This window comes from Paenibacillus sp. DMB20 (assembly GCF_000987955.1).
Lineage (GTDB): Bacteria > Bacillota > Bacilli > Paenibacillales > Paenibacillaceae > Paenibacillus_AQ.
On sequence record NZ_LAZU01000022.1, the window covers coordinates 1 to 57,671 of the forward strand.

Annotated in this window: 47 protein-coding genes and 7 pseudogenes (1 of these 54 running past the window's edge); 14 read left to right on the top strand and 40 right to left on the bottom strand. The window is 52.1% G+C overall.

Going from position 1 to position 57,671, the window contains the following annotated elements; all coding sequences use genetic code 11:
• Positions 1-116: 116 nt before the first annotated feature.
• Together XI25_RS09810 and XI25_RS09815 are read right to left on the bottom strand one after the other, a co-directional pair.
• Positions 117-1,871: a sensor histidine kinase gene (locus XI25_RS09810; RefSeq protein ID WP_046678449.1), complete on the bottom strand. Its 1,755-nt coding sequence runs from the start codon at positions 1,869-1,871 to the stop codon at positions 117-119.
• Between the two features lie 15 nt (positions 1,872-1,886).
• A pseudogene (locus XI25_RS09815) lies at positions 1,887-2,607 on the bottom strand (response regulator transcription factor).
• A 287-nt stretch (positions 2,608-2,894) separates the two neighbouring features.
• Here XI25_RS09815 and XI25_RS35750 point away from each other — a divergent pair.
• The 6 genes from XI25_RS35750 to gdhA all read left to right on the top strand — a co-directional run bounded on the left by XI25_RS35750 (position 2,895) and on the right by gdhA (position 8,551).
• The gene (locus tag XI25_RS35750) at positions 2,895-3,026 is read left to right on the top strand and encodes a hypothetical protein (protein WP_268794487.1); all 132 of its coding nucleotides are present in this window, start codon (positions 2,895-2,897) and stop codon (positions 3,024-3,026) included.
• 61 nt (positions 3,027-3,087) lie between these two features.
• Complete coding sequence (locus XI25_RS09820; RefSeq protein WP_235439800.1) at positions 3,088-4,101, top strand: DUF418 domain-containing protein; 1,014 nt, start codon at positions 3,088-3,090, stop codon at positions 4,099-4,101.
• A gap of 173 nt (positions 4,102-4,274) precedes the next feature.
• Positions 4,275-4,955, top strand: a complete 681-nt coding sequence (locus XI25_RS09825) for an ABC transporter permease (protein ID WP_046678450.1) — start codon at positions 4,275-4,277, stop codon at positions 4,953-4,955.
• Entirely contained in the window at positions 4,955-5,875 is a 921-nt protein-coding gene (locus tag XI25_RS09830; RefSeq protein WP_046678451.1) for an ABC transporter ATP-binding protein, read from the top strand. Before XI25_RS09825 ends, XI25_RS09830 begins: the two co-directional genes overlap by 1 nt.
• A gap of 323 nt (positions 5,876-6,198) precedes the next feature.
• Positions 6,199-6,510: an antibiotic biosynthesis monooxygenase gene (locus XI25_RS09835; RefSeq protein WP_046678452.1), complete on the top strand. Its 312-nt coding sequence runs from the start codon at positions 6,199-6,201 to the stop codon at positions 6,508-6,510.
• Positions 6,511-7,180: 670 nt separating this feature from the next.
• The gene (gene gdhA / locus XI25_RS09845; protein WP_046678454.1) at positions 7,181-8,551 is read left to right on the top strand and encodes an NADP-specific glutamate dehydrogenase; all 1,371 of its coding nucleotides are present in this window, start codon (positions 7,181-7,183) and stop codon (positions 8,549-8,551) included.
• A gap of 304 nt (positions 8,552-8,855) precedes the next feature.
• On the opposite strand, the pseudogene XI25_RS09850 reads toward gdhA, so the two are convergent.
• From XI25_RS09850 to XI25_RS09875, 8 genes and pseudogenes are all read right to left on the bottom strand, one after another.
• A pseudogene (locus tag XI25_RS09850) lies at positions 8,856-9,756 on the bottom strand (1,4-dihydroxy-2-naphthoate polyprenyltransferase).
• Between the two features lie 281 nt (positions 9,757-10,037).
• Positions 10,038-10,563 (bottom strand): annotated as a pseudogene (locus XI25_RS09855) (DoxX family membrane protein).
• 244 nt (positions 10,564-10,807) lie between these two features.
• Positions 10,808-11,722 carry a cysteine synthase A gene (gene cysK, locus XI25_RS09860; protein ID WP_046678455.1) on the bottom strand — a complete coding sequence of 305 codons (915 nt, stop codon included), beginning with the start codon at positions 11,720-11,722 and terminating at the stop codon, positions 10,808-10,810.
• A gap of 12 nt (positions 11,723-11,734) precedes the next feature.
• Positions 11,735-12,124 carry an ABC transporter ATP-binding protein gene (locus XI25_RS35755; protein ID WP_268794488.1) on the bottom strand — a complete coding sequence of 130 codons (390 nt, stop codon included), beginning with the start codon at positions 12,122-12,124 and terminating at the stop codon, positions 11,735-11,737.
• A 23-nt stretch (positions 12,125-12,147) separates the two neighbouring features.
• Positions 12,148-12,480, bottom strand: a complete 333-nt coding sequence (locus tag XI25_RS35760) for an ATP-binding cassette domain-containing protein (RefSeq protein ID WP_268794489.1) — start codon at positions 12,478-12,480, stop codon at positions 12,148-12,150.
• 1 nt (position 12,481) lies between these two features.
• A complete protein-coding gene (locus XI25_RS09870; RefSeq protein WP_235439801.1) occupies positions 12,482-13,141 on the bottom strand; it encodes an ABC transporter permease in 660 nt (219 codons plus the stop codon).
• 1 nt (position 13,142) lies between these two features.
• Positions 13,143-13,301: a hypothetical protein gene (locus XI25_RS34475; protein WP_235439802.1), complete on the bottom strand. Its 159-nt coding sequence runs from the start codon at positions 13,299-13,301 to the stop codon at positions 13,143-13,145.
• 35 nt (positions 13,302-13,336) lie between these two features.
• Positions 13,337-14,380, bottom strand: coding sequence for an ABC transporter substrate-binding protein (locus XI25_RS09875; protein WP_152669109.1), 1,044 nt, complete (start codon positions 14,378-14,380; stop codon positions 13,337-13,339).
• Positions 14,381-14,615: 235 nt separating this feature from the next.
• Here XI25_RS09875 and XI25_RS09880 point away from each other — a divergent pair, with 235 nt between their 5' ends.
• Positions 14,616-15,449, top strand: coding sequence for a lipoate--protein ligase family protein (locus XI25_RS09880; protein ID WP_327204756.1), 834 nt, complete (start codon positions 14,616-14,618; stop codon positions 15,447-15,449).
• 191 nt (positions 15,450-15,640) lie between these two features.
• Here XI25_RS09880 and XI25_RS31245 read toward each other — a convergent pair whose 3' ends face one another.
• Positions 15,641-16,729 (bottom strand): transglutaminase domain-containing protein, encoded by a 1,089-nt coding sequence (locus XI25_RS31245; protein WP_052759547.1) that lies wholly within the window; start codon positions 16,727-16,729, stop codon positions 15,641-15,643.
• A gap of 34 nt (positions 16,730-16,763) precedes the next feature.
• A complete protein-coding gene (locus tag XI25_RS31250) occupies positions 16,764-18,167 on the bottom strand; it encodes a transglutaminase-like domain-containing protein (RefSeq protein WP_052759548.1) in 1,404 nt (467 codons plus the stop codon).
• 265 nt (positions 18,168-18,432) lie between these two features.
• Between XI25_RS31250 and XI25_RS09890 the strand changes: the two are divergent.
• Positions 18,433-20,728 (top strand): annotated as a pseudogene (locus XI25_RS09890) (helix-turn-helix domain-containing protein).
• Between the two features lie 115 nt (positions 20,729-20,843).
• Here the strand turns inward: XI25_RS09890 and XI25_RS09895 are convergent.
• The 12 genes and pseudogenes from XI25_RS09895 to XI25_RS09950 form a co-directional block, all read right to left on the bottom strand.
• Positions 20,844-21,879 (bottom strand): annotated as a pseudogene (locus tag XI25_RS09895) (glycoside hydrolase family 18 protein).
• 1,168 nt (positions 21,880-23,047) lie between these two features.
• A complete protein-coding gene (locus XI25_RS36180; protein WP_327204761.1) occupies positions 23,048-24,511 on the bottom strand; it encodes a transglutaminase-like domain-containing protein in 1,464 nt (487 codons plus the stop codon).
• Positions 24,512-24,522: 11 nt separating this feature from the next.
• Positions 24,523-25,545, bottom strand: a complete 1,023-nt coding sequence (locus XI25_RS09905) for a carbohydrate-binding family 9-like protein (RefSeq protein WP_046678456.1) — start codon at positions 25,543-25,545, stop codon at positions 24,523-24,525.
• A gap of 106 nt (positions 25,546-25,651) precedes the next feature.
• Positions 25,652-26,938: an alpha-L-fucosidase gene (locus XI25_RS09910; RefSeq protein ID WP_046678457.1), complete on the bottom strand. Its 1,287-nt coding sequence runs from the start codon at positions 26,936-26,938 to the stop codon at positions 25,652-25,654.
• A 67-nt stretch (positions 26,939-27,005) separates the two neighbouring features.
• Complete coding sequence (locus XI25_RS09915) at positions 27,006-28,394, bottom strand: alpha-L-fucosidase (RefSeq protein ID WP_046678458.1); 1,389 nt, start codon at positions 28,392-28,394, stop codon at positions 27,006-27,008.
• A gap of 224 nt (positions 28,395-28,618) precedes the next feature.
• Entirely contained in the window at positions 28,619-30,229 is a 1,611-nt protein-coding gene (locus tag XI25_RS09920) for an extracellular solute-binding protein (protein WP_046678459.1), read from the bottom strand.
• Between the two features lie 42 nt (positions 30,230-30,271).
• The gene (locus XI25_RS09925; RefSeq protein ID WP_046678460.1) at positions 30,272-31,180 is read right to left on the bottom strand and encodes a carbohydrate ABC transporter permease; all 909 of its coding nucleotides are present in this window, start codon (positions 31,178-31,180) and stop codon (positions 30,272-30,274) included.
• Between the two features lie 17 nt (positions 31,181-31,197).
• Positions 31,198-32,119, bottom strand: a pseudogene (locus tag XI25_RS09930) (ABC transporter permease).
• Positions 32,120-32,587: 468 nt separating this feature from the next.
• Positions 32,588-32,806, bottom strand: coding sequence for a DUF378 domain-containing protein (locus XI25_RS09935; RefSeq protein WP_046678461.1), 219 nt, complete (start codon positions 32,804-32,806; stop codon positions 32,588-32,590).
• Between the two features lie 151 nt (positions 32,807-32,957).
• Positions 32,958-33,608 (bottom strand): HNH endonuclease, encoded by a 651-nt coding sequence (locus XI25_RS32065; RefSeq protein WP_235439803.1) that lies wholly within the window; start codon positions 33,606-33,608, stop codon positions 32,958-32,960.
• Positions 33,609-33,933: 325 nt separating this feature from the next.
• Positions 33,934-34,377 carry a hypothetical protein gene (locus XI25_RS09945; RefSeq protein ID WP_046678462.1) on the bottom strand — a complete coding sequence of 148 codons (444 nt, stop codon included), beginning with the start codon at positions 34,375-34,377 and terminating at the stop codon, positions 33,934-33,936.
• 59 nt (positions 34,378-34,436) lie between these two features.
• A complete protein-coding gene (locus XI25_RS09950; RefSeq protein WP_082112306.1) occupies positions 34,437-35,357 on the bottom strand; it encodes a LysR family transcriptional regulator in 921 nt (306 codons plus the stop codon).
• Positions 35,358-35,506: 149 nt separating this feature from the next.
• Between XI25_RS09950 and XI25_RS09955 the strand changes: the two genes are divergently transcribed.
• Positions 35,507-36,556, top strand: coding sequence for a YeiH family protein (locus XI25_RS09955; protein WP_046678463.1), 1,050 nt, complete (start codon positions 35,507-35,509; stop codon positions 36,554-36,556).
• Positions 36,557-36,858: 302 nt separating this feature from the next.
• A pseudogene (locus XI25_RS09960) lies at positions 36,859-38,344 on the top strand (alpha-amylase).
• A 23-nt stretch (positions 38,345-38,367) separates the two neighbouring features.
• Here the strand turns inward: XI25_RS09960 and XI25_RS09965 are convergent.
• Genes XI25_RS09965 through XI25_RS34485 form a run of 3 tightly spaced genes read right to left on the bottom strand, consistent with a single transcriptional unit; the run spans position 38,368 to position 40,198 of the window.
• Positions 38,368-39,273 (bottom strand): ABC transporter permease subunit, encoded by a 906-nt coding sequence (locus XI25_RS09965; protein WP_046678464.1) that lies wholly within the window; start codon positions 39,271-39,273, stop codon positions 38,368-38,370.
• Positions 39,274-39,285: 12 nt separating this feature from the next.
• On the bottom strand, positions 39,286-39,783 hold the full coding sequence (locus XI25_RS34480; RefSeq protein ID WP_235439804.1) for an ABC transporter permease subunit: 498 nt from the start codon (positions 39,781-39,783) through the stop codon (positions 39,286-39,288).
• The gene (locus XI25_RS34485) at positions 39,719-40,198 is read right to left on the bottom strand and encodes a hypothetical protein (protein ID WP_235439805.1); all 480 of its coding nucleotides are present in this window, start codon (positions 40,196-40,198) and stop codon (positions 39,719-39,721) included. Before XI25_RS34485 ends, XI25_RS34480 begins: the two co-directional genes overlap by 65 nt.
• Positions 40,199-40,541: 343 nt before the next feature.
• Here XI25_RS34485 and XI25_RS09975 point away from each other — a divergent pair, with 343 nt between their 5' ends.
• A complete protein-coding gene (locus XI25_RS09975) occupies positions 40,542-41,021 on the top strand; it encodes a glutathione peroxidase (RefSeq protein WP_046678465.1) in 480 nt (159 codons plus the stop codon).
• Between the two features lie 94 nt (positions 41,022-41,115).
• On the opposite strand, the gene XI25_RS09980 is transcribed toward XI25_RS09975, so the two are convergent.
• From XI25_RS09980 to XI25_RS09990, 4 genes are all read right to left on the bottom strand, one after another.
• Positions 41,116-42,078, bottom strand: a complete 963-nt coding sequence (locus XI25_RS09980) for a class I SAM-dependent methyltransferase (RefSeq protein ID WP_052759549.1) — start codon at positions 42,076-42,078, stop codon at positions 41,116-41,118.
• A 274-nt stretch (positions 42,079-42,352) separates the two neighbouring features.
• A complete protein-coding gene (locus XI25_RS33325) occupies positions 42,353-42,493 on the bottom strand; it encodes a hypothetical protein (RefSeq protein WP_160308900.1) in 141 nt (46 codons plus the stop codon).
• Between the two features lie 139 nt (positions 42,494-42,632).
• Positions 42,633-43,112 (bottom strand): threonine/serine exporter family protein, encoded by a 480-nt coding sequence (locus tag XI25_RS09985; RefSeq protein ID WP_046678525.1) that lies wholly within the window; start codon positions 43,110-43,112, stop codon positions 42,633-42,635.
• A 23-nt stretch (positions 43,113-43,135) separates the two neighbouring features.
• Positions 43,136-43,861: a threonine/serine exporter family protein gene (locus XI25_RS09990; RefSeq protein ID WP_082112312.1), complete on the bottom strand. Its 726-nt coding sequence runs from the start codon at positions 43,859-43,861 to the stop codon at positions 43,136-43,138.
• A 147-nt stretch (positions 43,862-44,008) separates the two neighbouring features.
• Here XI25_RS09990 and XI25_RS09995 point away from each other — a divergent pair, with 147 nt between their 5' ends.
• Positions 44,009-44,233, top strand: a complete 225-nt coding sequence (locus tag XI25_RS09995; RefSeq protein ID WP_046678467.1) for a hypothetical protein — start codon at positions 44,009-44,011, stop codon at positions 44,231-44,233.
• Between the two features lie 326 nt (positions 44,234-44,559).
• Positions 44,560-45,846, top strand: coding sequence for a serine--tRNA ligase (serS, locus tag XI25_RS10000; RefSeq protein ID WP_046678468.1), 1,287 nt, complete (start codon positions 44,560-44,562; stop codon positions 45,844-45,846).
• 185 nt (positions 45,847-46,031) lie between these two features.
• On the opposite strand, the gene XI25_RS10005 is transcribed toward serS, so the two are convergent.
• The 7 genes from XI25_RS10005 to XI25_RS10030 form a co-directional block, all read right to left on the bottom strand.
• Complete coding sequence (locus tag XI25_RS10005; protein WP_046678469.1) at positions 46,032-47,210, bottom strand: dicarboxylate/amino acid:cation symporter; 1,179 nt, start codon at positions 47,208-47,210, stop codon at positions 46,032-46,034.
• A 326-nt stretch (positions 47,211-47,536) separates the two neighbouring features.
• Positions 47,537-48,295, bottom strand: a complete 759-nt coding sequence (locus tag XI25_RS10010; RefSeq protein WP_046678470.1) for a DUF4367 domain-containing protein — start codon at positions 48,293-48,295, stop codon at positions 47,537-47,539.
• A gap of 408 nt (positions 48,296-48,703) precedes the next feature.
• Positions 48,704-49,249: a DUF4367 domain-containing protein gene (locus XI25_RS31255; RefSeq protein WP_052759550.1), complete on the bottom strand. Its 546-nt coding sequence runs from the start codon at positions 49,247-49,249 to the stop codon at positions 48,704-48,706.
• Positions 49,250-49,311: 62 nt separating this feature from the next.
• Positions 49,312-49,464 (bottom strand): hypothetical protein, encoded by a 153-nt coding sequence (locus tag XI25_RS33330; RefSeq protein WP_160308901.1) that lies wholly within the window; start codon positions 49,462-49,464, stop codon positions 49,312-49,314.
• A gap of 386 nt (positions 49,465-49,850) precedes the next feature.
• Positions 49,851-50,918, bottom strand: coding sequence for a hypothetical protein (locus XI25_RS10020; protein ID WP_160308902.1), 1,068 nt, complete (start codon positions 50,916-50,918; stop codon positions 49,851-49,853).
• Positions 50,824-51,558 carry a DUF4179 domain-containing protein gene (locus XI25_RS10025; protein ID WP_046678472.1) on the bottom strand — a complete coding sequence of 245 codons (735 nt, stop codon included), beginning with the start codon at positions 51,556-51,558 and terminating at the stop codon, positions 50,824-50,826. Before XI25_RS10025 ends, XI25_RS10020 begins: the two co-directional genes overlap by 95 nt.
• Entirely contained in the window at positions 51,506-52,111 is a 606-nt protein-coding gene (locus tag XI25_RS10030; protein ID WP_046678473.1) for an RNA polymerase sigma factor, read from the bottom strand. The genes XI25_RS10025 and XI25_RS10030 overlap by 53 nt, the downstream gene beginning before the upstream one ends.
• 378 nt (positions 52,112-52,489) lie before the next feature.
• On the opposite strand from XI25_RS10030, the gene XI25_RS10035 reads away from it, so the two are divergent.
• Positions 52,490-53,476 carry an LCP family protein gene (locus tag XI25_RS10035; RefSeq protein ID WP_052759551.1) on the top strand — a complete coding sequence of 329 codons (987 nt, stop codon included), beginning with the start codon at positions 52,490-52,492 and terminating at the stop codon, positions 53,474-53,476.
• 237 nt (positions 53,477-53,713) lie between these two features.
• Here the strand turns inward: XI25_RS10035 and XI25_RS31260 are convergent, their stop codons facing one another.
• Both XI25_RS31260 and XI25_RS10045 read right to left on the bottom strand, forming a co-directional pair.
• Positions 53,714-57,025, bottom strand: coding sequence for an S-layer homology domain-containing protein (locus XI25_RS31260; protein ID WP_052759552.1), 3,312 nt, complete (start codon positions 57,023-57,025; stop codon positions 53,714-53,716).
• Positions 57,022-57,671, bottom strand: partial view of an FIVAR domain-containing protein gene (locus XI25_RS10045; protein ID WP_235439812.1) — the end only. The gene runs 967 nt beyond the window's last position; only the last 650 of its 1,617 coding nucleotides appear in the window; its start codon lies beyond the right edge, outside the window; its stop codon occupies positions 57,022-57,024. Before XI25_RS10045 ends, XI25_RS31260 begins: the two co-directional genes overlap by 4 nt.

Below are 57,671 nucleotides of genomic sequence, written 5' to 3' on the forward strand. Positions count from 1 at the left end.
ATAGAATTTATAAGTTATCAGCGGAGCTTATGGGGATTCTATATCGCAAGAAAAACTTCCGAATATATGCGGTCTGTCTTCTGTGAAGTACGTCGATGGACGTTTTTCTTATGCCATTATGGTTTTTGCAAAGTCCCTTCTTGCTTTGGATTCTCCAATTCCCACGGCAGAATAACCTTGATGCACGTTCCCTTTCCTTCCTCCGATTCAATCTTAACCTGGCCGTGATGGGCATCCACGATCGCTTTGGCAATGCTCATGCCCAGGCCGGAGCCGTCGATGCTCTCTTCCGTATTCGTTCCCCGGTAGTAACGCTCAAACAAGTTTTTCTTCGTTTCCTCGTCCATCCCTACACCATTGTCCCTCACGATGATGACCGCGCCATCCGCACGTTTTTCCACGCCCACCGTGACGGTAATGCCGGGCGGATTATGCTTAACGGCATTCGAAATGAGGTTGGCCATCAGGCGATGCAGCCACTTCGCGCTGCCTTCCACCATCACGGAATCTTCCCTGCCTTCATATTGGAACGTAACATGCTCCAGAGTAGCATCATTGACATATTTCAGAACGCAGCGACGGACCAGCTCGCTCAGGTCCAACGGGGCCACATCCTGCGGGCGCACCGCGCTCTTCAGCTGGAAAATCAGCGAAAAGTCATGGATCAGCTCCAGCATGTAATCTCCTTTTTCCCGGATGACGGTGCCCATCTCCCGCAGTTCCGCCGGACTCCAGTCTTCCGGCGCATTTTCCAGCATGTACCCGTACCCCTGGATAGAGGAAAGCGGCGTCCGCAGATCATGCGAGATACCGGACATCCATTCCTCCCGGTTCCGTTCCAGCCGTTTCCGTTCCCGCTCCGTCTCCGCCAGCTGTTCTGCCATTTGATAGAAGGATTGGATGACCTCTTTGTACAGCTTGTAACGTGTACGGATCTTCCCTTTTTTCCGGAATACCCGCTTCCGGTCCTTCGGCGTAAGCACTTCCTCATAGGTTCCGCTCCGCATCCGCTCAAACCAACCGGTAAACAACAAGAGCGGACGGCTGTACCGGTATCCGTGCCAGACCGAAACGGCAACAGAGATAATCAATATCCCCAACCCTGTCGCTATTACGATCTTTATGAGCTCGTTCATGATCGGTTGTTTCCCGACGGCATTCTCCTGCGGCGTATGGTAAACCCATGTTTTCCGGCTGGCTTTATCCCGATACACATTTACATATGTCGCATAGGTCCCGGGCTGCTCCTGCATCGCCATAATTTCCAAGGGATGATAGTTTTCTTTCTCTGTAGGATCCTTGCCGATCGATTGCAGAATCGCGCCGTCCTCATTGATGACATGCAGATATCCGCCCGTTCGGCTGACATCCGCCTCCAAGGTCTTCAGCAGCTCAGGATCGGGCATACCGTCCTTCTGATACCGCATAAACCAATCGCGCAGCCTATCCGATCTGTCGTCCACCCTGCCGAGCAGAAAGAGCAGCGGCTCCTCGTAAGCCAGGTCCATCTGCCAAGCCGTCGTATACTTGCCGAGCCGCCGATCGTCTTTGACCTCCAGCAAGCGGCTGACCGAATACGTTTTCGGCACATCATCCGGCGTGTTCGTGGAAAAGATAACCGTGCCCTCCATATCGATGACCTGAAGCCACATCTCCTGTTCTTGCAGCAGCGTTTTCCAGTAATCCGCCAACAGCACCCTTCCATTTTCCGTAATGGTCTCCGTCGTAATGCTTTCCAATACCCCCGAATGGACGTTGCGCTTGATATCCTCATTTGCCAAGTGCTTGGTCAAAACAAACAGCAGCGTAATCAAAAACAGAAACATGAATATCGAAAAGGCGATCAACTGATAGGTAAAATGAAAAAGCAAGCCTTCTTCGGAGTTTCATCCCGCGGTCTCCTTCACCAGCTTGTATCCCAGACCTCGGACGGTCAGCAAATAGCGGGGCTCGCTCGGGTTGTCCTCAATGCGCTCACGGATGCGCCGGATATGAACCATTACCGTATTGTCTTCCCCCCATGCCATCGATGCCCCATACCGCCTCGTACAGCTGCGACTTGGAGAACACGACGCCCGGATGCTTGCAAAAGTAAACCAGCAGCTGAAAAACCTGGGCCGGGCAAGGGACCGGCTTCCCAAGTACCTTCAATTCTCCCGCGGCTTCATCCACGACAAAGCGGCCATAGTCCCACACCCTGACCGGTTCGTCCTTTACCCCTCCGGAAGGCGTCCCCCATCCGCCGCGGCGGAGACGCGCTTTGATGCGGGCCGCGATTTCAAGCGGATTGAACGGCTTGGTTATATAATCATCCCCGCCCATCGCAAAACCGGTCAGCACATCCAAATCCGAGGCCTTTGCGGTCAAAAATAAAATATGCGGGGTGCCGTACGACCGGATTTGCGGGCAGATCTCAAACCCGCTTCCATCGGGAAGCATGACATCCAGGAGTACGATATCGGCCCGGTGCGCTTCCATCTCGCTCAACGCCTGGCTGCAGTTTGCCGCCGTGTAGATCCGGTTAAATCCTTCCTTGCGCAGAACCATCTGCAGCATTTTCACGATTGCCGGTTCGTCATCCACGATTAATATTTTCGTTTGTTCCATTTTTTCTCACCCGTTTACCATGCTAGCACAACAACCTTAACAACAGTTAAACAACATGAAGCAGATCAAGAAAATGTTTGGATTGATGTAACTTGACGGTTGTTTTGCTTGCGATATATTCGCCGCAACTCCCGGATGCCAGACCGCTTTTATCGGTTGTTTTGGTTGCGATTTATGGAAGCTTTGCTCTGAAGTAAACTCATCCATAAATTTTTAGCAAAAGTTAAGGTTCCGTTTCCGTGTTCGTTAAGCCGGGCCGCTATACTTGGTTGCAGAGGTGAGAAAAAATGGGAAATCCATTAAAGAGAGCGACCGCCATCGATACGATCCGGGGCTTTAGCCTGCTGGGCATCCTGATGGCCAACATGCTTATTTTTCAGTACGGCATGTTCGGAAAAGAGAAACTGCATTTTTTTTAATTCGTCCTTTACGGACCTGATCAGCCTCGATATGTTGAAAATTTTTGTCGAGAGCAGCTTCATGCCGATTTTCGCGTTCCTTTTCGGGTATAGTTTGGTCAAAATGAAAGAAGGCCTGAACGCCAAAGGACTGAAATTTGGAAGGCATATCGTCCGCCGTTCCCTACTGTTAATCCTTCTTGGGTTCCTGCATTCCTATTTCCTGTGGGAAGGCGATGTTTTGCTCTTTTACGGGGGATTCAGCTTTTTCCTGCTTATGTTCGTGAACCGCAAACCCAAAACGCTGGCGATCTGGGGCTGCATATTCCTTCTCGCTAGCGGTGTGCTCAGCTACGGGACTACAGGCAGCCAATCGCTGGAGGAAAAACAGCGTATCGACAGCTACGTGAGCGAATCCATCCCTACGTACAGCACCGGCTCCTTCGGCGATATCATGCAATTCCGCATGAATGCCGATCCACTCGGTCTGCCCGACTGGTTTGGGTTTGCTATGTTCATCATTGCCCCGCTGTTTGTAGGCGCCCTGTTCCTGTTCGGCATGGCAGCCGCCAAAAGCGGCATGTTTATGTCCCCCTCACGGGAAAAGGAAATGTATATGCGCCGAGCGCTATTGCTGGTCCCGGTCGGAATCGTCGCCAAAACCGCCGGTATCATGCTGGGAGAGGAACATCCCTTGAGCGAAGTCCTGTCCTCCCTAGGCGGCCAAATCCTTGCCCTGGGTTATATTTTCGCATTTGCCCTGGCATACGCCCATTCGTCCAAGCGGTCGATCATCATACGGTCCTTCGAAGCGGTAGGGCGCATGTCGCTGACCAACTATTTGATGCAGACGGTGATTTGCGTCTTTATCTTTTACGGCTTTGGGCTCGGGCTGTTCGGCAAACTCGGCATCATCCCCGGCATTCTGCTGGCGCTCGTTATTTATGCGGTGCAGGCGGCATTCAGCTTCTACATTCTGAACCGGTTCCGGATCGGACCGGTGGAAAGACTGCTGCGCATCGGCACTTACTGGTCCTGGAGCGGAAGGCCAAAGACAAAGCAGCCTGCCTTGAACCCGGAGATGACTTCCGCATAATCGACTCTATCTCCCATGAAAATGAAATAACATAGATACGGCAATCCGCCCCGATAACGGTGGCGTCAAAGCTGTCTTGGCTGCGAGTCCAAGGCAGCTATTATACAAAAATCGCATTCGCATTGATGAATTGATTATCACGATTAATCAAATATAAGTGTGGTGTAGTCGACATGTACGCAGTTGCGAAGAGAGAATTTCTGACGATGTTTAAAAGCGTCAAATCTGTTGCGATTATACTGTTGTTTATTATCGTTTCTTTTTCCATATCCAATTTCGTGAAAAACAACCCCGTCATGGCGTTCGGTCAAGAATCGAACCCTTATCTTTCCGGTATCCGTTTTCTGGTAACGTTTCTTGGATTTTTATTCGTGCTTGCGCTTTCCCATGACACGCTTAACCGGGAAGTGGAAACCCAGACGATGCGATTCGTTGTCACAAAAGTATCCAGGACGTCCGTCGTTCTTGGAAAGTATCTCGGTATCTTGTCGTTTTGGGTAGCGTGCCTGTCTATTTCCTTCTTGGCTATTTTCGTTAGCGCGCAACAGTTCGATCTATTCGAGTTGATACGGCTGATCGTCTTTCTTTCCTATGCAATCGGAATGAACATGCTTGTATCCACGATCATCACAAAAGTTAGCTTTTCGATGTTCACAGGCTTGATCTGCGGACTGCTGCTCCCGACCATCGGCATATGGGGCTTATTTTCAACAAATCCGGTTCTCCAGCTTGTCCAATACGCAACTCCCTACTACTACCTCCTTGAAGAGGGCTGGAAATCATATATTCCATTCGGGTTCTCTATTCTGTTCGCAGCCATGTCCATTTTCGTGTTCAGGAGGAAAGATTTATAATGAATGCTCTTGAGGTAAACAAACTGAGGAAAAGATACGGGGAAACTTATGTCGTGAATGGCGTGACTTTTGAAGTCAAGCAAGGAGAGTTATTCGGTTTCCTGGGTAAAAACGGAGCAGGAAAATCAACGACGATTCACATGCTGACCGGGATTATCCGCCCGACGGAAGGCAGCTTTTCCATCATGGGCAAGGATTATACCCAAATGGACCAGATCAAGAGAAGGATCGGCGTCATGCCTGATGCCGCAAACTATTATTATGATACAAGCGCTCTTTCCCACCTCATTTTTTTCTCGGAGCTAAAACGAATCCCATGGAAGCGGGACGAGCTTGTCCGTCTCTTGGAGAGCGTGGGTTTAAAGGGACATGAACGAAGCAAGGTCAAAGGCTTTTCCTTCGGAATGAAAAAAAAACTGGGGCTTGCGCAAGCGCTGCTTGGCGATCCGGAGCTTCTTTTCCTGGATGAACCTACATCGGGGTTGGATCCTGAGTCGGCAGTCGCAATTCAGCAGATCATCCGGGATTTAAACCGACGGAATAAAACCATCTTCTTAACATCCCATAACCTCCGCGAAGTTGAACAGTTGTGCTCCCGAATAGCCATCATGGATAAAGGATGCATAACGAAATACGGCACCATGGAAGATCTGAGAAATCAATATCGCCAGCATATTGAGCTGTCATGCAAAATTAGTCCCATGTCCCCTGCACAGGAGCAGCAAATAAAGAAACAACTTATCAATATAGCCGGAAATATCGTGATTGCAGGTACTTCGTTGACCTGTACGGTTCCTGAGGAGGAGGACATCCCTCTGATCGTGACTGCGCTCGTGGACAATCGGATCCGTCTGTATAAAATAGAACCGAAGCCAGTTACGCTCGAGGATATTTTTTTCAACATACCTGACCTGGCGTAAGGTTTTGAAAATGCAAGACGTGAGGTTTTGAAAATACAACCGGAGGTGACCCAAAATTAGCAAGAATTACGTTCGGCTCTATCAAGCTCTTGCTCTTCTGTGCGGACTCTCTTTTCCATTTATACATGTCGTTCTGAGAATTATAATATTGCTGCTGCTTTACCTTTCCGACGCTGCTATCAGTGAGAAGACCGGAAAGGGAAATCGAATTTTGCTGTTCTGGATTGTCGGTGTTATTTTGGGGTATCTTGTAAGGGGAATTCTATTATAAACTTAATCAAGAGGCGATTTATGCCGGATCACAGCTAAAAGGAGGAACAGGAATGCTGGTAGTAACGAACTCGATCAAGGTGAAACCCGGACACGGCAAGGAACTTTCCGAGCGGTTCGCGCAAGCAAAAGGCGTTCAGGATATGCCGGGCTTTGTACGGCTGGAAGTATGGCATGAAGCCAAGGAAGGCGCCGAGTTCGAAGAGCTGAAGGTATGTACCGTTTGGGAGAACGAGGAGGCCTTTAAAGGCTGGACCGCAAGCGAGTCCTTCCGTCAGTCCCATCGCGGCGGCGGCAGCGAGTTTATTCTAGGCGCTTCGCTGAACAAATACGAGCTGCTCATCAGCCATCCGCCGGTAAAGTAACGTCCATCGGCTTTCTCTTTATTGAAGGCATTTTCCGTACCTTCCGGACGGTTAGCTTGCGAATCCCGCTTGAAGTCGGCAGACTTCGGCGGGATTTCCTTTTCTGAAAAGGGCGCAGATCAAGTTGAGCGCAGTTTAGTACTTTTTTGACTTTTTTCCCACCCTTACAGCGCTTTCATCACACTTTTTTTCACCGATCGATAGGAAAGTTTTATGACCGGAGTAAACTTCATGCATTGATTACATAAAAATTCAATATATCGATACAATATCATTCATCGGGACATCCTAAAAAAAGAAGGAAATCTCAACCTTCAATCATCTATTTCAAAGGAGGTTTTATCGATGGAAAGCACCCATGAGTTTGTCGAGAAAATGAATGAAAATGCAGAAAAAATCGCGCCACAACAAGGAAAATAACGGCAAGGGCATGCCAAGCGCCAAGTTGCCGACGAAACAGCACGGTACAAAAAAAATAAGCGCTCCCCGAAAAAATGAAGTGAACCTAAGCGTTCGCTTCATTTGCATTTTTTGTATGTTTTTCAGGACCGAAATTGTAGTCAAATTGTATAAATAATTGTCGCCGATGTATAAATTTTAACTTGCAAGGTCCCGTTTTTTTTTGATAAATACAACATAATACTTATTTATGAGAGAGGTGGACCTGTACATGAATCTTACTGCACAACCAACACAAGAAGCGGTATCTTATGTCCAATCCGTATTTGAAACCGTTCAAAAGCGCAACCCGAATGAGCCTGAGTTCCATCAGGCGGTCAAAGAGATTCTCGATTCCCTTGTCCCGGTGTTCTCCAAGCATACCAAGTATCAGGAAGCCGGCATCCTGGAACGCCTTGTCGAGCCGGAACGCGTCATCTCCTTCCGTGTTCCATGGGTAGACGATCAAGGGAAAGTACAGGTTAACCGCGGATTCCGCGTTCAATTCAACAGCGCCATCGGGCCGTACAAAGGCGGACTCCGTTTCCATCCTTCCGTTAACGTCAGCATCATTAAATTCCTCGGTTTCGAACAAATCCTGAAAAACTCCCTGACAGGTCTCCCGATCGGCGGCGGCAAAGGCGGCTCCGACTTCGATCCAAAAGGCAAATCCGACAATGAAATCATGCGTTTCTGCCAAAGCTTCATGACGGAGCTGTATAAATACATCGGACCGGACACGGACGTTCCCGCAGGGGATATCGGCGTCGGCGCGCGCGAGATCGGCTTTATGTTCGGTCAATATAAGCGGATCCGCGGCGGCAACGAAGCAGGCGTGCTGACCGGCAAATCCATCCCTTACGGCGGAAGTCTCGGACGCCCGGAAGCTACGGGTTACGGCTGCGTGTATTTCGTGGAGGAAATGCTGAATTCCAAAGGTTTGGGCTTTGAAGGCCAAACGGTCGTGGTATCCGGGTCCGGCAACGTATCCATTCACGCCATCGAGAAAGCCCAGCAGTTCGGTGCGAAGGTTGTGGCATGCAGCGACTCCAACGGTTACGTATATGATCCGGAGGGCATCTGCCTTGAAACGGTTCGCCGCCTGAAAGAAGTGGAGAGAAAACGGATCAGCGAGTATGTGAACGAACATCCGCATGCGGCTTATACCGAAGGCTGGCAGGGCATCTGGACGATTCCGTGCGACATCGCTTTGCCTTGCGCCACCCAGAACGAAATTGACGAAGCCTCTGCAGCCATTCTGATTTCCAACGGCGTTAAAGCCATCGGCGAAGGTGCCAATATGCCTTCCACGCTGGAAGCGATCGACCTGTTCCTGAAAAACGACGTCCTGTTCGGGCCTGCCAAAGCGGCAAATGCCGGCGGCGTAGCCGTATCTGCCCTGGAAATGTCCCAAAACTCCATGAGATTGTCCTGGACGTTTGAAGAGGTTGACAACCGACTGCATTTGATCATGAAAAACATTTATAACAGCAGCGTAAAAGCAGCCGAAGAGTACGATTGTCCGGGCAACCTTGTCGTTGGAGCCAATATCGCCGGGTTCCTGAAGGTAGCTGACGCTATGCTGGCTCAAGGCATTGTTTAAGAAACATCCTTCCTTGTGAAAACGGGCAGGGCATACATTCCCCCTGTACCCCGGGTTTCAGATTGTGGGCAAAGTCTAACGGAAGCTGATCAGCACACCAGGTAAGGCGGCATCCATCATCTTCTTTTTGACTTTGTCATCAGCCTGAGACCCATTCGGTGCATGGGAGAGGCCCATGGCAGTCCGTCCGCACGCAAACACCCCTCGTTCCTTTAGCACACTGACGAGGACAAGCAATAAAGCCTCCGTTCTTCTTGGAGAGAACGGAGGCTTTATTATGCCTGTTTGAAGTTGTCCTGCGTCGTTATAAAGCCGTTAGCAGAACCGCGGCTCCTAATGCGGCGATGCGTGCCGTATTCATCAGGACGAAGTTTTGAACCGCGGTAACGAACGTTTTTTCCTTGGACGGCTCAGCCATGAACCGTTTGACATTCTTATGGACCGGGATAATGGTCAGCAGCACCAGCAGCAGAATGACCGGGTTCACCCTCAATATCAAAAGAACGATCAGATCCAGGTAAGCCATAAAGTAGAGGACCCGGAACAGGATCATCGAATTCGGGCAGCCGATATAAACCGGAAGCGTATACCGCTTGTTCTCGATGTCATCCTCCACGTCGCAAATATTGTTGGCCAGCATGATGTTGGCAATCCCCAGGATGGCCGGAACCGAAATCAGGAACACCAGAATCACCTCGATCAGGTTCACCTGCAGGTTAACCATGCCGCCATCCAGCGTTAAACTGGCAAGCGTGTTTCCGTCCACATGAATCCATGTCGAAATAAATATGATCACAAAGCCCATGAACAGACCCGAGAACAGCTCGCCCAGCGGCATCCGCGAAATCGGAATCGGCCCGAACGAATACAGGATCCCGACCGCAAACGACAATCCGCCCAGCAGCAAAATAAGCAGACCGGTATCCAGGAACAGCGCGATACCCGCCCCTACTGCCGTCGCCAACAGGGTAATGATGACAGCTACCACGGCCGGCTCTTTCAATTTGTACAGCACGATGGCGTTATGAAACTCATAGCCATAACCGTATTTTTTTGACGGCTTTTTTATAATCGTAATAGTTATTGATGGCCGTTGTGGCCATGTCAAACGAAAGCAGCGAAGCAAGCATGAGCACAAAATGATAACCGTTAAACTCCTGGAAACGAAACAGCGCATAAATAGTCCCGATCAAAAACGGAATCATGCTTGCCACCTTGGTCTGGATTTCAACCAGCTTAAAAAAAAGGTTTGATTCCCATCTCCATCATCCTTCTTTATCATTATCTAAAAATAGGATAAATTAGTTTTGATCATTTCGCTGTGGGATATGTTCTTGACAACGACCAATTTGTGAAATAAGTAACATACTTTGATGATCATGCGTATTTACACAATAAAACCTGTGCCGCAGATGAACGTAAAAGCTCCATCTGCGGCACAGGTTGCCAGAGTATGAGGTTTACTTTTTACAACGTCTTATCCCGTTCACGCGCCGGTATCTTCCTCTTTGACGACGTTCCGTCGGCGGCTCCAAGGCGTACCGAGCAGCGGAAGCGCCCAACGGTCAAGACCGTACCAACCGGCCACCTTCCATGCCAGCACAAGCCAGGTCGCCAGAATGAACAGCAGCGGATTGGTGCTTACGGTTCCGGCAAACAAAAAGCTTGCATTCATCAAACCGCCGAAGAATGCGGCAATGCCGGTCAAGAGCCCCAAAATCAATCCCAGGCCGACCAGCACTTCGCCGAACGCAACCATGTACGAAAAAAAGTTTGGCGTTAGGCAGAACGAAGTTTTCCAGAAAAGAAGCATACCAACCGGACACGTCCTTTCCGCCATCGGCTTTTGCCAACGCGCCTTTCACGAAACCCTGGATGGCGGCACCCGCCTCATTTCCTGTCCAGGCATCGGACGTAACCTTTTTAATGCCGGCGGAAAGCCATGCATAGCCCAAATACAGACGCACAAGCAGCCAGATCCACGCCGATCGGGTGCTGCTGAACAAAAACATGGACACGGGATTTTCCGGCACGACCACATACTGCCCTTCTTTCAAATTCTGCCTAGCCAAACTTCTCATCTCCATTCTGAATAAAGTGGATACAGGATCTTCCTCCTAATATAACCACATTCACAATTTCGACACAATATGCAATTTTCGATTCCCGATCCGAAAACGCACAACGCTTCGACGAAACCGACGGGCATCGGATTTCCGATCGCTGTCGGAATCATGCAGCCATGCTTTCATAAACTCAAAAAATATCCATGCTGAGGTATCTTTCGCCGGTATCCGGTGCGATGCAGACAACGCGTTTGCCTTCGCCAAGCCGCTCGGCTACGCGGATCGCCGCAAAAACGGAAGCCCCGGACGAAGGCCCCACCAAAATTCCTTCCATCCGCGCCAGGTTTCTTGCCGTTTGGAGCGCTTCTTCATCCGCGATCCGAATGATTTCGTCGTAGACGCCCGTATTCAATATCTTCGGAACAAAGCCGGGACTTGTCCCGACCAGTTTATGCGGGCCGGGTTCGCCGCCGGAAAGAACCGGCGAGCCCTTCGGTTCCACCACGGCAATGTGCAGATTCGGAAGATGCTTTCGAAGCTCCTCGCCGGTCCCGGTAATCGTACCGCCTGTTCCCGCCGTAGCCACGAAGGCATCGAGCCTTCCTTCCATCTGCTCCAGAATCTCGGGTGCGGTCGTGACCCGGTGAATATCCGGGTTAGCCTGGTTTTCAAACTGCTGCGGGATGAAGGACCCCGGAATTTGTTCTTTCAGCTCAAGCGCTTTGGCAATGGAGCCCGGCATCCGCTCGCCGCTTGGCGTCAGCACGACTTCCGCTCCATAGGCTTTCAGGATATTAATGCGTTCCTTGGACATGTTGTCGGGCATAATCAAGATCGCCCGGTATCCCTTGGCGGCCGCGATCATGGCCAAGCCGATTCCCGTATTGCCGCTCGTCGGCTCGATGATCGTTCCGCCGGGCTTCAGCATCCCCCGCTTCTCGGCCGTATCGATCAGATTGAACGCCGCCCGGTCCTTTACGCTGCCGGACGGATTGAACATTTCAAGCTTTACGCATACCTCGGCGGCTCCGTCCGGTACCAAACGCTGCAGCCGGACCATGGGCGTTCCGCCGACCAAATCGACAATATGATCGTAGATTTTCATGGATTATTCTCCTTAAACCTCAAGATTCCCTAAATCGAGATGTTTCATGATCCGCTCGCGCAGAGCGACGAATTCGGCGCCGTTCCGGTTGCGCGGACGCGGCATGTCTGCCTTGATCGTTTCCACGATCCGGCCGGGTCGCGGACTCATGACGTAAATCGTATCGGCCAGATAAACGGCCTCGTCGATATCATGCGTAATGAGCAGCACGGTTTTGCCGGTCCCCTCCCAGAGGCGGAGCAGCTCGTTCTGCATGGAAATCTTCGTAATGGCATCCAATGCGCCGAACGGCTCATCCAGCAGCAGCACCTCCGGATCGGTTACGAGCGCGCGGGCGATAGCCGCCCGCTGCCGCATGCCGCCGGACAGCTGATGCGGGTAATACTTCTGAAAACCGGCCAAGCCCACCTTCTCCAGCACCTCGCCTACGCGGGCGTACGTTCTTTTTTCGCGACGCCGGCGAGTTCAAGCCCGAAGCCCACATTATGGGCCACCGTTCTCCAAGGGTACAAGGCATGCTCCTGGAAAATCAGCATCCGGTTGGGGTCAGGCTTCTTCACGGACTGTTCGTTTGCCTTGACTTCCCCCGTACTCGGGGTTTCCAGGCCGGCAATCATTCGCAGCACGGTGCTTTTCCCGCAGCCGGAAGGGCCGACGATGGCGGCAAATTCGCCCTGACGGATCGTAAAATCGACCTGCTCCAGGACATGGAGGGCGCCGAAGGATTTGGATACGTTATCAATATGAATCGTCTGCATCTTAATCCTCTCCTCCCGGTCTAACGTAACGGTATCGCAGTAAACGGCGCTTCAATCCTTCCAACACGACAAGATCCAGAAGCGCCGCGATCGTACCGATCACGATAATGCTCATCAGCACGCCCTCCATATCGGCTACCTCGCCGCGCCATCGGGAATAGAAGCCGAGCCCGGCCATCGCCCCGCCAACCATCTCCGCAGCGATGAGGGATCGCCATGCGTTCCCGAAAGCAACCTGGGCGCCGGTGACAAAAGCCGGAAGCGACTCCGGCGCAAACACTTTGGCCAGCAACTGGCGGCGGTTCGCTCCCATCACGCGGGCCAGCTCCAGATGCGTGCGGCTCACGCCTTCCGTGGCGTTCAGCACCGACAGCGCCATCGGGAAAAAACTCGCGATAATGATTACGGTAATGATCGTTTTGTTGCCGAAGCCTAATAGTATGACAAAAAAAGGAACCCAGGTAATCGGCGGAATCGCCTGCAGTATCGAAATCAGGCTGCGCAGATATACGGCAAATCCCTTGGATACGCCGCCGATCAGGCCGAGAAGGGCGCCGAACAGGCATGCCAGAGGGTATCCCCACAACAGACGGAACAGGCTGTCCGAGACATGCCCCCGGAATTCTTCATCTTGTATGCTTTGAGACAAACGGACAAACACGTCAGGCACATCCGGCAGCAGAAACGACGGAAGAAAAAAACGCCGCTGCCTGCCAAATGGCAAGAAGGCTCCCGACTGCAAGCAGATAAGGGAGCGCTTTTCGCCAGGAGGAGCCTGATTTCGGTTTGGTCCGCGGCATTTTCGTGTACGATGGATTCACCGGAAATCCTCCTTATTTATAGGATCTTCAACAGATCATTTCTTCTGCTGTTCCTGCCAGCTTAAATCGATAAGACCTTCCACCTTCACGTCTTTGTCCAGCACGCCCTGCTCTTTCATCATGTCCGAAATTTCCTGCATGCGGGTTACCTGGTCGGGCGTGATATCCCAGTTGAATACTTGGGTTTCGATCGCCTGCTTGATCACGTCCACCGATTCCACGGTCCCGCCATGATGGGAGTGCATCGTGTCGGAATCCACGAAATGTTTCATGATGAGCCCAGCCGATTTTTTCGGATCCTTCTGCAGCATTTCAATCGCTTCTTTTTGCGCGTCAAGCAGTTTGTTTACCGCATCCCGGTTCTTTTGCAGATTTTCGTCGGTCGTAATCACAACCATGCAGGGAAACGGCCAAACTTTGCCGATCTCGTAAATTTGCTTCGCACCCAGCGTATGGGTCGCTATGCTGTCATACGGCTCGAATACGAAAGCTGCATCCACCGCGCCCGAAGCGAGCGATTGGATGGCCTGACCCGGATCGACATACACCATCTGCACGTCCTTGCTCGTCAGACCCGCTTCCTTCAGCACGACGCCGTTCAGAACGATGTCCGCCGTGCTTCCTTGGCCTTGGGAAGCCAGCTTTTTGCCTTTCAAGTCTTCAACCTTGGCGATATCGCTTCCATCCTTCACGAGCACGCTGTGAAATCCGAGCTGCGCCCCGCCGACAACCTTCACTCCCGCGCCTTTGGATGCCCACGACACCGCGTTGGTGAAACCTAGCACGCCGGCGTCCACCTGCTTGCCGACCATCGCCTTGATGAGATCGGTGCCGCTCTTGAACTGCTGCATTTTCACGTTAAGGCCATGCTTCTCGTACAATTTGGCCTCGTAGGCAAGCATCGCCTGTGCGTCGTCCATTACGTTCAGGTAACCGACTACGAAATCTTTCTTGGCCTCGCCGCTTTTTCCGGCCGAACCGCCCTCACTGGAATCATTGCCGCAAGCCGTTACCGTCAGCATGGCGATCAGCAGCAGGCCTATCATCAGCCCTTTTAAACTGCGGGCGCGAGTATTCATGGTGTTTCCCCCTCTATATAAATAATTCCTATAAACTTACTAGGATTATAAAAACATTCCTTCTTGTTGTCAATTGATTTTGAGGGGAGGTTCAAGGTATTCTGTTCATATGCCCATGGCATGATGGTGATTAACCGTCAGACGGACACTGCCTTAATCATAAAATCAACGAAGACCGACGTGACTAATTCATGGTTATGAATTCATATAATCCAAAACAGGGGGGCTCTTCCGCATGACTCATACCTTTCAACTGCCGCACGAAACGGGGCCGATCCTGCTGCTTGACCGTACCCGCGATTTGACGGAGCCGGACGTGCTCTACTCCTTCGCTCTCGACGAGCTGCTATGCAGGCAGACCGGGCGCGGAGGCCCAGCCATATGCCATCTGTGGCGGCATCCCCGCGCCTTCGTGATGGGCGTGCGCGACAGCAGGCTTCCGGGAGCCGAAGCCGCTCGGCAGCGGCTCCGGGCGCTCGGTTACGACACGGCCGTCCGCCACTCCGGCGGGGCGGCCGTCCCGCTCGATCCGGGCGTGGTCAACCTGTCCCTGATCCTCCCGCTCGGACCGGAACGCAAAGATCTGGACTTTCATCCGGATTTTGAAGCCATGGTCGGGCTGATCCGAAGCGCGCTGCGGGACACGGGCCGCACCGTGGATACCGGAGAAATCGAGGGGGCCTTCTGCCCGGGGACGTACGATTTGAGCATTGACGGACAAAAATTTTGCGGCATTGCCCAGCGGAGGCAGAATAAAGCCTTTATCGTACAGGCATTTATTATTGCCGAGGGTTCCGGCGCCGAACGGGCCGCCCTTGTCCGTTCTTTCTACGATGAAGCCGCGCCGGCGCCAAGTCGGGAGACTATCCGCATGTCCGGCCATCTTCCACGGCCAGCCTCGAAGAACTCGCCGGCCTTCGTCCGGACGGCTCCGCCCTCTTCACGGAATCCGTCAAAGACGCGATCCGCAAGCTTCAGGCTTCCGCCGGCCCGGCCCTTCTGGCAGAGGCCGCATCCCGGTTGGAGCTGCCCGGGGAGGATGCCGTCCGTGACATGGCGGACTCGCTAAGGCAGCGGTATGTCAGGAAGTGAACAATAAAAAGCCCCTGACATGTAATCCGAGGCTTAAGGCTGTCGGGAAAATCTCGACAGCCGCTTTTTTTATGGCTTTAGCCAATCCCCACCTTTTGCTGAGGGTTGGGATTTCATAATTTTCATTACATGCATCATTCAAGCTGTCGGGCGGATCGGATTTGATAATTAGACCTTGGCGCTTTCCATATGTTTCACGGTCTTCAGCATTTCGGCGCCGGTCCCCAGCTTGTAACCCTTGGACAGCATGGTTACTCGCCCGCCGCCATCCGCCACCAGCACAACGGGGCGTTCCGACGTCGCGGCCGACGGAAGCTCTGCCTGCAGCCGCTCCAGTCCCTGTTCCGCCGGGTCGACTGCGACCACGGCATTGGACGGCAGGCCGGCCGCCGCGATCAGTTCCACTGCATCCTCGTTGGGTACTGCCAAGCAGATCGTTCCATCCCACTTCTCCAGCTCGGCGGCCAGCTCTCGCAGCTCGCGCAGCAGATGCTTCGACGGTTCCCGCTCCGGCTCGAGCCATGCCCATGCCGCACCGGACGGGCTGAGGCCAGGGGTGTCTCCGCCTGGCAGGCTCTGAAGGAACTCATCGCTGACTTGCGCAAGGATAACCAGCTCTTCCGACTCCTCGCGGAACACGAGCTCCAGTTCCTTCTCCTCACCCGGCCGCACCTCGAAATAGCGGCACCGGACTTTCACGGATCCATCCCTCAACCTCGTGCCCGTGATCAGCCTGTAGGTTCCTGCCAGCACTTCATAGGACTTGCCGTAAACCTCCTTCTCCCCGAACGGAATCGATAATGTCCGGAACATTCCGTCCTCCAGCCGCGCCACCGTAAAATTAAGATGATACGCCGCTGCGGTCCCGTCGGTCCCCTGCCATGAAGACGGCAGGAAACGGATTTTTCCTTTTTCCGGTGCCTCAGAACCACTTGGATCCTCTGAAACGCCGAAGCGCACGTCGATCCAGCGGCCGGATTGCCAGAATTGAGGCCGTAGATTGAGCGGTTCAAGCCGGGCAGGAATGCCCAGACTCCGGGCAGCCGCAACAAACAGAATATCGCGGCTCATGGCGTCCGTGATCTTCATCCGGTACGCGCCGACGGGCGTCGCCATTCCATTGTACCGGTCCACTCCGTTCAGGACGGCAATGTCTCCGGCCAGCTCGTCCGCAAGCCGCTGCGGGTTCGACCGGAACGACATCTGCTGTTCCGCCGAAAAAGCCCGTTGGAAAAAGCGCTTGTACGGCGTAATCATCTCGAAATGAACCCTCGGGCACAGCACGTAAGCATCAAAAAAATTCGGGTTTCATTCCGCCGTCATCCATACCGCGGGTACCTTCAAGATGATCGGCAAGAGTCGGCACGAACGTGTCCGTCAAATCCTTCTCCCTCAGGCTTTCAAGCAGCCGCAGAGCAAGTTTCCGCTCTTCCGCCGCAGCTTCCTTAAGAAAACGGGCAAGTTCCGCCGCATTTCCCCTTGCCTTGTCCAGAACCGATAAGACCCGGTCTTCCGACAAGCCAAGCTCCCTTGCAAGATCGCCGCCCTTAATGGCAGCCCGGAATTCGGCCTCGAAGCCTGCCCGGATCTGCGTCCCTTCCTTAACCCGTTCCTCATGACGGGTGCGCTTCTCTTCCGGTACCTCCAGCTCCGCGCCGGTATCTGCTGCCGGAGGAACCATTTCCAACTCGACTATATCTCCGGCTGCCGGGTGTTCGCCAAGCGTCAGGTCAAACCATACGCCGTCGCGCACGTCGATTTTACGGGTCCCCCAACCCAGGGGACCTCTTGCATGTACCAGCAGATCGCCTAATCCGGTCATCAAGCTGACGTTTCCTCCGGCATCGGTTGTCTTAGTGACAATGGTGCTGAACTCGGCAAAATTGTAGACCTGGAACTGAACCTCGGCTTCGGCAGGCATGCCGTTCTTATCCTTCACCTGAACGGTGATGGTCTTGACGGGCGCATAGCGGTCCAGCATGTTGATCTCCGCATACCAAGGATGATCCGAGCAAATTTCCTCGGGTCCCCGGTAATCGGCCGCCACGCGGGTGTTCACGAGCATCGCCTGTCGCGAAGGCGACCGGAACCATCCTTCGTTAAGAATCGGCTCCGGCTCGCATGCGCCAAGGAAGCGCCACTCTCCGTCCGCCCAGGCTTCCACCCAGGCATGGTTGGAATCACAGTGTGCCCAGCGCGGCGTGTACACCTGTCGGGCCGGAATGCCGATGCTTCGAAGCGCCGCAACCGCGAGCGTGGACTGTTCGCCGCAGCGGCCCAGACCGGTGCGCATGATCGTGAGCGGGGATACCGTGCGCATATCCGTGCCGATATAAGTCGCCTGCTCATGGCACCAATAATTCGTTTCCAGAACGGCCTCCGTCATGGTCAGATCCTTTACCCGGGAATACAGTTCTCCGAATATCACCTCGCGGCTGTTGTCGATATTTTCGTTGTTTACCCGGTAAGGCAGCACAAAATGAACAAACAGCTCATCCGGGATCGAGCCCCCCCACGGCATTTGCTCCCTTACCTTCAGGGTCTGCCGCACATGCTCCAGAAAGAACGCCCCGCCGTAATCCGCCAGATCATGCAGCGGCATGTAGGCATGCAAAAATTTCAGCAGCAGCAGCTCGTCCCCGTCAATCCCGCTCTCCAGCACGTCGGCCCACTCGCGCTTCCGCTCGCCCGCCATCTCCACTTTAAGGGCAAGTTTTTTTCTCTATGGCCGCAAGGTCCAAACCGTATGTTTTGTTCATTGCCTTCTCCTCCTCTTCCTCTTAGAACAACCTGCTATCGTTCGAAAGCTGGAACTCCTTCCCCAATGGCCCAGTTCCAACCATTTAATATGAATCTTCCTACATAAAACCCTGCTATAAGTGCATTGATTTGTGAAAACGTTTACCTTACAATTTAATAAGGCTGACATCTTGTCAGTTAGCCGCATAGGAGGTTACATCATGAAATGGAATCATATCAAATCCAAGCTTCTTTTGAAATATACGCTTTCCTATATCGCTATTTTCCTGATCCCGCTTATTATTCTTACCGTCATTATCTATCAGAACGCCGTGCAAACCCTCCGTTCCGAAATCGAGCAGAGCAACGTCAATCAGCTTACCCAAGCCAAAACCATGATTGACGACCGCATGAGGGAACTTCAGGACACGGCTTCACGCATCGCCTACGATAAACAGCTGACCTCCTACTGGGTGCATCATCCGTACTACAGCCAGGACGCAATCGGAGCCTTGGCCAAATACAAGGCGGCCAGTTCCATCGTGAACGAGCTCTTTCTGTTCTTCCGCGGGGATGAGAAAATCTATTCCACCGAGGGGCTTGAGAACCTGGACGTGTTCACCCGCCGCTATAAATTCCATACCTGGGATAAGGCAAACCTGGTCCGGGATTTGAATACGGTACGTTATCCGACCATGCGTCCGGCGGAACAAGTCGACAAAGGAAACCGCGGCCAGCAATCCATGCTGGCCTACCTTGTGCCGATTACGCCGAACAATCCCAACCCGCACGGCACGGTCATGTACCTGATCGACGAATCCAACCTGACCGGATTAATCGATTCCATCCTGACCGATTACCAGGGAATGACCTATATTTTCGATAATAACGGACAAGTGCTTGCCGCCAATCACCATGGAGAGTCGGTTACCGCCAAGGACGTCAGCGCCTTGTTCCGGCTTAAGCCCGGAACGCACAGCCTCTCCCTGAACCAAGAGTCGTATTCCGTCGTTTCCGTCAAATCGGACGCCGGCTGGACGTATGTTACCGCTATGCCGAGCAGTCAATTTTTCGGCCGCATCGTGCATATCCAGACCTTTATCGCTCTCGTTTTTTCCTTTGTGGTCATCATGGGTACCATACTTGCCATCATGCTCGCGCGAAGACAGTACCATCCGATTTCCGACCTGATGGAGTTTGTGCGGCTGAAAAAACGTTTCCGATTCCTCTTCGTCCAGCAACGAGCTGGAATGGATCAAAAAAACATTGCACGACTACAGCCAGCGCGTGGATCTTCAGGAACCCTACGCCCGCAACCATATCCTGCTGCTTCTGCTAAAGCACGGCCATACGGGGGATTTGACGACCAAGCTCAGCGAAACCCTTGGCATTCGCTTTGACCGGTCCCATTATTTCGTCGTTTGCATGGGCTGGGAACCTTCGCTTTCCTTGAGCGGCCAAGATCCGGAGCATCGGTCCGTCATGCAGCTGATGGGCGACGTGCCATTGCCGGAGCTTTCGGCTCATGCCTATGGGGTTGAGCTTCCTCATCCCAACCAGCTGGCCCTCATTGTCGGCTTTGACGCCGTCACCGGCCATGAAGCCCGGCTTCAGGCCCTGATGGAATCCATTGTCGATGCTCTCCGGGCCATGGTCGCGGAACATGCCGATCTGTCTCCTACCATGGGAGCCGGTACCCGCTACAGCTACCCGGAACAGCTGAATCAATCCTATATCGAGGCCTCGACCGCTTTTGAAGCATCCATGCTTCACGGGCAGGGCACCACTACATTCTTCAACAAGCTTTCCGACACCAGGGACTCTTCCTTCTGGGTGCCGAAGGACGTTCTGCTTAAACTCGTCCAAAGCCTCAAGCAGGGCAGCTACGATGTAGCCGTCCAGATGGTGTCCACGGCGCTTAATAATTTGAAAATCGAGAAACCGGCCGTGCCGCTGCTGCGCTGCATTTGCTTCGATATTTTGAACACGATGCTGAAAACCGCCTCGGAGCTGGGCATTCACCATGTCGTCAACGAAATTCCGCGGGTGACCTCCTTCGATTCGCTGGAGGACCTGGAGAAGAAGCTTACCAGCCTTGCCGCGGAAATCTGCGCCCAGGTCGAAGCCATGAGCGAGACCGAAGAGAACAGCCTGATGGACCAAATCACGGCCTTTATCGACGAGAACTTTACGGATTACACCCTGAGTTTGGGAACGATATCGGCCAAATACTCCATCTCTTCTTCCTATTTCAGCCGCTCCTTCAAAGAGAAGATGGGCATCAATTTTTCCCAGTATATTTGGCAAAAACGCATGGACGAGGTCATCCGTCAGCTCCTGCATACCAACGATCCTTTAAAGGATATCATCATCCGCGTCGGTTACCTGGACACGCCGAATTTCATCCGCAAGTTCAAAAAGGAACAGGGCTGCACGCCCGGGCAGTATCGTAAAATGCATAGTCAGAACGGAGCCTCCGTTTCGTCCGATGACGAGGATGAGGACTGGGTCGGATAATAGCACATCCTGTTGGCGAATCCTCAATGAAGAAGATCTCTATAAAGACATTAACAACTCCCCTCGGGCAAACGCCTTGGGGGAGTTGTTTTTTTGTGATGAAAGAGCGCCGAACTCAGCCCTGCAGCCCTTGATGTACAGCATCCAGCAGGCGGTGCGTCTTGTCGCAGGAATATTCCCAGAACATGATGCCTGCCAGGCCCTTGTCCTTTACATAATCGCATTTGTGCGAAATCGATTCCTCGTCATCATAGGATATCAGGCTGGACCCGTTAAACAGGTAAGGCGCGCAGGCCTCCTCATCCCAATAACGGACATAACCGTTCTTATTGATATAGTCGGCTGCAAGCACGGTGAAATCCGGTCCGTATCCGCCGGTGCTACCTGCCATTTGGTGAAGTCCATGATTGCGGTCCGGAACGCCGTTCCAGACGCGGGAATAAAAAGCCGCGCCGATCACGATCTTCTCTTTCGGCACTCCCGCACGGTGGAACAGGTTTACGGAAGCGTCGACGCTGATCCGGAACAGATCTCCCGTCGGCGTGTATAAATTCGTATGGTGGCCTGTCAGAACCTGAAAACCGCCGCGCATGTCATAGGTCATCAGCTGGACGAAGTCGAGATACTGCTGTACCTGCTCCATCTCCGTGCCGTCCACGTAATACTGGTCTGCGCCTGCCGCAATGGTCAGCAGGTAATGGCGCCCATCCTGCGAACCTTTTGAATCCAGCGCCTCCCGAATGGTTTTAAGGAGCAAAGTGAAGTTCCTTTTGTCGTCTGGGCTCGACCCGATTTCGGCTTCGCCGTAACAAGGGTACTCCCAATCCAGATCGATCCCGTCAAAAGGAAGCTCGTTCAGCACCCGTACCGCCGAAGCCGCCATGCTCTTCCTGCCTGCCTCGGTGGATGCCGCCTCCGAAAATCCGCCGGCGCTCCAGCCTCCTACGGACAATAGCATGGTCAGTTCGGGGTGCTCCTGTTTGATTTTTCGCCAGAGCTTCGGTGTTTTTCAGATGCGCCGTCGTGATCTCATCGTTCCGGACGTGGCCGAAAGCCACATTCAAGTGGGTTAATTTCGATAAATCTTCCTTCATCATCTCCGGAAGCACGGCATCGGACGCGTAACCGGCCTTTATATATTTTTTCGTCATGTTTCTCGTCACTCCGATCCTCTAAGTTGCTTGAATCTTATATACGGCAGACAATATCTGCAGGGCTTCTTTCCCGGTGCCGAGCTTGTACCCCGAAGCCGTATACCGGATTTGATCTTGGCCGTCCAGCACGAAGACATGAGGGAAGCCCGCTTCTTGAGCCGGGGACTGGGATAGAAACCCAGGCAGGGAAGCATAGGTCGAATCCCGTACAACCACCGTGCGCAGCGGCAGCTTCGGATAATGGCCGGGATTGAATGAAGCCGTCCATTCGGAATCGCCGACGACTAGAACGACGGGGGCTCCCAGATCGTCAAACTGCCCGGCCAGCTCGCCCAATTCGCGGAATAGATGTTTGGTCGGCTCCCGCTCAGGCTCGATCCACGCGGCGAGGGCACCTTCGGTTCCGATAAGTTCCTCCCAGTTTACCGCGCTTCCGTCCAGGAAGGTCAGGGCGCTGCTGCGTTCAAACGTACCGAGCACAGGGATATCGGCCTCCGTTTCCCGATAGGTCAAGGTAACGTCGGTTTGCTGCCCCGCATGTACCGTGAAATAGGAAAAGCGCACTCTTGCCGTACCGTCCTTCAGACGGATGCCGGTAGTTAAACGGTACGCCCCCGGCTCCACCTCGAACGGCTCATCATACACGTCGGTCTTGCCATGAGGGTAGACCAGCGTTTTGTATACTCCATTCTCAAGGCGGGCGAAGGTGAAGTTTTCCGAGTAAGAAGCGGCCTGCTCTGCCTCGGGATCGCGGAACAGCCGGAGACTTCCCCAGGCCTTGGCCTCCTGCCGTACGGAAGAAAGGAGCGAGAATTCGGCATTCTCCCAGCTGCCGTTTTTGAAATATTGCGGCTTCTGCTCGCTCGGGTGCAGCCTTGCCGGAATGCCCAAGCTGCGGCAAAGCGCAACAAACAAGATGCCAAGAGACACCGGATCTCCCGTTTTCAAACGGTAAGTACCGAGGGGATTTCCTTTCCCCTTGAGGTTCGGAAGATCCTCCCAGAGGGCGAATTCCTGCTCCAATCTAAAGGCCAGCTCCCCGGGAACGGACTTGAACGCCGCGATATCGTCGGCGGCAAAAGCTTCCCGGAAAGCCTGCCGATAAGGCACGATCATTTCGTGCAATACCCGCGGGCAGAGAATATATTCGCTAAACGTCTTCTCGTCATGTTCTCCCCGCTCGGCCAAAGCGCCTTTCAGGTGATCGTCCAGCACGGGCCGGAAGGTGTCGGCCAAATCCTTTTCGTTCAGGGTTTCCAGCAGGCGCAGCGGCCACTCTCCGTACGCTCCGGAACGTTCCTGAAGGAAGGCGGCGATTTCCCGGCTGTTCCCGCGGGCTTTCTGTATGACGCTCCAGACCCGGTCCGCCGGAAGTCCGGCTGCCTGAGCGATCTGACGGGCCTCGTCCTCGCCCAGGAACGTTTTTTTCATATCCGGTCCTGATATTTGTTCCTTCTTCAAGACGGCGGTTATGACGTTCGATCTGCTCTTCGGAAAGAGCCTCGGCTTCTTCCCCTTCACGCTCCGGCGGAGGCACCATGTCGAAATCCACCGTTCCGGTCGGCTGTTCGATGGAGCCCAGAATAAGCTCGCAGCGGCTGTCATCCGCCGAATGTTTAACTTCGCCCCACCGGCCGTCCTTCACGGCGCGAATCAGCAGGTCGCCGAATCCCGTTTTAAAGCAGGCTTCTCCCCGGTCATTCGTCGGCAGCGAAGCGATCGGGTACAGCTCGGCCATGTTGTACACTTCAAAGCGAACCTCGGCCCCGCTTACCGGTACGCCCTGCTCATCCTTCACGGTGACATGGATCAGCCGTGTAGGCGCATAGTTCTCCAACAAGTTAATTTCCGTAAACCACTCGTCGGCGAGGGTAATATCCTCCGGCCCCGGATAATCCGCATAAATGCGCGTGTTGATCAGCATGGCACGGCGTGCCGGCGGACTGAACCACCCTTGGTTCAGACGAGCCTCCGGTTCGCAAGCGCCGATGTAGTACCAACTTCCGTCGGCCCATGCCTCTACCCAGGCATGGTTATCGTCGCAATGAGCCCATCGCGGCGTGTATACCTGGCGGGCAGGGATGCCGATGCTGCGAAGCGCGGCCACCGCCAGGGTCGATTCCTCGCCGCAGCGTCCACGCGCATTCCGGATCATGGTGAGCGGCGACATCGTCCGCAGATCGCTTCCGATGTACGTCGCCTTCTCGTGGCACCAGTAGTTGGTCTCCTTGATCGCGTCCTTCATCGATAACTTCGCCGTCCGTCCGGCTAATTCGTTATGCAGAATGCCGCGGGAGTCTTCGATATTCTCGGTATTCACACGGTACGGCAGCACGAAATGAAGGAACAGATGGTCCGGCACGCGCGCTCCCCAAGGCACCTGAGCACGTATCTCCAGCGTCTTCCGGACATGGCTCAGAAACAAGGTCCCGTCATAATCCGCCATATCATTGACCGGCATGTATGCGTATAAGTACTTTAAAGCCCAGGTCTCCTCTTCCGTCAGGTTATCTTGGAAGATGCCGAAGAGCTCCTGTTCCCTTGACTTGGCCAGCCGACGCTTTTGGCGGAATTTACGGTCTATGAGCTCCAGCATTTGCGGATCCAGGGAAAAAGCGGATGTCTTCATTTCCACCTGCCTCACTCCTTCCATAACTTCCCATCTTCGCGGATGCAGAACACGCCCTCCCCGTCGGAGGACGGAGCCGTAATTTGGAACAAGCTGCGGGTCGTTTCAATCACGGGATCGACGGTCCACGAATCGTCGCCCATGAGCTGCTTCTTGTCTTCCGTAAACTTGCCGTGGGCTTCAAAGTAATTGCGCTGGCGGTAATAGAGTTTGCGCAGCTCCCATTTGATCATTTCATCCTGCGGAAGCTCAAAGATTTGCGGCGTGTCGTTGTCCGCGAACACAACATATCCCCACAGCTCGGGATAATGCATATTGATAAGCCCCATCGGCGACCATACCCAATTGTCTTCCGGATAAGGTTTGCCCGTTTCCGGATTCAGCACCTTGCGGTACTCGCCGTCCCGGACCTCCGTCTGCCATTCGACGCGGGAGAAGTTCACGCGCCAGAACTCGCCCGGGATTGGCGGTCGGCTTTCGGCTGCGCATTCCCGCAGAACGGACCAAGGGATCGCCACTTCGACGCTCCACTTCCGGTTGTCTGCATCGGGGCGGTTCAGCTCGCCATCGATATGCACGGCCGTTTTCAGGCCGCTGATATCCCATGCGTTCACCGGAGGGCCGCCGTCGCGGTAAGGCTTCACCAACAGCAGATCCCATACCGTGTTCAGCGCATTGATTTCAAACTCGTAGTATTGATGCGTATCCCCGTCCGGGTCAATGAAAATTTCGAAATCCTTGTCATAAAAAATGACGGAATCCCGTTCGGTCAGCGTTGCCCAGATCTGATCCTCGATCATCTCCGCCGCAAAGTAAAAGTATTCGTCGTCCCATAGCATTTTGACCCGGGTCTGCTTTACGGGCCTTGGACGAAGATCGCCTTCGATATCCACAAAATCATCCGTCCAGTCCGCCGCCGTCCAGAATGGCTTGTCCACGCGGCCGTCCAATACGAGCGGCCCTTTGGCGCGTCCGCATATATAATGTTTGGGAGCGTATTCGATCTTCGGCTCCGGCACTCCACTCCAATTCATTGCCTTCCCCTGCCTTATTGTTTATGGTGAATTATAATGCTTCTTCAATATAGAAAAGATAAACAGGGGGCTGGGACCGGTTCGCGGACCCGGCCCCCTGAAGTTGTCAGTTATGGGTTACGACGGCGCCCGAGCCGCCGTACATCTCCAGCTCCTCGTCGAATTCGAGTTTAAGGACCGTCACCTGTTCGTGCGCATCCTCAGCCGTCATATGGATCCATGTCGTGCCCGGAATGTTGAACCAAGGGACGCCGCCGTGGATTTCATGCGTAAGTTCTTTGCCCGAATGAAGAACGGTAATCTTTTTGATCGGGTTGCATAGCCCTTTGAGGCATACGTTTTCTTTCGGATCGTCATAGATGAACAGATATAATGTTTTTCTGTCCTTGGAGACCGTGCTTCCCCCCAGATAATAACGGGTCATGATGCCTTCTTCCGTTCCGAAAACGGCCTCTTCATGCGTGCGGATCCAATCTCCCAGCCCGAGCAGGATATCCTCCTGTCTCTTATCGATCGTCCCGTCCTCCCGGGGACCGATGTCCAGCAGCATGTTGCCGCCCATGGAGATGCAATCGCAGAACATCCGGATAATCTGGTTTAGTGTTTTATATTTGTTATCGGTCGGCACGTACCCCCACGAGGAGTTGATGGTCGTACAGAATTCCCAAGGGCCTTCCGGTCTCGTGATCGGAATCCCCTGCTCCGGCGTTTTGTAGTCCCCATGGCCTTGAAGGCGGGAATTGATGATGAGATCCGGGTTAAATGACTTCAGGTAATGCTTGAATTCCGGCAAATTCCACTGATCCGCGCTCCGCTCCCAGTCGCCGTCGAACCACAGCAGATCCACCTTGCCGTAATTGGTTAGGATCTCGCGGAGTTGGTTATTGTTGAACTCCAGGAATTTCTGCCATTTCGCTTCATCCTGAACACCGTCCACCGGACTGGAATGCGGGTTGACCTTGCTGAGATCCTCCGGAACCTTGCCGCCTTCAAATACGCTAGGATAATCAGGATGAGACCAGTCGATCAATGAGAAATACATGCCCAGATGAATGCCTCTTTTGGCGATCGCTTCCGCATATTCCTTGATGATATCCCGTTTGGCCGGCGTTTTCTTAACTACGTTCAAATCGCTGTACTGCGTGTCCCATAGCGCCACGCCGTCATGATGCTTCGTCGTAAGCACCGCGTATTTCGCGCCCGATTTTTCAATCAGGTCAGCCCACTTGTCCGCATCGAATTTGGAGGCCGTAAAGCCATCCAGCTGTTTCATGTAATCTTCGTAGGACATTCTCCCATTATAAAAGGACCATGATTCCGAAACCCCATCCACCGCATAAATACCGTAGTGGATGAATATCCCCAGTTTTGCGTCCTCAAACCATTTCTGCATACCCTATCGCACCTCTCCCCCAAAAATTCGAATCCGATGATTCCTTTCTCTATGCAAGCTTCACCAACTACCGCATCCGGAAAACATGCGCAATCGGTGCCAGCCCCTGCCGTTCCCGATCCGGAAGCCGGACGGCGATACCTTCCTCGATACGGCGGTATTCCAGCATTTCTTGGCCGCCCACCAGATCGATGCGGCTGAAGTCTGCCCGAATCGGCAGAACAACCTCTTCGGAAACGGTCTCGTTCTCGTCCCTGTACAGGCAGAAGGCGTACGTCGTGTCGCCTTTCTTGGTGAAATGGAACCGGCCAGCGGAATGCGGTTCGCAAATGCGCGTTCCGTAAATGGCTTCCCCATGGACGCCCAGCCATGCCCCCATGCCTTTGATCCTCGATATCGCGGTTTTGGACAGCCTTCCGTCCGGCTGCGGTCCCACGTTCAGAGCGAGATTGCCGCCTTTTGCGACAATTTCCACAAGAAGATGAATAAGCTCGCGAACGGACTTGTAATGATCCTCATACCGGAAAGAGAAGGCGGAGCCCATCGTGATGCAGCTCTCCCAAGGCACATGAAGCGCGCGCTCGGGCAGCGTCTGCTCCGGCGTGATCAGGTTTTCGTAAGGTCCGCCGACAGTACGGTCCGCCGATAGCAGCCATGGCTGGATTTTCCGGGCCTTTTCCACCACTTCGCCCAACCGGATGTTCTGTTCGCGATAGTCATTGACCCAGCCGGCATCCAGCCACAGCACATCGATTCGCCCGTAATTCGTCATCAATTCCATGATCTGCTCATGGGTGAACTGGACGAACTGTTCCCACAGCCAAGGATACTCCTGCGGGGAATAGGTCGGGCCTCTGGATGTCGTTGTCCCCGGTCTCATCCCCGGTGCCCAGTAATACGGCGTGTGCCAGTCGGCTTTGGAGAAATAGGCCGAGATGCCAAGACCCCTTGCACGAAAAGCATTGAACAGCTGTTTGGTAATGTCGGCATATTTATGCGCATGGAACGGGCAATCCGGACCTGTGATGCGATAGTCCGTCGTACGCGTATCCCACATGCAGAAGCCGTCATGATGCTTGGTTGTGAAATTCAGATACTTGAATCCGTTATCGGCGGCCAGGTCAGCCCACAAATCAGGCTGAAAGCGAAGAGGGTTAAACGTTTTGTTTAAATCAAAATACTGCCTCTTCAATTCCTCCGCATCGATGTCCCAGTCGATTTCATTGCGTGACCATTCCTCATCCACGTCGCTTAATGCCCATGATTCAACTAGCCCCAGCTGCGAATAGGGCCCCCAGTGCATCATCAGACCCAGCTTCTGGTCTTTGAACCATTCCAAACGCTCCAGCAGCAACGGATCTTCCGGCTTGACCCAGGAATCCTCCGAACTGTAATTATGGACGCCCTTCTCTACTACGGATTCCTGCTCCTGTTCTACCTGATGGACATCTCCCATGGTCTCTTCCCTCCATTACTTTGACTATCCGCTTAACGTGCCTGTTACAAGCAATATCGCCCGGATATCAATAAGCATTGAATTTATTAGCGTGTTTTCAAAATAATAGCCAATCCCCGGTCACAGCTGACCGGGGTATGTTGGCTTAGGTTTCCCGCGAGAAACGTCGTCTTCCTGGATAGGGAAGATTGGAAGTCGTTCCAGCTGGTTTCATATGAACGGGTTTATTTGCCGGAGTTCCAAGTGTCGTACGCTGCTTGGTACAGCTCGACGATCCGGTCTCCGCCCATTTTTTTAACTTGCGCTACATATTTGTCCCAGTTTTCGAGCGGTTCCTGTCCGGTGATGAACTTCGCTTCCATCTGCTTCACATACGTGTCAAGATCGGACATTAATGCAGTCGCTTCGCTTTGCTGTTCATTTGTCAAATAAACGTTAGGGAACGGGGATTTGCCGATCGGTACGAGTTTTTCTTCATTTTGCTTGTCAATCCACTCGTCAAACTCGGTACGAAGGCCCTTCGCGACTTCCGGATCATTGATACCCGGTGTCAAAATGCCGTAGTTCGGCGTGATTTTGCCGCGGTATTCTTCACGGTCGCCGCCGCCAGGAACAGGAAGCCATTCTTTTACGCGGTTTTCCTTGTCTTTGTATTTCCACAGGGTGCCCTCAGGACCTTGGCTGAACAGTGTGGAGCCTTCATAGCTGTACAGGTAGTCGATCCAGCGCATGGTTGCTTCCGGAGCTGGGTTTTTGCTCGTAATGGCGAAGGTGCCTCTGGCAGAGATGCCTGGATGCTTGCCGTATACCGGCGAACCCTCAATCTCGCTCTTCACCGGCGTCATCAATGGATGCTCGTCGCTAGGCTCGCCTCCCAAAGTGAAGTAAGGATGGTAGTCGTTAAACAATGCGACCTGGTTCTTTTCCCCTTTGGCTTTTTTCTGGTCCGGCGTTTGGGAGAAGGTCTCATGGTCAAGCAGATCCTCCTTCCACAAGCGGTTCATGAACGTCAAGTAGCCTTTGTAACCTTCTTCTTGATAAGGGTAATGGACCTTGCCGTCCTTGTCGGCATAAATGCCTTCGTTGTACATTCCCCAGAAGCCGAAGAAGTACATGCGCAGATCATCCAATTTCACGGAAGTCAACGGAATCTCGTCTTTTTTGCCGTTGCCGTTAGGATCTTCTTCCTTGACGCGCTTCAAGAACGTATACAGTTCCTCTATTGTTTTTGGCTCGGCTACGTTAAGCGCCTTCAGCATTTTGCCGTTATACCACATCGGGCCTCTGTACCATACGGCTGCGGCATCGATGAATGGCAGTGCGTATATGTGTCCGTCAGGCGTTGTAAACGATTTGCGAATGTCCGGATTCTCGTCGAAGATTTTCTTGATGTTTGGCGCATAGCCTTCATCAATGTATTTTTCCAGCGGAATCAAAGCGCCTTGGGCTCCGTAATTCACTTGTTCGGCAGGTTTGAGGTCGGCCGCGTAGAAAATATCAGGCAAATCGCCGCTTGCAAATACCAGATTCTTTTTCGTTTCAAAGCTGTCGATCGGTGCGAGCTGATACTCCAGCTTGATGCCTGTCATTTTCTCCATCTCTTGCAGTACAGGCATCGTATTCCAATCGGCTACCCCTGCATCCTGCGACATAACCTTAAGGGTCACCGGCTTCTCTACAATCGGAAAGCCTTCTTTCTTAACGCCTTCGGCAGTAGCCGATCCTGTAGCGGAAGAGCCTTTCTCATCGCCCTTGGATGCACCGCAAGCTGCCAATAAGCTTGCGGATAACGTAAGGCAAAGTAGAATGGATGACGCTTGGCGAAGCTTTTTCATGACAACAACTCCCCTTTTAAATTTGGTATTGCTATGGCAAGATCAGCCTTTTACGGAACCGATCATGACACCTTGCACAAAGTAACGCTGAAGGAACGGATAAATGGCAATGACCGGAACCGTAGCCACGATGATGACTGCGTATTTGACGAGGGCAGCAATTTCCGCCTTGCTGTTCAGCGCAGCAGCCGTTGATGTATCGATGGCTCCTCCACCCTGAGCGGCCATCTCCTGCAGAACCAGAATCTGGCGCAGAACCAGCTGCAGCGGGTATTTGGCCGTATCGTTCAAATAAATGAGTGCCGAGAAGTAGCTGTTCCAGTTACCGACCCCGTAGAACAAGGCCATGACCGCAATAATCGGCATCGACAGCGGCAGGATGATTTTGATGAACAGCCGCATGTTGGTACATCCGTCAATCTGGGCAGCCTCCTGCAGTTCCTTCGGAATCGAGCTCTGGAAGAAGGTCCGGGATACGATAATATTCCAGATCGATGCGGCCGACGGAATGACAATCGCCCACATCGTGTTGATCATGCCGAGATCCTTGACAAGCAGGTAGGTAGGGACAAGTCCTCCCCCAAAGAACATGGTCACCATGAACATGCCCATAAAGAAGTTCCGTCCGACAAAATCCTTTCGGCTTAAGGCATACGCCGCCGGCAGGGTCACCAACAGGTTGATGGTGGTTCCGACTACGGTATAAAGAATGGTATTCCCGTATCCGATCCAAATACTAGTGTTCTCAAACACCCTCTTGTACCCGTCGAAGGTAATCCCTTTGGGCCACAGCCACATATCCCCGGAAGCGACCAGCTTCGGATCGCTGATGGATGCGCTAAGTATATAAATCAAGGGATAGATCACGATTGCAAAAGCAAGAAATACATAAATGTAGTTGCATACGAGAAATATTTTATCCCGTCCCGTTTCTTTAACGCCTGACAGCATTCAGGTTCTCCCCCTCTCTACCACAAACTGTTTTCGCTCGTACGCCGGACAATCTGATTCACGACAATCAACAGAACCGCGTTGACCACGGAGTTGAACAAACCGATGGCTGTCGAGAAGCTGTACTGGGCATCCACAAGCCCCGAGCGGTAAACGAATGTTGAAATAACGTCCGACGAGCTCATGTTGAGCGGGTTTTGCAGCAGCAGGATTTTCTCGAATCCGACCCCGAGAAGGCTGCCTATGTTCAGGATCAACAGAATGGTCATTGTCGGAATGAGCGTCGGGATATTGATATGGCGGACACGTTGGAAACGCGAGGCGCCATCGATAACGGCTGCTTCATGAAGGCCCGGATCCACGCCCGAAAGCGCCGCTAAATAAATAATGGTGCCCCAGCCCGCACTCTGCCATACCCCTGACAACACGTACATCGTCTTGAACCATTTAGGATCGGTCAAAAAATCAGGTGCGGTAAATCCGAGCGCTTCGATGATATTAACCACGATTCCCGACGATGGCGAGAGAAAGGTGATAATCATCCCCGCCATAACGACGACGGAAATAAAGTGAGGCGCGTAAGTAACCGTTTGGGCCATCTTTTTAAAGAAACCGTTTCGGACCTCATTGAACGCCAAGGCCAGTATGATCGGAATCGGAAATCCGACGGCAAGTTCGTACAAGCTGATGCTTAGCGTGTTCCATATCAGGTCCCAGAAATAGTAGGAATCAAAGAAGCGTTCGAAGTGGTCGAAACCGACCCAAGGACTTCCCGTAATCCCCATCGTTGGAATGAAATTCTTAAACGCGATTTGAATGCCGTACATCGGTCCGTAAGAGAAAATAAGAAAGTAAAAAAAATGCGGGTGCAATAAAAATGTACAGTTCCCAGTTCTGGGCGATTCGTTTCCACAAACCCTTATTTCTCTTCCCTGGCATCAACCCCGGACTGCTATTGACGGCAGCTTTGGTATCCTGCACAGGATCACCCCTTTCCTAAATCGTTCTTTAATTCTTCTGTCTGTTACGTTACTCACAGCATGCAAAACGTGATAACGCTTACACACTTACGATATCCGACGATCCCGAAAGCCGTAAATATGTCATTGTTGCACCCCGAAAAACCCAGTAATATCAAGGGTTTATCCCCGTTGACAACCCTTTCTGACAACTTGACAATGTGTTGTTTTTGACCGAAATGTAAGCGTTTTTTTCGGACTTCGTCAATTTTGACAATTTGGATTGAAACTGTGTTATTTCGACTTTATTCGACATATTACTTCATTTTAAAGGTTTACGCCCAACACAAACAAGCCATCCGGAGAAGTTTCCCCGGACGGCTTGCTTGGATCTTCCGCGTATCATTTTATTGTCGTGCAAAACGATCGGGACGTTCCATGCTGGATTCTATCGGGCAGATGAAGGGCGATCCTCTGTCACATCCCCGAAGAATCTGATCGAATAGAGTGCGCACAGGCCGACAATCGTATAAATAACGCGGGCTCCGGCTGAATCCTGTCCTCCGAAAATGGAAGCAACCAGATCATACTGGAACAGGCCGACGAGCAGCCAGTTTATTCCCCCGATAATGAGCAAAAGCAGCGCGATCGTGTTAAATGTTTTCATGCGGATTCCTCCTTCTCTGGAGATTTGTAGAAGCGTATTTCATAGGTATTCGAACCTCAATGGGCATTCTATAAACAATTTTCCCCAAATTCTCATAATTTAGTCATGCCGGCCAAAAGAAATCTCCGGCCCATGGCTAGGATCCGGAGATTTATGAACGGCTTGAATGGATGAAATCCTCAAGGTCGCGGTCCGCCTTGGACTGATTGCACTCCATGCAGGCGCAGACGCAATTGACGGGAGTCGTATGGCCTCCCTTGGCCCGGGGAAGCAAGTGGTCAATCGTATCGCCGTACCTCCCGCAAAAATAACATGTGTACCCATCCCGCTCCAGAACATACTGCCGGAATCCCTTGTTGGTATACAAACGGCGGATCGTGTGGCGGTTCACGACCACGGCGGCACCCTCCATGACCAAAATAACGGCCAGCTCCAGATCGATATCCTGCTGCCAGCGCCGTCCCTTATCGGTTTTTCCGCGCATACGGATACCGCCGGTTCGCATCGGCACAAGCTGCGAGACATCATACGGGTCCGGATGGCCGGAAGCAGCCATGGCCCGGACCGGCCGGGGCGGTTTGGGCGGCTGATGATGCCTTCGCTCAACCGGCTGACGGCTCTTTCCCTGGATGAGCGGCTTTGCTGCTTCTTTAAGGACAGCCTGAGGAGCCGACGGGACAAGCGCGGCGGCACGGGCCTTGGCACGCTTCCGTGCAGCCCTCCGTTTTTGCGAACGGCTCAGCTGCTGGGGCGATTCCCCGGGCTGAACAGCCCCCGAATCTACGGCCGAACGTTCTTCCATGGGAGGCAAGCTCCCCGGTTCGCCCGATTTCAAAGCATCCGCCGAGCGGGAAGTATTCTCAGACTCAGAACTTTTTTTTCCTGCGGCAATCGCGACACATCCCGCGTCTTGCATTCGGCCCGGAACGGCGTCCGGTTCTCCGTCGAAATTCGGACAAAGGCTGAATTTTTCCGCAAGAAGCGCACGTTTTATGTTGTTGATCCATAGGTTGTTTCATTTCGTTCATCGGCATTAACGCCGGAGATGCTCCGGCTGGTCACCCCAAACCCTTTATGGTGAAAGTGTGTTTTCCCTGATCATTATACCGCAAATAGCAGGCCTTCACTCACATGCTTCTGCGGTGGCGGACGCTTGAGCTTCCGATCCGTTTCCCCAGCAGCTTGAAGGCTTCCTGAAATCCCCAGAATATAATCGTTCCCAGCATAAAGGGCCACTTGTATGCATCCCATGCGCCCACTCCGGTAAACAGGGAGAATAACCAGCCTGCAGCCACGCCGCCCAGCAGATAAGTCACTGGAGTCATCCATGGGAGAACCCACTTGGGCGCGCCTTCAAAAAAACGGAGCAGAATGCCGTCGATCAGCATGGACAAGGGAATGCCGAGAACCAGATACATTGGAAACAGGATGATCCACCCGGATAGAAACAGCCGGAACATCGAAGGATATGAAATTCCCGCTTCCCTCAAATCAACCGGCGTATAATCCATGCAAGCCCCTACCAGACAAATCAACAGCGAGGATAGCAGTGCTGCCCAAAACTTTGCCATTTCCATTACCTCCTGCGGCTCTTGATTCTTCTTGGAGCCTCTTTACCTTAATAACACGGTTAGGGGACCCGATGTTTCATAGATGACTGTCGGGAAACGCCTCGTTTTGGCGGAGCAGGTCCAAAAAAAACCTCAACCGCCTTGGTATGGTACGGTGTCGCCTGCGTAATTAAGGAAAAATGCCTTCTGACGGGGGCGCCTTCAGGCTTAAGCATCTTTAGCGTGCCCAGCGAAATTTCTTTTCGAACAGCCCAGTGCGACAGCAAGGTTACGCCGAGTCCCGCCTCCACCGACTCTTTGATAAGCTGGGTACTGCCGAATTCCACCCTGATATTCGGCTGAAAATGACGGTCGGCAAACATCCGCTCCGCCGCACGCCGCGTCCCCGATCCGCTCTCGCGAACAACCCACGTCTCGTCCTTCAACTCGGATATACATATCCCGCTTTCCTTAGCGAAACGTTCATCGGCCGCCGGCACAATAATAAACATTTCATCCTCCGCAAATGGCTCGATATATAACTTCTCATGCTGATACTCGCCTTCGATAATCCCGATTTCCGCCTCATGGTTCAGTATCATTTCCGCCACATCCGCCGTATTCCCGATTTGAATTTTCGGTATAATGAGCGGATACTGCTTACGCAGATGCGCGAGAAGGTGCGGAAGCACGTATTCCCCAAAGGTATAACTGGCACCGATCGAGAGCTCGCCGCTTGCCCGGTGCAGCGCATCGTCGACCAACGCTTGCATTCTCGTATACATGCCGAGAATATTTTTGGCATGGTGAAATACGATTTCCCCGGCCTGGTTCATTCGGACATATTTATTGCTCCGTTCCAGCAGTTTGGCGCCCAAGGAACGTTCCAGCGATTGAACGTACTGGCTGACGGCCGGCTGGGTCATGTTCAGTTCCTCTGCGGCCCGGGTAAAATTGCCCTTCTCCACCACGGTCACAAACACTTCCAATACCTGATCCATGATTCGAACTCCCTTCGATCTTTCTTCCATAAAAGCAGCATATCATAAGTATTCACTTATGGTTATCATCATAACAATTTATTTTTCTTATCTATTTACTTAAGCTACCATGAAATCAAACCAACGGAACAAATCGGAGGTTACAACCTATGAATAAACCCGCCTACCAAACCCTAATGCAGCCGCAGCCGCAAAGGCAGCGGGAGCCCGGGACCCGAAGCGGGGCACTTGCCATGGCCGGCGGCATCGGCTTTACCTTTATGATTGCGCTGATCGGGTACGGCCTGTCATCCTTGCCGGGCCTATCGATTCTTGGGCAGCTTGCCTGGGCGATTCTGATCGCTGCCGCATTCCGCCAGCTGTGGGGGTACCCTGAAGCCGTCCGGAGCGGAGTTCAGTTTACCGCCAAGAAGCTTTTGCGGCTCGCCATCATTCTTTACGGTTTGAAGCTGAACATTGCCATCGTATTCAGTCAGGGGCTAGGACTCCTGCTGCGGGACGTCGTCACCGTCATTTTCGCCATCCTGATGACATTGCTGATTGCCAAATGGCTGAAGGGAGACCACTCCTTGTCCCTCCTGCTCGGCATCGGCACAGGCGTATGCGGAGCCGCGGCCATTGCGGCCGTTTCCCCGATACTGAAAGCCAAGGATGAGGACACCGCGCTTGGAGCGGGGATGATTGCCTTTATCGGCACGGTTTTCGCCGTCGCTTACACCCTTCTCCAGCCGTTTCTGCCGCTGACGCCGGAACGGTACGGCATATGGTCAGGCATTAGCCTGCACGAGCTCGCCCATGTCGCCTTGGCCGCCGCTCCCGCCGGCGAAGATGCGCTGGCGGTCAGCCTGCTTGCGAAGCTTGGCCGGGTATTTCTGCTCATTCCGCTGAGCCTTGTCCTGATGTACTGGATGCGGCGGACCGGTCGGGTCGAGAAAGGCTCCAAGCTTGAATTCCCCTGGTTCCTCCTTGGCTTTATCGCCTTGAGTTTGCTCGGCAGCGCGGAATGGGCCGGACAACCGATCATCCAAGACAGCGTGAAAGGATGGATAACCAAATCGGCATCCTTTGTGCTCGCCATGGCGATGGTAGGCCTCGGCCTGAATATTCATCTGCAATCCTTGCGGAAGGCTTGGCGCCCGCTGCTTGCCATGAGCATCGCATCCGTCCTCCTGTCCCTGCTGGCCTTCTGGATGTCGTGATGCCTTAGTTTCGTTCCCAGGTACAAATGCAAAAAGAGCAGAGATTCCCGTTTTCGGGAAAGCCTCTGCTCTTTTTTTAGGAAGCACCGATATTCGCCCCTCAGAAGCTCCTCGCAGCCTAACATGATTGGGACAAACGACGGCAATCATGCCGAATTGATTATGCAATGCCCGGTCCTGTCTTTTTCGACCAAAACCTGGACAGAATAGAACTGACCGCTTTTTCAGCGGGATGAAGCGTTTGGCCCCTCATTCTTTGGGGTAACGACATACAGAGTGCAGATTTAGAGGAGATGGAAAATTTGCAAAGAAATCATACCATCATGCAATTTTTTGAATGGCATATCGAAGCGGACGGAACCCATTGGAAAAGACTGAAAGCTGCGGCCCCCGAGCTCAAACAGGCCGGATTCGACTCCGTCTGGATTCCGCCTGTCACGAAAGGACTGTCTGCCGAGGACAACGGCTATGGCGTATACGATTTGTACGATCTCGGCGAATTTGATCAAAAAGGCACCGTGCGCACCAAATACGGTACCAAGGAGGAACTGGTTGAAGCGATCCGTGCTTGCCGCGAACAGGGGATCGTCGTATATGTCGACCTCGTCATGAATCATAAAGCGGGGGCGGATGCCACCGAACGCTTCAAGGTTGTCCAGGTAGACGAAATGGACCGGAACAAGGATATTTCCGGGCCGTTTGAAATCGAAGGCTGGACCCGGTTCACTTTTCCGGGCCGGGGCGATACATACTCGCCGTTCAAATGGAACTATACCCATTTTAACGGGACCGATTACGATGCCGCCTCCAAACGGACCGGCATTTTCCGCATCGTCGGCGACCATAAAGCCTGGGGCGAGCATGTGGATACGGAATTCGGCAACTACGACTACCTTATGTTTGCCAACATCGATTACGGCCACCCGGATGTGCGGCGCGAAATGACGGAATGGGGCAAATGGTTGGTCAACACCCTGCAGTGCGGAGGCTTTCGCCTGGACGCGATCAAACATATCAACCATGACTTTATCAAGGAATTTGCAACCGCCGTAAAAAAAAGAACACGGCGAAGACTTCTATATCGTCGGTGAATTCTGGAATCCCGATCTGGAGGACTGCCGCCGTTTTCTCGATACGGTAGACTACAAAATCGATCTGTTCGACGTCTCCCTCCACTACAAGCTGCACGCCGCTTCCGAGGCCGGAAACCGGTTCGACCTGCGGACCATTTTTGACGATACTCTCGTTCAGTCGCACCCGCTGAATGCCGTCACTTTTGTGGACAATCACGACTCCCAGCCGCAGGAGTCGCTGGAATCGTGGGTAAAGGACTGGTTCAAGCAAACCGCCTATGCGATGATTTTGCTTCGGAAGGACGGCTACCCCGTCGTGTTTTACGGAGACTATTACGGCATTGGGGGCGATAAACCCGTACCCGGCAAGAAGATGGCCATCGATCCGCTGATGTACGCGAGGTACCATAAGGCTTACGGCAAACAGGAGGACTACTTCGACCATCCGAACACCATCGGCTGGGTCCGGCTGGGGATACCCGAGATCCCGCGCTCCGGCTGCGCCGTCGTTATTTCCAATGGCGATGAAGGCAGCAAGCGCATGAATGTAGGAAAGGAACGTGCGGGGGAGGTATGGGTGGATCTCACCAATACGCGAAAAGACCGCATTACCATCGGGAATGACGGCTTTGCGGTCTTTCCGGTGAACGGCGGAAGCGTGTCCGTATGGGCTCGGCCTGAACAGGACGTGGAGCCCAAGCCGAACCGGAGATAACGCCCGGGCCGTACCCTGAGGATCTAGCTTCTAAGCTGAAACTTGCGACGCAGTCCCTCGCCCAAAAGGTTGAAGGTCAGGACGGCCAGCATCATGGCACATGCAGGGTAGAATACAAAGGCGAACTTGCCCATGTATATTTCGGTCCGGTGGGTGGAAATCAGCGTCGCCCAGTTGAACTGGGTGTTTACAAATTGCATGGTGTAGTAATTGACTTCCATCCATTTCTGATCCAGAAAGATGTTCAACACCGCCAGTTGGCCCAGCAGCACCGTCACTTTGCCCAAATCCGCGCAAAAATTGACGATAAGCTCCGGCAGCATGCCTGGTATGTAATAGGCGCGGATCATTCTCTTGGAGCTAAGGCCGAGCGCCTCACCGGCTTCCACATAGGTTTCCCTTGAGATGCAATCGGCTTTCGCCTGCACCGTGACGGCAACCCTTCCCGCCTCGACGACCGCCAAAATGAAAAGAGACCAGAACAGCCGGTTTGGCGAGAACAACAATACCGGAAGCGCTAACAGCAAAACAACCGAAAAAATGGAAGGCAAGTAGGAGAACACCTGGTTCAGCAACGCAACGAAAAAATGGAAAAATCCTTTTTTCTTCCGTGCAAGCAGACCCAGCGGTACGCCGATCGCATAACGAATGACCGTAATCCCCAGTATGATGTAGATGGTTTCCTTGGCAGCCATCACGAGCTTGCTCAAGTTATCGACGCCTTTCTTGTCGGAGCCGAGCAAATTTTTGGCCGAGGGCGCGAAGGCGGGCATTTCCAGCTTTCCTCCGGGCTTATCCACCCATCTGAAGGTTTCCCGCTTCAAATCTTTATCGATCATAGGCAGATGCGGCCCCGCAAACATGACAAAAAGCAGAAAGAAAAGGAGCCCTGTGCCAATCCATAAAGGAACGTTTTTTCTTTTCTTCATGATTATCACCCCTTACACCGGATCGAAATATTTTCGGGCAATTTGGCTGATCCACTGCACGATCAAGACGAGCAGCATGAAACAGAACGTGATGCCGATAATGATGCCGGCCTCATAATCCGGACCCGTTCCGGTATAGGTACTGAAGTCCATGGCCATGTACAGCCGCCAGGCTGCGCCGGGGAAATTACGATAAATCTCGACCATCAGCAAATTGGCCAAAATATATACCAGCAGGGTCGGCAGCTGCGTGAGCAGCGTGCCCATGCTTCCCCGCAGCATGTGCCGGAACAGGATCACCCGGTTGCTGAGTCCCTTCGCTTTTGCAAACAGCAGATAAAGCTTCCCGTCCTGGGCCGCAAGCGAACCCGCGGTGATGCTGGCTATATAGACGATCGGATATAGGGACACGAGCAGGGTCGGAATAACGAAAGCCTCCCAGCCTTCATCCGCGAAAAAGCGGACGGACTTGACGTTCCTGATAATAAACCACTGGATAATTAGGAGCACAAAAAAAATCCGGCATGGATTGAAAAAGCCAAGTGGTCCAGTTCCCCAAAATGTTAAAACGGGTCTTGGACAATCTGTAATCGGCAATTCCCTTCAGAATCCCGAAGATAAAACCAACGACCAGTGCACCGCCGATGACGGCGAGGCTTTTTCCCATCGCCCGGACAACGGCTTGTCCGGCCGTTTCGCCGGTATATCTGCTATAACCGAGGCTCTTGTTCTCAAATAAATCCGTGAAAAATTGCTTCACATTCTCCCCAAGCTTTCCGAGTTCCGTACTGTAGCTGGCAACGACTTTATGACCGTCCATAGAAAGATCAATTTGCCTGGGATACAGCACGACAAGGACAATCAGCAAAAATGCGAGCAAGGCGATCACCAAAGACCGCAGCATTTGCGTTCTTAAACGCGTCATGATCTTACGACCTCCTTAAATACTCCTGTATACCCTTATATTGGATTATTAAATTATGTAAAATTAGACCACACTCTGGAGATTTCGTCCATACAAAGAATATAACATTAAGCAAATTCTCCTATAAAAAAAACGGTTACCCGCCCCAGGACGTTTGGAAACGAGGGCTCCAGGCAACCTTTTTTTTGTAAACGATTGCAGATTTGCTTAAGCCCCTCCGATCTCTTCAAAGATAGCAAGGGCTTTTTGGGCAGCCGCGAAAAGATGATAATATACATACAAAGTAATAGACGCTTAAATTCGAATGCCAATACGTACCTTACCGCAAGGAGGAGAAGTGAAGATGTCCATTTACGATTTCGAAGTGACGACGATCAGCGGCCGGTCCCAAACGCTGGAGCCTTACCGGGGAAAAGTGCTGCTGATCGTCAACACCGCCACCAAATGTGGTTTCGCCCCCCAGTTCGACGGATTGGAAAAGCTGCATCAGTCATATCGCGACAAAGGACTCGCCGTGCTGGGATTTCCATGCAGCCAATTCATGAATCAGGAACTTGCGGCCAATTCGGACATTGCCGAAGCTTGCAGAATCAATCACGGGGTTACCTTCCCTTTGTTCTCCAAGATTGACGTGAACGGCAGCAGCGCCCACCCGCTGTTCAAATACTTGGCTTCCGAAGCGCCCGGGGCCTTGGGGACGAAGACCATCAAATGGAATTTCACGAAATTCCTTGTGGACCGGAACGGCAATGTCGTCAAAAGATTCGCACCGGCCGATGCGCCCGAAAAGATGGAAGGCCATATCAAGAAGCTGCTTGGTTGACCAAGGCTGTCCCTTTAGGCTACGGTGACATCCCGGAAGCCCTGCCGGTGGCGGCAGGGCTTCCGAGAACGGACTTCATCCGCAGCCCGAGGGCTCATACCGGGACATCTTCGGAACCGTCTTCCCGCTTTGTGCGCCAGGCAGCGCCTATATACAGATCGCGGATATCAAACAGCACGCGGGAGACCGGCATGTTTTCCAGCCGTGGGGGTAAATCGGCCTTCTTAACGCTTTTAATACGTATCAGCCTGCTTCGTTTTTTGCCTTTCTTCACTCGTAAGCCCCCTTTTCTTTTTCCGGCCGAAGAAGAGGAACGATCGGACGATTCGGGCACCTTCGAGTTCGAAGGGTTCCTTCCTTCAGGGGCCGTAAGTTCAATATAAAGCGGGTTGTCGCAAGGCTCCAGGGGAAGTCTTGCGTCCGGGTATGCCGTAGGCTTCCTTTGTCTCCGCTCCGTGATCCGCTTCGGTTCCTCCAGCTTGCCGGCTGCCAGAACGCAGCACTCCAGGTTTGTTACCGGCTGCTTGACGACAACAAAATGGTACATGACTTCGTCAACCCCATCAAGATGGGCGGTTCCCCCGAAGTCGTTGCCCTGCGATCCGCAGTCCGGTTCCCTGGAACCCGGAAAGTAGAACATTTCCATCCGCAGCAGACGGAAACCGAGCTCGGGCATCTCCGGCATGTACACCGGCGCAAAGCCGAAAGTCGCTTCCAAATCGGCTCGGTAAGTCTTTGAACATATATAGAATGGCGTATATTCATTAAAATACGTCCTCATGGCCGGGTTGGCCAGGTGAAAGGCGGCCAGCGAATAAGGAGCGACGACGCACACCAGCGCTTTATGCTCGCAGATCCGGTAGATCTCCCGCATCACGGCGGTCAAATCGCGGCAGTATTCCAAACTTCGGTTCGCCATCACGAACGAAACGGCATTATCCATCAACGGGATGGATTGTTCGAAATCATGAACCAAATCCACATGTTCTCCGGGTCTGATATCTATTCCGGTGCAGTCCGCATGCTTATCGCCGCCGCAGCCAAGATCGATTCTCAAGACGGACGCCCCCTCTCAGTACAGCTTATGCCTTGACGGCGCAAGCGGAGTGGGCTGATGTTCCCCCTTCATGTCAAAACCGCATAAAAGCCCGAACAACTCCGTCAGAGAGCGGAATCCTTCCCTCCAGCAGCCTTATCCGGTTTAACCGGTAATTCGGCGTGAAAAAATCCGGCCGATGACCAACCGAATAACTTGACGTATCCACGAAATCTTTTTTCCGGACATGCAAAAAGGCCGAAGAACCCTCCGGCCTGCCCCTGATCGTGTATTCTTAACAGTTCTGCCCGTTCCCGGCGCTCTGCACTTCTCCTGCGCCCTGCAAGTCCCGGGCACGGCTGCCGGCCAGTATGACAAGCGCACTTAATAAGGAGTACACAATAATTTTCCTGCTCAGCAATTGTTTGTCGTTCACGCAGCCAGCCCCTCTCCGTCCAAGGTCTTCAACTATAGAACACCGGAAACGGCGGAAAGTTTACCACTTTTCAGGGGAATTATGAACATTTAATGGCAAATGAACTAACTTCAGTATTTGAAAAGCTGAATAAGGTGAACTATCTTCGCTTTTTGCTGCCGACAACGCTTTGCGGTGCATATGTTCTGGCCGGCAAGGCTTTTCGGATGACCTGATTGGTCACTTCGGCAAGCACGAGTCCCAGCGCAATGGCACCGGATATCATAAAAGCCTGCGCTCCGAGCGAGACGGCTTGGTCATACTCGTTCTGTGCAACATGCCGCAGCGCGTCATAGGCAAGCCCGCCCGGCACAAGGGGAATGATCCCGGATACGCTGAATACGATGATTGGCGTTTTGTATTTTTTGGCAAAGTAGTGGCTGATAATGGTTACCCAAAAAGCTGCAACGACCGTGGCCGTTACCGGCTTGACCTCCAGATCCTTCAGCCAGATGTACAGCAGCCAGCCGACCATGCCGGCAAAACCGCATTGAAGCAGCGCCTTGCGCGGCGCGTTAAAGATCATGCCGAATGCGACGGAGGCGATAAAACTGGTGACGAGCTGTTGAGCGTAAATCATCATGGGAATTTTTTCGGCCTCCTCTAGTAAAATGAAAGCATAAACGCAATGCCCGCACCGATCGCAAAGGAGGTAATAAAGGCTTCCGCCCCTTTGGACAGCCCGGAGATCAGATGCCCGGCCATGAGGTCCCGGATCGCATTCGTGATCAGCAGTCCCGGCACGAGAGGCATGACCGAGCTGATAATGATCACGTCGATATGCGAGCCAAAACCGTTTTTGACCATCCACACGGCCATCAGCCCGATCATGAGCGCTCCCGAAAATTCGGCAAAGAAACGGACCTGAACCATGCGGTGCAAAAATACCGAGCAGGTAAACCCCGCTCCGCCGGCGATGGCAGCCGGTACGAAGTCGTTCCAGCTTCCGTTGAACATTATGAGAAAACAGCCGCTTGCGATGGCCGACATCAGGATCAGCAGCCACATCGGGTAATTCGGCTTTTCATGCTCTACGTCCTCCAACGCCCGGTAAGCCTCGCTAATGGTCAGCTCTCCCAGGCTGATGCAGCGCGATATCGTATTGACACGGTCGATTTTATATAAATTGGTGGTGCGGTCGGAAATCCGGATCAGCCTTGTGATATGCTGCGGCTGTTCCAGCGAAAAAAGTATGCCTGTCGGCGTCATGTAACTGTGGCTGTTCTCGACCCCGAAAGCGGCGGCGATTCGCGTCATCGTATCTTCCACCCTGTAGGTTTCCGCACCGCTTTGCAGCATTATTTTGCCGGCCAGCAGGCAGACCTTCATAATTTCATGCTCCTGTTGCAGCTCGTCCAACGCCGTTCCTCCCTGCTCATTGATCCGTATCGCTTGAACCTGCCTCTATTATAGTATGATTGCTTCTTCTTGTAAGTATCATCGCGTTCTATCTTTTTATTTGGAGCATGCGCCGGAATGGGTACGGATCATCGGGCAGCTTCAGCCGTTTCATTATCTGGTGAAAGCCATGGGAATCGCCGTGAATCCCGGAGATATCCATCCTCCATTTGGGTGCCTCTCCCCATTCTTGCCGCTTTTACCGTGACCGGCTTGCTTCTTGCCGCATTTACCTTCCGCTGGGACAACGATGTCCCGGCCGGCCCGAAAAAACATCGCATTCAGGAAGCTTCCTCGGCGTAACGCCAAATTCAAAAGAATCCATGCCCCTTGTATAAAAGGCCATTTCCGAGGTATACTGGAATAAATATAGCCATCAGGCCGATGAAGAGCATCCAACTCCGAGGCGTTCTCGTCAAGGGGATTTGAAGGATACGATCTGCGTATGGTCGTCTCTCCCCCTAAGTTTACCGGCTTTCGCCCGTTACCGCGAAATCAAAGTGGATTGAACCCTGAGGTTTTCGGCGGTTCGATCAATTTGGGTGGCACCGCGAGCGTTCAAAGCGTCCCTCGTCCCATACGGACTAGGACGCTTTTTTTATTTTTATCTCAAAAGGAGCGTGGGTGTCATGCTGGACATGAAGGAATTCAGGGAACGAAAGGAACGGCAGGCGGAGCTGCAGCGGGCGGCCGACCTGAAAGGGATTGATTTTACGGTGGCGGCGCTGGTAGCGGCGGATGAAGAACGCCGGGCCCTGCTGATGGAGGCGGAGCGACTCCGCCAGAGCCGGAACAAACACACGGAGGAGATCAGCCGGATCATGCGGGAGGGCCGTAAAGATCAGGCTGAAGCGGTAAAGCAGCAGGTGAAGATGATCAATGAGCGGCTTGTGCTAATAGAGGAACAGCTGCGCGGAGCGGAAACCGAGTGGACGCGGCTCATGCTGCTGGCTCCGAATACCGTTTCGCCCGACACCCCGGAAGGACGAAGCGATGAAGACAACGTAGAAGTGAAAAAAGCCGGAGAGCCGCCGGCATTCGGCTTTGACCCGAAAGACCATGTGGAGCTCGGGGAACTGCACGGCTTGTTGGATATCCCGCGCGGGGTTAAAACGGCGGGCACGCGGAATTACTACCTGACCGGCAACGGGGTGCTGCTTCACCGAGCCGTACAACAGCTGGCGCTCGATTTGCTGGTGAAAAAGGGCTTCATCCTCTACGACGTACCGCTTATGGTTCGCACCGAGGCGATGAACAACACGGCTTTTTTTCCGCTGGGTCAGGATCAGACCTTCCGGATCGACGGGGAGGACAAATGGCTTGCCGGCACCTCGGAGGTTTCGCTCGTATCGTATTACGGCGGCGAAATTGTCGATGTGACCGAGCCGCTCAGGCTTGCGGCCGCCTCGCTCTGCTTCCGGAGCGAAATCGGCTCGGCCGGGCGGGATGTGCGCGGCCTGTACCGCGTGCACCAGTTCGCCAAGGTGGAGCAGGTTGTGCTGTGCGAAGCCGATACGGAGGTGTCGGAGCGGCTGCACCAGGAAATCACGGCGAATGCCGAGGAACTGCTGCAGCTGCTGCAGCTGCCCTACCGGATAATGGCCGTCTGTACCGGGGACATGTCGCAAAAGACTTATAAGCAATACGACATCGAAACATGGATGCCGAGCCGGGGCGCTTACGGGGAAACCCACTCGTCGTCGAACCTTCTGGACTTCCAGGCCCGCCGCTCGAACATCCGTTACCGCGACAAGGACGGCAAGCTTCAGTACTGCCATACCCTCAACAATACGGCTGTTGCTTCGCCCCGCATCCTGATCCCTCTGCTGGAAAACCATCAACAGGAGGACGGATCGATTACGATTCCCAAGGCGCTGCGCCCATATTTGAACGGGTTGGAACGGCTGACGGTATAAACGAAAGAATAAATCGGCAAAGAAAAGGGACTCCCGCGAGGAAGTCCCTTTCTTTAGATATAGAATTTAAAAGTTATCAGCGGAGCTGATGGAATTCTATATCGCAAGAAAAAACTTCCGCTAAATGCGGTCTGTCTTCTGTGAAGTACGTCGATAGACGTTTTTCTTATTGGAATTCACTTAATTTATGCTGCCTCCGACCTCGATCTGCTCACACGGTCCATGATCACTGCAATGGCTCCGTCTCCGGTTACATTGCAGGCCGTGCCGAAGCTGTCTTGGGCGATATAGAGAGCAATCATCAACGAAGTCAGCGTCGTATCAAAGCCCAGCATCGATTCCAGCAGTCCCAATGCCGCCATGACGGCTCCCCCGGGAACCCCGGGTGCGGCAACCATCGTAATCCCGAGCATGAGAATGAACGGGAGCATCGTCCCCATGGAAGGCGTCATGCCCGTCAGCAGCATAACCGCCATGGAACAGCTGACAAGCGTGATCGTGCTGCCTGAAAGATGAATGGTTGAGCATAGCGGGATGACAAAATCGGCCACCTTTCCGTTGATCCCGTTTTGCTTGGTTTGACGAAGCGTGACCGGAATGGCGGCTGCGGAAGACTGGGTACCGATCGCAGTAAAATAAGCCGGAAGCATGTTCTTCAGCAGGATGAACGGATTTTTTCGCCCAATTTGCCCGGCCGCCAAAAACTGCATGATCAGGTAAATCACATGCAGGGCGATAACCATCACGAATACCTTTGCAAATACGGACAGGATCACCGTCACTTGGCCACCGTAAGCCAGATTGGCAAACACGCACATAATGTGATAAGGCAGCAACGGAATAATGAGAGCGTTAATCAGCTTCTCGACAACCTCTCTGATATCAACCAGGACCTTTTGCAATGCCTGTCCATTGATGACAGCCGACCCCAGACCGAGCGTAAAAGCAAGCAGCAAAGCGGTCATCACTCCGAAAACAGGCGGCATTTCAACCTTGAAAAACGGCTCCAGGAGCGCTTCTTCCGGGTTGGCAAAAGAATTAACCAAACCGCCTGAATCCAGGATGTACGGGTACAAGAGACTGGCTGCCAAAAATGCTAAAATCCCCGCGATAATCGTAGATAAATAAGCCAACCCTGTCGTCGCGCCCAACAAACGACCGGCCCCTTTACCCAATTCGCCGATCCCGGGAGCAATAAACCCGATGATAATTAACGGAATCGCAAACCCCAGGAAATTCCCGAACAGCCCGCTAAAAGTCGCTGACCCGGCAACCAGCCATTCCGGCGAAATCGACCCGATCCCTATGCCAAGAACGATTGCGATAAGGATTTTGGGCAGCAAGCCGAACTTTCTCTTTCTCATGTTGTTCTATCCCCCACGAATGCAATTCATTGAATGTCCGCCCCGTGCGGACGATGTCCATTGGACACGGAATGAACAAAACATATCACATTCAGGAAATCGTGTCATGAGTTAAAATATGACAATATCGCTGTTCCCGTTGTTTCCGTTATTTGTTCAAGGGAATAGGCACTGCCAACTGTCTTTGATCAGTCCCGCACGAAAAAGCCGGCCAGATCCATGATTTGATCTGACCGGCTTCTTCAGAACCCTTGCTAAGTATGCCTGCATTATCCTTGCATTGCCGGCTTTCTACATCTGATCATTGCAGATAAAGCTGAATCGCCTTACTTCTTAACAGCCGTCTCTGCAAACTTGATCAAGTCTTCTTTGGTAAGCGGGTTGCCCGGGTTGGTCGTGATGTTGTATACATGATCCTCATCTGACCAAGTCAGTACATTTCTAACCCATTCAGGATGCTTCTTGGCTGTCTCGGCATCATAATCGTCCGATGTGTAGTACCGGTATTCGCTGCTCGACTTATCCTTGTCAATCTTGTGGGATACTTGCATTTGCAAATTGTCTTTTCCGTTGGCAAATTCCAGATTGATTTCGCCCATTTCCTTCCAGTCAAACTTTTTGTAATAAACGCCTTTTCCTTGGGCCTCAGCTTCAGCTTTCACTTCTTTTTGATACTCCGCGCGATTCTTGGCAATCGGAGGCTGAATGTTTCCTTTCACAAATTTATATCCTTCAGGCAGACCTTCCGGCTTTTGGAGCACAGGACCCTGCAGTTTGGTTGCCTGGTTCAGGTAATCCTCATAATTTGTGAATTTGAACATATCCAGGTAATACAAGAATTCAGAGCCGCCATTGAGATTCTTATCGCTTACGTACAAGAGATACAGATCTCCCGTATTTTTTTGCTGCAGTTTTTGGCTGAGTTCTTTCTTTGCCGCTTCAACCGCCTTCTGATCAACAGCATGAGCTTTCGCTGTGACCGCCTGTGCGGAATTATTGACCGTAGCTGCCTCCGTCATATTTGCGGTGCCAAACAGCATCGCGATACCTGTTGCGACAACCGCCGCCTTTACTGGAAATTTCATGTGTATATTTCTCCTCTCGTTTCTTATACTTAAGTGATGTGAGAAGGCTAGGCTTATCATTTGGGATCCCTTTGTGCCAGCTTCTATGATATAAACACAACCCGGGAAAATTAGGTTCACTCTTTTTGGGCAATTCCAGAAAAAATATCAATAAGTTATGAATCTCCTATAAATGATCTGCCCGGGAATCGGCATCATCTTATATAAAACGTCTATCGACGTACTTCCTCAGAAGACAGACCGCATTTAGCGGAAGTTTTCTTGCAATATAAGGAAAGCTGCGTCTTTCGAAACTTATAATCTTAATTAAAAGACCGGCCAGACTCATCATTGAGTCCGACCGGCTTCCCTTCATGCCTTTGCTATATACCGTTGTCTTGCTTGCTCCTACGGCAAGACCAAGCCGTTTTATTTCTTTACCGCTTCTTCCGCGAGTTTAATCATTTCTTCTTTCGTAAGCGGGTTGCCCGGGTTGGTTGTGATGTTATATACATGATCCTCATCTGACCAAACCAACGTGTTCCGAGCTAAGTCAGGGAATTTCTTGACTGTCTCGGCATCATAATCCTCCGGCGTGTAGTACCGGTATTCACTGTTCGGCTTATCCTTGTTAATCTTGTAGGACACTTGCATTCTCAAATTGTCTTTTCCGTTTGCAAATTCAAGATTGATCTCGCCTATTTCCTTCCACTCAATCTTCTTGAAATGAGCAGCTTTTCCTTTTGCCTCAGCTTTGACTTCCTTCTCGTATTTATCCTTATTTGCCACTGTAGGAGGTTGGATATTGCCTTTTACAAACTTATATCCTTCAGGCAAGCCTTCCGGCTTTATTAGCGTTGGACCTTTCAGCATACCTGCTTGGTTTAGATAATCCTCATATGTTTTGAACTGGAACATGCTCATATAATACATAAATTCATTCCCGCCATTCAGCGCTTTATCCCGTACGAACAAGATATATAAATCTCCTGGATTTTTTTTGTGCGAGCTTCTTGGAAAGTTCCGCTTTGGCGGCTTCAACAGCCTTTTTTATCAGCAGCCGACGACTTTACCGCCATCTGTGACGATTTATTGGCCGCCTTGCTTACGGCTGCTTCCGTCATATTCACTGATCCAAACAACATCGCGATTCCTGCTGCGACAACCGTCGCTTTCATTGCTTTGTTCATAAGTATTTCCCCTCTCCTTTATACCTTGCGCGTATTCTATAGAAAGGTCGTAAGACCATGCTGGCCGTCATCATTAGGAACCTCTGCCGTGCCAGCTTCTATGATAGAAACACAGCCCAGGAAAATTTGGTTCACTTATTTTTAAAGAAATGCAAAACTGCATCCTTTCCCCTGGCTCTTCCTTCTATACCAGGAAATTCCTGCAAATGTGCAGCCTCTTGCGTCTATTCAGGCGGAAAACGCCAAACAAGCCGACGCCGATGAAGGATCGACGCCAGCTTGCTGTCTTGCTTTCGGTTAAGGAGCTTCTCGCCAAGTGAATCTTTAAACCTTGAGTTTCCCCCATGCTATCCGCATATTTCACTCACGCAAGATAACGGGGCATGTTATTGCAGCTTTAATGCAAGATTTCGGTCCGGATGCCAGATATGATAAATCTTGATATAAAGTTCAAGTTCAGTTCCGTCAAACCCCGGGAAGACATTCACACGCTCGTTGGAGACCCACGGAGTGCTTCCCTCTATATAAACAATTCTGGAGAGGATTTGTTCGCCTTCCTGTTCATAATAGGTTTGATCAATACCTCCGAATCGTTCATTCGTGCTGCCCGTTTCCACATAGAGCTTTCCGTTTGCTTTGTAATAAGTCCACTTCACGGGATAACCTTCAACGTCAGTGGTGACCGTTTGTTTTTCACCGGATATATTCTTAAGCATAACCGGATGCGCGTAATCTGACTTCGACTCTTTCTCATTTTGGAGCATCAGTTCCATCGGCGTATCAGAAGTAACTTGAAGATCCGGCGGAACATCAAACAGCAACGTCTTCATGTAAGGCTCAAGTTCATCTTCGCCCCCGTTCTCTAATGCCATGTATCCTTCGAGCTTCCGGCCGTTGATGGACAAAAAGGTATTTTCGAAGATTGGGTATTGATGCGCCTTCGGGGGTTGGATCTCAATCCGGATACCTGTCGGCCTAATAATCAGCTTGCGAATGGTGGAAGTTCCAAACGATGTTTCAAAAGGAATATTCAGTTCTCGCGTAACCGAGGCATTCAAAGATTTCTCTTTATTCAGGTTTAAAGTTCCGACATTCCACTCTCCATCTATTTTTTGCCCCTCCACCAGGTAAACCAAATCGAATGTGATGCCTTTCTGGTTGATATCTTTCCAACGATAATAATCCTTCGATCCATAAACTCCGTCCGCATCCGGCCAAGCCGCGCCCAGCCTCTCCGTTTTCACCGGTTTACCGTCTTCCATGACCTGGATTCGCGGCGAGGCCGTATCCGCCGCTTGCTTATTCATATATCTAAGAGATGACTTGATCTGTACTCCCTCGGCCCCTTGATTCACCACCTCAATGTTCAAGGCGTCGATCCCGTCTTTTTTTAATCGGGAAGGTCTGGATGCCGTCTCGCGAAGGGTCCAGGTTAAGCGGAACCCGCTTGTCACGGTACTCCTGCAGCCCCCGCACAATCAATTGCACATCCGTCTCTACGCCGGGAAATGTCCAAGCCGTTTCGAAAAAACCGTTATATTGCTTATTCTCCGTGTCCCATCTATGCGAGTAATATCCATTTTTCCAGTACATCTTCATGTCTCGGCCGCCCTTGACCTGCGTGATTTTCTCCCCATCCGCTTGGCGCAGCTCTACTTCGGAAAATCCCCACTTCCGTGCCTGTTTGTCTTTCGGATCAAAACTGTACAGCAGCGTGGTCCCGTTGTCATCGGACACCGCTGAATCAATAGTAAAGGTAACGTCACTTGCAGTAACGCTCTTGTTAAGCGTTTGTCCGAATCCTTGATCAATCGCCGTTTTCAATCCCGGCCGAAACGTAAAATCCCATTTTCCGGACATGGTAGCAAGCACTGGGGTCGCAATAATAACAAAAGCAATCGACGATAGAAAAGCCAGACGGCGTCCATGCAAAAATCCAGTGCGTTTTGTCCGTTTAACCACTACAGGCGCTTGTTCCTGTTGCCTGTCAGCCGCAATTTTAAGCCACATCGCGTCAAAGTCCGGGTAGGTGTGGTTGCCTTCACCGCCCAGTTGCTGTGCAAGAACTTTCTCCTCGGGTGCCTGCTTGCTCATATTCCGCACCATCCTTTCCTCTGATCGTTTGCTTTTTGGCAGTATGCCCTAACGGAAGTTCTTCCTCATCGAGCTCGTCCATCATGTTCTTCATCAGCTTTAGCCCTCTATTCAATCGGGACTTCACCGTGCCGAGCGGGATATCCAGTACCTCCGCGATATCTGCCAAGGGCAGATCATTGGTAAAGCGGAGCATGACGACAACTTTGATTTTATCCGGCAGCCGGTCCATGCGGCGCTTCCACTCATCTTTGGTCTCCTGCTGCTCTACCAAGGTTAATGTGGACGGTGCAGCCTTATCACGCTGGAATAAAGTGAGCATCGCCTCTTTCATTCGTCTCGTCTTGCTCGCCCGTATATGATTCAAACAATGATTGACGGTAATACGCATCAGCCATGTCTTGAGATACTCTACCTGCTGCCACCCGGAATTGAGCGCCTTCATAAAAACCTCCTGGCATACATCCTCCGCATCCGACGCATTGCGCAGCATATAGTAACAGGTCCTGTACACGTCCTTGTTGTACTGCTCAAAAAACTCCCTGTCCGTCAAGCACGCTCTCCACCTTTCTTGTGCTCTACTATATTAAGTCAACAACTCAGAGAGAAAAAAGGTTCATTTCCTAATATTAAAAGTTACTGAGTCGAAATTTGATAGATGGCATATTTTATAGTATACATATGATAAGGAATTATTTGGGAAGGGAGTGAACAGAACGTTGCTATTTGGAAATCGCAAGCAGCGGTCATACCCGGTGGGGGTTTTTAGTAAACACTGCTGGAGGAATGAACACGCTGTTTATTTGTTGCGGTATCCAAAGCCGATACAATCAACAGAATTTGGAGGTTCTTATGTCTCTTCCCAAAAAAAAAGTGGTCTATCTACCGTAAAATAATCGTTTGCTTAACCAGCCTCATTGGAATCTTTATATTGATCGCCGGATCCTATTTGGGATTTTTACACCATAAAGCCATGTCCGCCGTACATAAAATCGCAGCTTCCGATTATTATGCCCCGCAGCAGCGGGAAACGACCGAGGCGGTACTGCAAGCAGAAACGGAAGACGTCACCGAAGACGATATGAAACCGATGACGATTCTGCTTGCCGGGACCGATAGCCGCGAGGGCAGCGGCGGAACGATGAATACCGACGTCATGATGCTCGTGACGCTGAACCCCGCTACCAAATCGGCCAGCCTGTTATCCATTCCGCGCGACTTGAAAATTACGCCGCCTGGCCGGTCGAGCCATAAAGCGAATTATTTCTATGCTCACAACTACATTCAAAATAAAGCTACGGCGATGACCGAAACGAAGGAATTTTTCAGCGACTTGTTCCACATTCCAATCGACTATATGGTACTGATCAACTTTGACGGTTTCCGGCAAGCGGTGGATGCGGTCGGCGGAGTCGACGTCGATGTGGACATGGAAATGCACTATATCGACACCGCAGATGGCACGCATATCGATCTGAGCAAAGGTTTTCAGCATCTTGACGGCCAAAAAACGCTGGATTTTGTCAGATACCGCAAATCGAATGACGGATCATCGCCTTCGTCGGACTTCGACCGCAACAAGCGGCAGCAGGAGGTTTTGAACCAAATGCTGGACAAGCTTACCTCGCTGAATGGGATCGGCCAATGGGGCAATATCCTCGACATTGTCGGCGACAACGTCAAAACGGACATTCCCGAGAAAAGACTAAAGCGCTGGCTGTTGAACTTCAACAAAATGAAGCCTGACGCGACCAACCTTCTGACTGTGGAAGGAAATTGGAAAAGCCCGTTTGTCTATTGGAACAAGGACGATTTGGAGAAGGCGATGGAGACCATGTATTCCACGCTGGACATGAAACCGAAGAACTATGACCTGGGGAGATATATAGGGTTATATACGAAATCGAAGCAGAAGTAAGTGCGAGACGCAAAAAATCCACAACCGCGGATGGTTGTGGATTTTTTCGTTTTATTCCGCGTGATTTTCGAGCATAACTTCGACGAGTCAGCGCACGCCACTATTTTATACAACCGGGTCTTTTTCCTTCCGCTAATAACCCATTGATGCGCTCAATAAGTGCCGGGAGTTCGGTCATCGTTCCGATCATAAAATCGGCTCCATTCTGCACAATCCAGCCCGAGTGCCCGGCTATTTTTATTTAATCACTTTCATCAGCACGGTAACCGCCTCGGCTCTTGTCACCGGATCGTTCGGAGCAAACTTGTTGTTGCCTTTGCCCTGGATCAAACCTGCTTCATATGCTGCTGCAGCATAATCTATGCCCCATGCCGGAATTTGATCGGCATCGGCGAACGGCAGTGCCTTCGTGCCGCCCTTCAAATCGAGTGCGCGCGCAACCATCGCTACGAATTCGATCCGGGTTACTTTTCCGTCAGGACGGAAGGTATTGTCCTTGTAACCTTTCACGATTTCGGATTTTACCGCGCCGGCGATGTAGGACTTCGCCCATGCCGGAATTTTGAAGGCATCGGCAAACGATAGAGCCGCATCCTCCTGCGGGAGCTTCAACGCGCGGCCGAGCATCACCATCAGCTCGCTGCGTTTTACCACATTATTGGGACGGAAGGTTCCATCGGCATAACCTTTGACGATTTCACGTTCTACCGCGTTCATAATGGATTCGAGCGCCCAGTGATTGGTGATATCCTTAAATTTAGGATGGTTGCCCGAATTCCCGTTATTGCCGTTGCTTCCATTGTTGGAACCGCTGTTACCATTGTTGTTGCCGTTATTATTATTGTTATTATTGCCGTTGCTGCCACTGTTGCCGTTGTTTCCATTATTGCTGTTATTGCCGCTGTTACCGCTGTTACCGTTGTTTCCGTTATTTCCGGAATTTCCATCTCCGCCCCCATTTCCAGGGCTTCCCGGATCTGCATCTGCCTTGATGACCGTTAAGATAAAAGTCTTCTGTGCTTTTAATCCATCCTTCTCCAGGGTTGCCGTCAGCGTCACTTGCGTTGAAGCCGATGGACGCTTCACCTTGCCGGTATTCGATATCACATTCGGCTCGCTTGAGGACCAGGTGATCGCGCTTCCGCGTTTTCCTTCCGTCGGCAGCGTAACGTTCTTGGTTACCGAGCTGCTGGAATCCCCGGCGGCGAATCCGATTTCAAGATCCTCCTTATCAAGCTCGACATCCGCCGGTTTAGGCAGATCGCTCAAAGTGATCGTGACCGATTGCGTACCGAGAGGCACGGTAACGATTCCCTTGGCGTTATCAACCACGCCGGCGGAGGCTTCCGAAATGTTATTCACCATGCTGGGCAACTGAATGCTGAATTGTGCATGGCTTAGGTCGGCCTTGGCTTGATCCACATCGGCCGCAAAGGTAACTACGAGCCGATTCGCTTGTCGGACAATGTCATATCCTACTCTTCCGCCTTGGAATGCGGGATAATTCCGAATAGCGGCTACCACGTTATTGTTCTTGTCGGCATTCGCCACCCATTCTTTCGGGATGCCCCTGCCTATGATGATTTCGTATTTCGTGTTCTGATCATAGATGCGCTCGGCGATCAAGGAATCGACCAAGACTTTGGAGTTGACCGACTGACCCCAGATATGCTGGGCTGAACCGCCGCCGCCCGGCGTATTTTGAATTCCCAACTTTTCATTGGTCGGTTTCCATGGACTGGATTCCCGAGGATAATCGACGCCTTCCCACCAGCTGAACGGTCCGCTCATGGATTTTTCAATCATGAACTCATAAGCTTTAATGCCCATATCTCTGTACTGCTCGCCGCGAAGCGCGGCGCTGCCGTAACCGGCATTGTATGAGCTGGAATAGAAGCCGTGAGGATAACCGCCAAAGTTAAACGGAGAATCGGTTGTCCCCTCATTGACGCGTCTTTCAATGCCATAGGAGTATGTGTCGTCCAGCATCTTCAGGTTGATATTGTCCTCCGGCTGGTTCGCCCCGTATAAATATCCATCCCACAACCATCTGCCGAACAGGAACATCGAAGCCCAGTTGGCATCGCGGGAATCCTTCATCCGGTTCTCATCATTGCTCTGCACGACGGAAGCCGGAATGTAGTTCAGGCCTTTGTCCATGATCGTAGCTTGCAGCTTGGCCGTGAATGCAGCCAGCAGATCTTCGTATTGAGCCTTGGCCCACTCGGCCTCTTCCAGATAGCTTGCATCGCCTTCCACCTTATACAGTTCGCGGGTGATATATTCATACGATGCCAGGCCTGCCAATGCAGCGTAGTTGTCGATCGTCCAATAGCCCGGGGAGTCGATGGCGTACGTCTCTTTCATGATCCGTCCGTCCCCCGTGCGGTCCTTCTCGATGCTTCTTGCCCCGTATTTGATCCTCTTCTCGAATACGGTGCCGACGGTTCCGTCGTCTGCCTTCATTGCTTCCTTGAAGATGGACGTGTCGCCGGTCTTGCTCAAATAGACAGCATATGCCCACGGGAGCTTCCAGTTGGCATCCCAATAGAGGTTGCCGTCCACTTCCCCGGTCTCGATATTGATTCCGCCGGTTAATGGAACGCTCTTCAAATAATCCTTGGCATGGGCAAAATCCCCGCTTTGAATCAATTGAACCAGGATTCCGATGGTATCGTGCGAATACAACCTGGCATACCCGTTTTCACCGATATGAAGATAGTTGGCGTCCTTAATGAGCATGGTGTAGATATAACCCGCTTTGAAAGCATTCACCAGCTCTTTATTCGGCAGATCGAGATCAACCACTGCCGACAGCCGGTCGTCCCAGTACGATTTCATGCCGTTGTAATTATCGTCAAAATTACCCTGACTCGCCACCTGCTCTCTCGTTAATGAGGTAAACGAGGTTTTTTCCTTATCGAAGTATTCATACTTATCCGCTTCGATGGCATAGTCCCGGATAATCGTCTCGCCGGGTTCAATCGTATAGGCCTGATTCGCCGCCGCATTGAGCGGAATCAGGTTTTTGGATACGATCGGCAGCAGCCTTGTCTCGCCTGAATGGTTCGTAACGGTCATTCTCGAATAATCGATGACATAATCTTTGCCTTCTACCGAATGCTTGTTGGCAAAGGATTCGATTTTGTAATCCATGTTATCCTTGGAATACTCATGGATGAATGCCGGCAGATAACCTTCGGCATTATACCATTTGATGCCGTCCGCATTCGCGACGCCAAAGGTCACCATCTGCTTGGGAGCTACCGGGCCATGCTGTTCCGGACGCGAGCCGCCGATTTGATACGAGCCGTCAAGGAAAGCTAGCGATGCGTTCTTGTCGCCTTCGAAGCCAAAAGCCGCCGTCATTTTGGGATTGGACTCGTACTGATATTTGCCCTCCGGCTGCAAGGCGTCCAATGCGTTCATCACTTTGGAATAAGCTTTTACAAGATCTTGTTCAGGCGCGCCGTTCCCTAGGGTCTTCGCTTCCTGAATGGCCTTATGCAAGGCAGCCGTCGACTCGGTTGTATAACCCGTTACATTCACTTGGCTAAGAGTATCGATAATTTTGCGACCTCATGTAACCCTGCGTCCTGCCGGAGGCCCTCAAATGCCTTACGCAGCTTTTCATAAGCCATATTAATATCTTCTTGTTTGGCATCCACATCATTCAACCGCTCATTGGCCGCTTTCAAAGCGCTCTCCAATGAAGACCAACTCGATACGGTAAACAGCTTTCTGTTGTACTGCTCAACCTCGTTCACCAATGTTCGCAGAAGGTTTCGGTCCACATTGCTTTTCCGGATAATTCTGAGCAATCCCGTACCAAGGTCTGCTTCCGGTACGAAATTGCCTGAAACCGATTTTCCGTAAAATTCGCTCTTGGATTCCACGTTTTTATTCATGACATACCAGCGGTATTCTCCGGAGCCCAGATCCTTCTGGGATAATGCGACCGCGTAACGCTTGCCCTTTTCGAGGCCGTAAGACAAGGGAACGGTTATGATTTCGCTGCTTACGACCTGATCCTTAACCACTGACGTTTCCGCCAATGGCGATCCTGTCGGCAATCCTTCGCCGTCTGTGGCATACAGCTTCACAAGGAGGTCGCTCACCGGCTCCCGTTCCCTGATCACCCTTACCTGAACATATTCCATTTCGAAGCTTTCTTTGGGGGTAAAGGTTTGGTATC

Bases quoted from the DNA above. Each gene is read 5' to 3' on its own strand.
- XI25_RS35750 (WP_268794487.1), top strand. From the start codon at position 2,895: ATGGGAAATCCATTAAAGAGAGCGACCGCCATCGATACGATCCGGGGC.
- XI25_RS09820 (WP_235439800.1), top strand. From the start codon at position 3,088: ATGCCGATTTTCGCGTTCCTTTTCGGGTATAGTTTGGTCAAAATGAAA.
- XI25_RS09825 (WP_046678450.1), top strand. From the start codon at position 4,275: ATGTACGCAGTTGCGAAGAGAGAATTTCTGACGATGTTTAAAAGCGTC.
- XI25_RS09830 (WP_046678451.1), top strand. From the start codon at position 4,955: ATGAATGCTCTTGAGGTAAACAAACTGAGGAAAAGATACGGGGAAACT.
- XI25_RS09835 (WP_046678452.1), top strand. From the start codon at position 6,199: ATGCTGGTAGTAACGAACTCGATCAAGGTGAAACCCGGACACGGCAAG.
- gdhA (WP_046678454.1), top strand. From the start codon at position 7,181: ATGAATCTTACTGCACAACCAACACAAGAAGCGGTATCTTATGTCCAA.
- cysK (WP_046678455.1), bottom strand. From the start codon at position 11,722: ATGAAAATCTACGATCATATTGTCGATTTGGTCGGCGGAACGCCCATG.
- XI25_RS35760 (WP_268794489.1), bottom strand. From the start codon at position 12,480: ATGCAGACGATTCATATTGATAACGTATCCAAATCCTTCGGCGCCCTC.
- XI25_RS09875 (WP_152669109.1), bottom strand. From the start codon at position 14,380: ATGAATACTCGCGCCCGCAGTTTAAAAGGGCTGATGATAGGCCTGCTG.
- XI25_RS09880 (WP_327204756.1), top strand. From the start codon at position 14,616: ATGACTCATACCTTTCAACTGCCGCACGAAACGGGGCCGATCCTGCTG.
- XI25_RS31245 (WP_052759547.1), bottom strand. From the start codon at position 16,729: ATGATTACGCCGTACAAGCGCTTTTTCCAACGGGCTTTTTCGGCGGAA.
- XI25_RS31250 (WP_052759548.1), bottom strand. From the start codon at position 18,167: ATGGCGGGCGAGCGGAAGCGCGAGTGGGCCGACGTGCTGGAGAGCGGG.
- XI25_RS36180 (WP_327204761.1), bottom strand. From the start codon at position 24,511: ATGAAGACATCCGCTTTTTCCCTGGATCCGCAAATGCTGGAGCTCATA.
- XI25_RS09905 (WP_046678456.1), bottom strand. From the start codon at position 25,545: ATGAATTGGAGTGGAGTGCCGGAGCCGAAGATCGAATACGCTCCCAAA.
- XI25_RS09910 (WP_046678457.1), bottom strand. From the start codon at position 26,938: ATGCAGAAATGGTTTGAGGACGCAAAACTGGGGATATTCATCCACTAC.
- XI25_RS09915 (WP_046678458.1), bottom strand. From the start codon at position 28,394: ATGGGAGATGTCCATCAGGTAGAACAGGAGCAGGAATCCGTAGTAGAG.
- XI25_RS09920 (WP_046678459.1), bottom strand. From the start codon at position 30,229: ATGAAAAAGCTTCGCCAAGCGTCATCCATTCTACTTTGCCTTACGTTA.
- XI25_RS09925 (WP_046678460.1), bottom strand. From the start codon at position 31,180: ATGCTGTCAGGCGTTAAAGAAACGGGACGGGATAAAATATTTCTCGTA.
- XI25_RS09935 (WP_046678461.1), bottom strand. From the start codon at position 32,806: ATGAAAACATTTAACACGATCGCGCTGCTTTTGCTCATTATCGGGGGA.
- XI25_RS32065 (WP_235439803.1), bottom strand. From the start codon at position 33,608: ATGGAAGAACGTTCGGCCGTAGATTCGGGGGCTGTTCAGCCCGGGGAA.
- XI25_RS09945 (WP_046678462.1), bottom strand. From the start codon at position 34,377: ATGGCAAAGTTTTGGGCAGCACTGCTATCCTCGCTGTTGATTTGTCTG.
- XI25_RS09950 (WP_082112306.1), bottom strand. From the start codon at position 35,357: ATGGATCAGGTATTGGAAGTGTTTGTGACCGTGGTGGAGAAGGGCAAT.
- XI25_RS09955 (WP_046678463.1), top strand. From the start codon at position 35,507: ATGAATAAACCCGCCTACCAAACCCTAATGCAGCCGCAGCCGCAAAGG.
- XI25_RS09965 (WP_046678464.1), bottom strand. From the start codon at position 39,273: ATGAAGAAAAGAAAAAACGTTCCTTTATGGATTGGCACAGGGCTCCTT.
- XI25_RS34485 (WP_235439805.1), bottom strand. From the start codon at position 40,198: ATGACGCGTTTAAGAACGCAAATGCTGCGGTCTTTGGTGATCGCCTTG.
- XI25_RS09975 (WP_046678465.1), top strand. From the start codon at position 40,542: ATGTCCATTTACGATTTCGAAGTGACGACGATCAGCGGCCGGTCCCAA.
- XI25_RS09985 (WP_046678525.1), bottom strand. From the start codon at position 43,112: ATGATTTACGCTCAACAGCTCGTCACCAGTTTTATCGCCTCCGTCGCA.
- XI25_RS09990 (WP_082112312.1), bottom strand. From the start codon at position 43,861: ATGAAGGTCTGCCTGCTGGCCGGCAAAATAATGCTGCAAAGCGGTGCG.
- XI25_RS09995 (WP_046678467.1), top strand. From the start codon at position 44,009: ATGGGTACGGATCATCGGGCAGCTTCAGCCGTTTCATTATCTGGTGAA.
- serS (WP_046678468.1), top strand. From the start codon at position 44,560: ATGCTGGACATGAAGGAATTCAGGGAACGAAAGGAACGGCAGGCGGAG.
- XI25_RS10005 (WP_046678469.1), bottom strand. From the start codon at position 47,210: ATGAGAAAGAGAAAGTTCGGCTTGCTGCCCAAAATCCTTATCGCAATC.
- XI25_RS10010 (WP_046678470.1), bottom strand. From the start codon at position 48,295: ATGAAATTTCCAGTAAAGGCGGCGGTTGTCGCAACAGGTATCGCGATG.
- XI25_RS33330 (WP_160308901.1), bottom strand. From the start codon at position 49,464: ATGAACAAAGCAATGAAAGCGACGGTTGTCGCAGCAGGAATCGCGATG.
- XI25_RS10025 (WP_046678472.1), bottom strand. From the start codon at position 51,558: ATGAGCAAGCAGGCACCCGAGGAGAAAGTTCTTGCACAGCAACTGGGC.